This window comes from Streptomyces sp. NPDC051320 (genome assembly GCF_040682175.1).
Taxonomy (GTDB): domain Bacteria; phylum Actinomycetota; class Actinomycetes; order Streptomycetales; family Streptomycetaceae; genus Streptomyces.
Genome location: NZ_JBFBAL010000003.1, coordinates 399,905 through 456,174 on the forward strand (window position 1 = coordinate 399,905; position 56,270 = coordinate 456,174).

Genomic DNA, 56,270 nt, shown 5'->3' on the forward strand with positions numbered 1-56,270 from the left:
CCTCGGCGGACGGACCGTTGCGCAGAAGACCACGGCAGGAACGGTCGGCGCCCTTGCGGTCAAGGAGGCGTCGCTGGTGCTGTGCGCCGGCTTCGTGGTGGCGGAGGCAACGGCTCGGCTCTTGCGGGCGCGCGAGTCTGACAGTGTCACGTTCGTGGTCACCGGCGACGACGGGCACGCCGATGAGGATCTGGCGTGCGCTCAATACATCGCTCGGAGGACCACCGAGGCCGGGACGGACGCGGCCGAGTTCCTCCGCCGCGCCGGTGAGTCGCGCGCCGCCGCCGAGATGGCGGAGGGGGTGCGTCAAGGAGCCCACCCTGATGACGTCGCACTCTGTCTCGAGCTCGACCGGTTCCCCTTTGCCATGGTGGCGACCCCGGAGGACTCACTCATGGTCCTCCGTCCATGCGCTGTGCCTTCACTGACCGAGTGAACTCGTCGGGGAAGCAATACGCGCTCGTCGGCCCATCCCGGCGGCCGAATCCTCGGCCGGTACGGGCCCGGAACGGGCCACGGCGTGGGTGGCTATTGCCCCAGGGCGGCGAGGGTGGCCTCCAGGTCGGCCGGGCGGGGGCGGTTGTGGGGCAGCTTGGCGAGGACCGCTGCCATGCCGCAGGTGTTGGTGAGGGCGGAGAAGACCAGGCCGCTGCCGATGGCTGCGGAGAGCCAGCGGGCGGGGCGGTAGCGTGTTCCTGCGGCGAAACCGAGGACGACGAGGGATCCGGCGGTGAGACGGACCTGGCGTTCCATGCTCCAAACCCGCGAGGCCCCCTCGGGCCGGTGAAGGGTGTGGCCCTGTTCTGCCCAGGCGGTGGTGCCACCGGTGAGGGTGGCCGCGGGAATGTCGGCGGCGGCCAGTTCACTGCAGGCGGTGGCAGAACGGTTGCCCGAGGCGCAGACCATCAGCAGGTCCCCGCGGGCGGCGGCCGCCTTCAGTGCGGGCAGTGCGGCGTGCAGGTGGTCCAGGGGGATGTTGTAGGCGCCGGGGACGTAGCCGGAGGCGTACTCACCGGGGGTGCGGACGTCGATGACGGTGTAGTCGCCGAGCCGGGCCGCTGCCTGGGCCGGGAGAACGGGAGGGGGGGTGGTCATGCGCGGTGTTCCCTTTCTGTGCGAGCCGGGGGCTAAGAGCCCCGAACACGATAGGATATACCCCTCGGGGTATCAACGGAGGAGGCAGTGTGGAACTGGACATGGCGGCCGATGAGCTGAAGTCGGTGCTCAACCGGCTGAAGCGGGCCCAGGGCCAGATCGCCGGAATCATCAAGATGATCGAGGAGGGCCGGGACTGCGAGGACGTGATCACGCAGCTGGCGGCGGTCTCCCGCGCTCTGGACCGGGCCGGGTTCGCGATCATTGCGACCGGTCTGCAGCACTGCATGGCCGATGGCGAGCAGGCGGTCGGGGACCGGGACCAGATGCGGGCCCGCCTGGAGAAGCTCTTCCTCTCCCTCGCCTGACGCTGCCGGTCATGTCAGCGCGTCGGCAAGCATGAACGCGGCGACTCCGAGGAGCACAACGGCGAACAGCCGCTGCAGCCCGCGCCCGGACACCTTCGCCGCCAGCCGCTTGCCGTCCCAGGCGCCCAGGACCGCGGCGCCCGCGAACGGCGCTACGACTGCCCAGTCCAGCCCCGACGCACCACCGGAGCGGCTGAACAGGGACGCCAGCGAGTTGACCGTGATGACCAGCAGGCTGGTCCCGACGGCGGCCTGCATCTCGAATGCCAGCACAGTGACCAGCGCGGGAACGGCGAGGAATCCGTCGCCTACTCCGAGCAGTCCCGTGACCGCTCCCAGGCCCACTCCGGCGCCGCCTGCCTGCAGCGGCCGCACGGCCTGCGACGGCCCGTCGGCCGGCGCACGGGTGGTGCCCAGCATCTTCAGCGCGGCGAGGGCGGCGATCGCGGCGAAGGCCGCGGTGAGTACGGGTTGGGGGAGACGGGCGGCAAGCATTCCGGCCAGCGCGGCGGGGATGATGCCCGCGGCGGCGAACGCCGCTCCGGTTTTCCAGCGGACGTGTCCGGCGCGGGCGTGGGCGTACAGGGCGGTCGCGGAGGTGGCGGTGACGATGAGCAGGCTCGCGGTGGCGGCCGCGGCCGGGGTGAAGTCGAGCAGATAGATCAGGGCCGGGACGGCCAGGACGCTGCCGCCTCCCCCGAGCGCGCCGAGCGCCAGACCGACCACGGCCCCGGCCATCAGGGCCAGGATCAGCGCACTCACGCTATCGAACCGCCCCTGCCGCCGGAAGCGGTGACCGTCAGGCCCGCCTGCACCCGGCCACTCATGCCGCCCGTGACGTCCCCCGGGCGGAAGAGCGGCCTGTGCACCGCCGACGGGGTATGCCCGGCCTCCCACTCGTGGACTTCACGGGCGCCCAGGAGGACCGCTTCGCCGGTGCTCGTACATGGGTGTGCTTGGTCAGGGCTGAGGCGACCGGGGCCGCGCGGGAAGAAGAACATCGTCATCCTTGCTTTCTGCTCACGGGGGTTCAGCTGTTCGCGGTGACGGTCAGACCGGCGCTCCGGGCGGCGTCGAAGCCGTCATCAACGGCGACCACGTCACGGCCTTCCGCGTCGAGGAGGGACGCAGCGATCGCGGCGCGCATACCGCCGGCGCAGTGCACCCACACCACTCCGGCCGGGACCTCGCCGGTACGCTCGCGCAGTTCGTGGATGGGGATGTGCACCGAGCCCCGCACGTACGCGTCGGCGCGTTCGGAGTCACGGCGCACATCCAGCACCACGACGTCTTCGCCGCGTTCGCGGGCCTGCTTCAGGGCGGCGAAGTCGGCGCGGGGGAAGGACCGCAAGTCCTCACCCGCCCGCAGCCAGGAGGACGGCTCGCCCGTGGCGGCGGCAGCGGGCCGCTCGATACCGACCCGCACCAGCTCCCGCTGGGCCCCGGCGAGCTGCTCGGCGGAGCCGGCAAGCAGGGTGACGGGTCGGCCCCACGGGATCAGCCAGGCCAGATAGGTGGCGAGCCGGCCCTCGGCCTCGAAGTTGAACGTCCCGGCCACGTGCCCTTGCGAGAAGGCGGTACGGCTGCGCAGGTCGACGACCCATTCACCGGCGGCCAGGCGCTCCGCGATCTCCTCGGCGTCGGCGACCTCGGGCGGGGCGAGGTCCACCGGCGCCGGGCCCCCGGCGTTGACCGGGCCCATGTGCGCGTAGTAAGCGGGCACATCCTCCAGCCCGGCCAGCATCTGCGCCACGAAGCTGTCGACGTCCTGGGTCAGGGCATCGTTACGGGTCCGCTCCTTGCCGATGGTGGTGGCATCTCCTTCAGCTTGGGAGGAGGAGCAGAAGCTTCCGAAGCCGTGGGTGGGCAGCACCCGCACGTCGTCGTGGAGCTCACCGGCCAGCCGGTGGGCGGAGGCGTGCTGGGCGCGGGCCAGCTGTTCGGTCAGCCGCGGCTCCACCAGGTCAGGGCGCCCCACCGTGCCGATCAGCAGCGACCCGCCGGTGAACGCGGCTACCTCCCGACCGTCCTCGACCAGCACGTACGACGTGTGATGCGGGGTGTGACCGGGGGTGGCCAGCGCCCGCAGGCACAGGCCGGTGTCGACGGTGAAGCTGTCGTAGTCGGCCACCGGGACCCGGTCGAAGGAGACCCGCGCCGCGGCAGGCACCAGATACCGCGCGCCGGTCAGCCGTGACAGCTCCAGCCCACCGGTGATGTAGTCGTTGTGCACGTGGGTCTCCACCACGCAGCCGATTCGCACTCCGCGGCCGGCCGCTGCCGCCAGGACCCGGTCCACATCGCGTGGCGGGTCGATGACCACCGCCGTCGTAGCTCCGCCGGCGAGGTAGCTGCGGTTGCCCAGGCCCTCGGTCTCCAGGATTTCCACGAAGAACACGGTCGACTCCCTCCATAGTTTTTACCCCGGGGGGTATCCTTTCCTTCACTGTAACAGCGATACCCAGGGGGGTATTTTCGAGGTCAGGGACATCCCTTTCACAAGCGCTCACTCCGTCCTGACAGGCATCCGGCGGGGTATCAAGGAAGCGCCCTGGGCCGCTGCCGCACAGAGGAGAGACCAGACATGTCCTACGACCGCACCGTCAGGCTCGACACCGATTTCGCCGCCACCGTCGCCGCCGTCCGAGAAGCCCTGGAAGGCCAGGGCTTCGGCGTCCTGACCGAGATCGACGTCACCGCCACCCTCAAGGCCAAGCTCGACCACGACATGGAGGACTACCTGATTCTCGGCGCCTGCAACCCGCCCCTGGCCCACCAGGCACTGGAGGCCGACCGCGCCATCGGTCTGCTCCTCCCCTGCAACGTCGTCGTCCGACGCGACGGTGACACCACCCTCGTCCAGGCCCTCGACCCTGCGACGATGGTCACCCTTACCGGTCTGCCCGCCCTTGAATCCGTCGCCGCCGAGGCCACCGCACGCCTCGACGCTGCCCTGGCGTCACTCGTCGAGCAGGGCTGAATCCGGCAGGCGTTCGGCGACCGGCCCCAGCAGAGTGTCCCTCCCGGTGACGAGGGCACCGGGGTGCGCAGGTCGATCGGACTCAGCCGGTGGGCCGACACGCATCGTCAAGGAGTCGGAAGACATCGGTGTTGTGCAGGCGCTGCGCCGGCAGATGAAACTCGCGCTCGGCCTGCATACGGACCCGGCGTGGCGTCCCCAGCCGCCGGCGAGTCCGCCGACCTGGGCTTTCGCGGAGCGGTGAGGGCCCGACCGGCATATCCCGGTCGGGCCCTCAGCATTGCTTTGACGGCGGCTCGCGCCTGCCTGTCGGTCAGACGTCTGCGGGGGCTCCGAGCATCGCGGACGCCTGTTGCATCGGGCTGAGGATGCGTGTGGGAGCGGCGTCCTGGGGAAGGCCGCGGCAGGTGAAGCCGAGTCGGGTCATGGCACGGATGACTTCGCCGGCGCTGAAATCGCGGCGGTTCTGGCGCGTGACGACCTGGCCGACCTGTTTGACGGGGTAGGTGCGGCGGCCAATGATCACGGACTCGCCGGAAGCCAGCTCGGGCTTGACACCCTTCATCGATTCCAGGACACCGCTCCTGGTGAGGTCAAACGGGAAGCGGGCGATGACACAGCGCATGATGCCTCACAGGGAGAAGCGAAGGGGAGGATGGTTCTGCTGCGGTTGGGGCGTTTCAGCGGGCAAGGGCGAGGACGCCCAAGGCGCTGCCGTGTTCGTCGACCACAGGCAGGGCGTCGAGCCGGCGGCGGCGCATCGCATGCTCAGCTTCGGCCACGGTGGTCACGGGCGAGGTGAACGGCCCTCGGTTACCGAAGATGTCGCGCAGCTGAACCCGGTCCGTGTACGCGGAGCTGTCACGGGCTGCGGTGAGCTGGGCGTGGGTGAGCAGTCCCGTCCACAGGCCGCCGTCGTCGCAGACGAGCAGGTGCCCGGTGCGGGCGCCGGCCATGACGGACAGGGCCACCTCGACGGTCATGTCGTCACAGACCTGCGGTCCTGCGGTGTCCATGGCTTCGGCCACCGTACGGTGCACGGGGGTGGCACTCGTCGGGCCGGGCTGCAACTGAATCAGCGTCAAAAGGTGCCTCCTGCATGAGTGGGTCAGCTTCCTGATCACGAAGTCGTATCAGGCCGCCGCGTCGAAGGACGCTTGCCGCACGGTCACGCGCCGGGCAGCCGGGACGGGGCTGCGCCGACCGCGTGAGGCCGTGCTGCGCTGACGCCGCTGGGCCGCCGGTGCGGTGATCGTCACGGGAATGCCGGAGGGAGTCCGGGCGCCGGTGATCCGGCTGAGGGCCTCTTCGCCGGAGCGGACCTGAGTGGTATGGGGCACGATGCCTGCAGCTGTCATGAGGCGGGCCATGTCGCGGCGCTGGTTGGGGGTGACCAGTGTGACGACGCTGCCGGACTCGCCGGCGCGCGCGGTGCGACCGCCGCGGTGGAGGTAGTCCTTGGGGTCGGTCGGTGGGTCGACGTTGACGACGAGGTCGAGGTTGTCGATGTGGATGCCGCGGGCGGCGACGTTCGTGGCCACGAGCACGGTGACGTGCCCGGTCTTGAACTGGGCCAAGGTCCGGGTGCGCTGCGGCTGTGACTTGCCGCCGTGCAGGGCGGCGGCCCGGACACCGCTGTTCAGCAGGTCCTGCGTCAGTCGGTCGACGGCATGCTTGGTGTCAAGGAACATGATCACCCGGCCTTCGCGCGCCCCGATCTGCGTCGTCGTCCGGTGCTTGTCGGCACCGTGAACGTGCAGCACGTGATGCACCATCGTGGTGACCGCGCCTGCGGACGGGTCGACGGAGTGGACGACCGGGTCGGTGAGGTACCGGCGGACCAGGCGGTCGACGTTGCGGTCGAGGGTTGCGGAGAACAGCATCCGCTGGCCCTCGGGGCGCACCTGGTCCAGGAGCGCGGTGACTTGTGGCATGAAACCCATGTCGGCCATCTGATCGGCCTCGTCCAGGACGGTGATCGCGACCTGGTTCAGCCGGCAGTCACCGCGGTCGATGAGGTCCTTGAGCCGTCCCGGCGTTGCGACGACGACCTCGGCGCCATCGCGCAGCACGTTGGCCTGCCTGCCGATCGGCATTCCGCCGACGACGGTGGCCAGCCGCAGCTTCACCGAGCGGGCATAAGGGGTGAGTGCGTCGGTCACCTGCTGGGCCAGCTCACGCGTCGGCACAAGGACCAGGGCCAGCGGCCGGCGGGGCCCGGCGCGCTGCCCGGCGGTACGGGCCAGCAGGGCCAAGCCGAAGGCGAGCGTCTTGCCGGATCCGGTGCGCCCGCGTCCCAGGGCGTCGCGGCCCGCGAGGGTGTTGGGCAGGGTCGCGCCCTGGATCGGGAAGGGGACGCTCACGCCTTGCGCCGTCAGCGCGGCCAGCAGCGGACCTGGCATGTCGAGATCGGCAAACGCCTCGACCATGGGCAGCGCGGGAGTGGTCGTCTCCGGCAGGGCGAACTCGCCCTGCCCCCCTGCGGGCCGCCGGCCCTGGCCGCCTGATCGGCTAGGTCCCCCCGAACGGCTCGGGGCGGGCGAGCCGAAGCGGCCACCCCGCCCAGAACCAGCGCCGGAGCCGAAAGCGGGACCTTCGGTCCGGCGGGCGTGGGAGGAGCGGCCGTTCGTACGTGTGGGGTTCATCGAGAACCTTCCTTGATACGCGGCACGTAGCAAGGAATTCCCGCAGCAAAAGATCAGTACGGGGAAACACAAGAACGGCCGAACGGAATGCGGAAAAAGAATCTGACGATGCAGTGAATTGCGGAAGGCCAAGGACGAAGCGGATGAGGTCGCGTGGATAATAAATCCCTGACGTCGACCGGTTGTCGCCCCGAAGAGGCGCGGATCCGTGGAGGAAGGAAACGGGCGGGGCTCAGGTGACACCACTGCGGGAAGTGCCGTAGCCGGGGCCCGCACCCCGAGGGATGCGGGCCCCAGCTACGCACGCGTGTCAGCGTCAGGCGAGAATGATGTTCTCGGCCGTCGGGCCCTTGTGTCCCGGGTCGACATCGAAGGTGACCTTCTGGCCCTCGAGCAACTCGCGGAAGCCCTGGGAGGCGATGTTCGAGAAGTGGGCGAACACGTCAGGGCCCCCGCCGTCCTGCTCGATGAAACCGAAACCTCTGGCTGCGTTGAACCACTTCACGGTGCCTGACGCCACGTCATATCTCCTCCGGGGCAGTACGCCGGGACCCGCGATGCGCGGATACCAGGTCGCCGCGATGATGCCCCGTCCGGAAAACAACCGGAATGACAAAAAAGCTTCCCACGGCCAGCAAATACTGACGAAGGCGCTTGAAGTTTTGGGAACCCACAACTGCAACTGAGATTGACAGTAGCACGAGGTAGCGGTCCGAGTACGCTAAATAATTCCACTCTGCCGGTCGCAGTAAGCACTCTCCCTGTATGACACGCCAAACCCTTACCTCGCGGTCATAGATATTGGCCCATCCGGGGCGCAGCGTTTCAGAAGAGCAGTCTCTGTTCCCGGCTCGAAGCACAGACCTTTTCAGTGGCATCGGCCCGCATCGGACCGTGCGCCCATCTCGACCCGGATCAGGCCGCCCAGCTGCTGCTACCCGCCGCTGATCACCCGCCGCCCAAGATCCGGCCACCGTGTACCCGCAGGCCGGCGCCCACTGCTCGGGTCAACAGGGACAGCAGAACCCACGCCAGTACAGCCAGCCGCTCGGCCTCCCCGGCCCAGTGGCCGGACCGCCCGATGAGCGAAGTGATCAGCTGTCGGGTGTCTTCAAGCGCCGAGGGGCCGCGGCCTGGGCGGGACGAGCGCCGGCCTCGATCTGCAGGGCGTAGACGGCGTTCGTCACGAGCTCGCGCGCGTATGCGGCGTCCAGTCGGCCGGGGCGGAAGAGGATGCGGTACATGATCGGCGCCACCACACGGTCGATCAGCAGTTCCGTCTCGGGCACCGGCTCCCCCCGCTGCACCGCACGGGCCAACACGGTGTCGATCTGCTCTGCGGCATACGCCGAACACTGACCGGCATTGGTGCCGTCGGGGTCGCCGAGCAGGGCGTCCCGGATGTAGGCGCGCCCGGGCGGCGAGGCCATCTCGTCGAGGAACTGTTCCGCCCACGCGTCGAGATCGGCCCGCAGGCTTCCGAGATCGGCCGGATCCGTTTCCGGGCGCAGTCGCTCGACGGCCACGTCGGACAGGAGTTCCTGCAGGTCGCCCCAGCGACGGTAGATCGTGGAGGGGGTCACGCCCGCCCGAGTGGCCACCATCGGGACCGTGAGCGCGTCGCGGCCCACCTCCCCTACGAGTTCACGCACCGCCACATGGACGGACTCCTGTACGCGTGCGCTGCGCCCGCCGGGACGGGCCATGGGCTTGGAACTCATGCGATCCACCTTAATGCGAATCCGTTGCTTCTAGGCGGTGGCCGGCGTCGGCTACCCGCAGCGCTACGTGTCGAGGCGCCCGAGCACGGCGGACGCCCTTGCGGTGACGCGACCGCATGCCGGCTGGAACGTCCGCCTTCCCTCAGGCAGCGACGGGAGCAAGCCGCCCCGCGCCGGCCACCGACTCCTCGTAGACCCGGCCCACACGGAGCACCGTCGCGTCGCGGAAGGGGCGCGCCATCAGCTGCATACCGATCGGCAGTCCAATGCTGTCGTGACCGACCGGCAGGGTGAGGGCCGGGACGCCGGTGATGTTGGCGGGGGCGCAGAGGCGGACGTAGCTGTCCGACACGGCCTCGGTCGTGCCATCGGCCCACTCGACGGCTCCCTGGCCCGCATCGGCGGCGGTCATCGGCACCGTCGGCGCGGCCAGAACATCGATTCCGTCGAACATGCGAGCCCAGGCGTCTCGCATCATGGTGCGGGCCCGCTGGGCGCGGAGGTAGTCGCCCGCAGAGGTGAGTTCACCGGCCTCCAGCAGGATGCGAACGTCCGCCGCGTACAGGTGGGGGGTGGCCCGCAGCGACCGCTCGTGGTACGCAGTGGCTTCGGGGACCATCAGACCCCACTGGACGGCCTGGATGTAACGCGCCATCGGGATCTCGACGTCGACGAGCTCCGCCCCGAGCTCCGCCAGCCGCTCGATCGCGCCGCGTACGGACTCCTCGACGTCGGGCGTGACCCGGTCGAAGTAGTGGTTTCGCGGTACGCCGACCTTCAGTCCTCGCAGGTCGCCTCCCGGGAAGCGGTCCAGCATGGGGCCGGACACGCTCGCCGGGTCGCGGGGGTCGTGGCCGGCGGTCGCCGACAGCACCAGCGCGGCGTCCTGGACGGTGCGGGTGAGAGGGCCCACATGGTCCAGGGACCAGGACAGCGAGGTCACGCCGGTGCGTGGGACCAAGCCGTAGGTCGGCTTGAGGCCCACCACGCCGTTCAGGGCCGCGGGTACCCGAATGGAACCGCCCGTGTCCGTGCCCATGGCGAACGTCGCCCCGCCCGCGGCGACGGCTACCGCCGAGCCGCCGCTCGATCCGCCCGCGACCCGGCTGTGGTCCCAGGCGTTGTTCGTCTGCGGAGTGGTCAGGCCGTAGGCGAACTCATGCGTGTGTGTCTTGCCCAGGAGGACGGCCCCGGCGGCGCCGAGCCGTTCGGCCACCCGGCTGTCGTGTTCCGCCATGTGCCCTGCCCGGACCTGCGAGCTTGCCGTGGTGGGCATGCCCTCGGCGTCGATCAGATCCTTGAGCGCCATGGGGATCCCGTGCAGCGGCCCGCGCGGTCCGCTTTCGGAGATCTCCCGTTCGGCGCGGACCGCTGCGGCCAGGGCCGCGTCGGCGGCGACGGTGACGTAGGCGCCCAGCTGTCCTTCGACGGCGGCAATACGGGCGAGCATCGATTCGGTGAGTTCGACGGGGGAAAGTTCCCCTGCGCGCACCGCACGGGAGGCTTCGGTCAGCGACAGCTCAAACGGTTGCATCGGTGTCCTCCTGTCCGGCTCGGTAGGAGGACGCGGGAGGGGTGTCGCCGAAGTCGAGGTCGCGCAACGTGCTGATCACGGAGTGGATGTAGTTGGCCGTCAGGGCCACTTCTTCGTGTCGGCCGTCCCCGAGGGGGAGCCCCGCCCGCAGCGCCCATCGGGCTGCCTCTTGGGGGGTGAGTTCGCTGGTCATGGCGTCCTTCCGGATCTGTGCGGCGTGACGGGCGGGGGCTGGTCAGGGTCCCCGAGTGACTTAAACGCGAATCGTTTGCTTTAGTCGACCGTAGGGCCTACGGTCGACTAAAGCAAACCAATTGCCTTTAGGCCGGGAAGGACCCTGATGCAGAGCGTCTCCGCGGGCCCCGCGTCTCCCCGCACCTCCACATCCGGACGCCCCCGCTACCAGGCTCAGTGGCAGTGGTCGGCCCTCGTCATCACCGTGGTCTTCAGCGCCTACGCCCTGGCGCTCCTGATCGCACTACTGACGACCGGAACCCTCTCCGACCATGTCGGACGCCGCCCCGTGCTCCTGGGCGCGCTCGCGGTCCAGGTCGCCTCCATAGCGCTGTTCGCGACGGCCGGCGGCCTGACCACCCTGATCGGCGCCCGGGTACTGCAGGGCATGGCGACCGGCGCGGCGACCGGCGCAGCGGGTGCGGCTCTCCTCGACATGGAAGACCCCGCTCGGCCGGGTCGCGCCGCTCCGGCCAACAGCATCGCGCCGGTGACGGGCATGGCGGCCGGCGTCCTGGCAGCCACCCTCATGGTGCGCTCCGCCCTCGTTCCGACGATCACGGTGTACGCGGCCCTGATGGCCGTGTTCACCGCTCAGGCCATCACCCTCGTCGCGACGTCCGAGACCGTCCGCCGCCGTCCCGGCGCACTGCGCTCGACGCGGCCCCACCTGGCGCTGCCGTCGGCGGCCGCCCACGCTCTCCTGCTCAACGGCGCCGGCGCCCTCACCGCGGGCTTCGGACTGCGGGCGGCAGCACTGACCTACGCCGGCTGCCTGGCCGTACTGGCGACCGTCGCGGTGGCGGTACTGACCGTGCCGCTGCACGGTCGGCGCCGGACACCGCCGCCGGACGCCCGCGGGGGCCCGGCAATGAGCAACCACCCATCCGCCTCAGCCGGCACACCCGCTCCAGACATCTCCGTCCTCACAACTCATCACAGGTAAGGAAGTCTCCGTGTTCACCTCATCGCAGACGACCAGGTCCACCACTTCCCCCGCCCCTTCGTGGACGGTGGGCGACCACACCGTGCGACGCATCGACGAAGTGGTCCTGCCCGCCCGGACCGGTCCGTGGCTGCTGCCCGGGGCGACCACCGACCTCGTCATCCGGACTCCCTGGCTGAGCCCCGAATTCGCCGACGAACAAGGCGTCCTGCGCCTGGCGAGTCACAGCTTCGCCGTCGAGGTGGACGGCATGCGGGTGCTGGTGGACACCGGCATCGGAAACGGGAAGCGGCGCGCCAACCCTGCCTGGCACAACCTGAACAGCGACTACGAAGCACGGCTACGGTCGGCGGGCTTCCCGCCGGAGAGCGTTGACCTCGTGGTCCTGACCCACCTCCACGCCGACCACGTGGGGTGGAACACCCGTGCCGAGGGTGACGCCTGGGTGCCCACCTTCCCGAACGCGCGCTATCTCACCTCGCGCACCGAGTGGGATTACTGGGCGGGTGTCGACATGGAGGAGGCGCGTCGGCAGATGTTCCGGGACTCGGTCCATCCCGTCCGGGAAGCAGGTCTGTTCGACCTCATCGATGTCGCGGACGAGGGCACGGACGTCGCGCCGGGCATCCGTCTGCTCCCCACCCCCGGCCACACACCGGGGCAGGTAGCGGTGGAACTGAGCAGCTGTGGCGAAACCGCACTGGTCACCGGCGACAGCATCCACCACCCGGTCCAGATGGCGCATCCGGAGCTCAGCAGTTGTGTGGACATCGCTCCCGAACTCGCGGTCAGGACCCGGAACCAGGTGCTCGACTCACTGGCCGGTACGTCAACCCTCCTGCTCGGAAGCCACTTCCCGCAGCCGACCGCCGGACACGTGCGACGCGAGGACGGCGGGTACCGACTGGTCCCGGCGCCCTCAGGGGTCACGCCCATCAGCGGCTGATGCGGATCGGAGCACCCGGGACGTGCTGCGCACCGAGTCCGTGCGGGTGACGTCCTGGGCGTCCGCGCCGGACGGCCACGGAGCGGCTATGAGAATCCTTTGGCAGGCGCTCTGCCGGCCCCTCTCGCCCATCGCCGGCCGAGCAACGCGGCCCCGCTTCAGTCTCACGAACCGAGCGTCGTTCGAGCGTCAAGAATGATGAACGCACGTCGCCACCATCATTCGTACGAACCCGCTGCCCCGTCTCGCGAAAGCATACGAATCAACCCCCTGGACGAACGGGTCCCACAACGGGATCAGTCCGCCCGGCGGACTGCCAGGAGCCAGCACCGCTCACGGAACCTTATTCCGTCCCGTACCTCACGACGTCGAAGGTCGGGAAACGGGGAACCAGGCCGACAGGCGCTTGGCAATGACCGGTACATCGATGTCGTCCTGCGCGACTTCCTCGACGAACGGGCCGGCAATGGAGACCGGCGGCGGAGCGATACTGGCGCTGACGCCGTTGAGTCGCAGAGAGACGCGCATGGCGAGCCAGGCGGTTCGCTTGTTGCCGTCGATCAGTGCGTGATTTCGGGCAACGGAGTGGAGCAGCGCTGCCGCCTTTTCGTGCAGCGTGAGATACAGCTCGGCTCCGAACACGTTGGTCCGGGGCCGTTCGATCGCTGATACCAACAGTCCCATGTCACGCACGCTGTGCTCGGTACCGTTGACCCTGCGCACAACCGCCAGGATCTCGTCGATCTGGATATAGCGCACTTCGGTCACTTCAGGTAGTCCAGGATCTCCGCATCGCTGTCCATCAGCTCGGCCAGGACGTCGTCGACCTTCAGCTCGGCCCGGTCCTGGGCGTCACGGATGGCCTCGACAGCGAGTTCCTGCTTGCTGCGGCCCTCCCGACGAGCACGCTCGGTGAGCTTCGCGTCAAGGTCGTCGGGGAGCCGGAGTGTCATCGCCATACAGCGATGATACCGGACTGGTATCTAGGTGGCGAGGTGAAACCAGCTACTCGAGACGAGACCTCGGACCACGGCGTCTCTCTGGCCCGGACGGACCACGCTCTCGGCTCCAAGGACTGTGGGGCTCGAATGGGATCTCGCGCCGCCGCTGGGGAGGTGCAGCGGGGCGCCCGTAGCGGATTCCTTGTTCCCATGCCGATGGTCCAGTCCGCACAGCCCCCAGCCGGGGGGTTCGTGAAGTTTGGGCTTCCGTTTCGAGCGTCATCTGAGCGTCAAGAATTTCCGAACGAGACCCTGAAGGCGTCGCCGCTGCAAGCACCTTCCTCATGAATTCGCAGGTCAGGCAGCCTGCAAGCGTCAATCCGTCCGCTTGACCCGCTGCACGGAGGGAAACAGGTCGAGCAAATCCACCCGGGCCACAAACCCGCAGGTCATGCCCCCTTGTCAGCAGGCTCAAGGATCGCGACGCACTCCACATGGTGCGTCATCGGAAACAGATCGAACGCCCGCAGCACCCGCACCTTGTACCCGCCCTCCCGGAAGTACGCGAGGTCCCTCGCCAGCGCCGCCGGGTCGCAGGCGACGTAGGCGATGCGGCGGGCGCCGAGGCCGGCGAGGTGCTTGACGGTCTGCTTGCCGGCGCCCGCGCGGGGCGGGTCGAGGACGATCAGGTCCGTCTCGGTGATGCCGGTGCGCGGCAGCGCGGACTCGACCTTTCCGTGCTCGATGCGGACCCGGGGCAGGTCCTTGAGGTTGTGTCGGGCGTCCTCGCAGGCGCGCTTGGAGGATTCGATGCCGAGCACCGCGCCCTGCTCGCCGACGCGTTCGGCGATCGCGCCGGCGAACAGGCCGACGCCGCAGTAGAGGTCGAGGGCCGAGTCGCCCTTGCGGGGCATCAGGCCCTGCATCACGGCCTTGAGCAGGGTCTCGGCGGCCTGCGGGTGGACCTGCCAGAAGCCGCCCATGCCGACGCGGTAGGTGCGCTCGTCGGCCCGCTCGCGGACGAAGGGGCGACCGTGGACGCGGTGCACTCCCCCGTCGCGCTCCTCGACCCGCAGGACCGAGACCGGCTTGTCGAGCTCGACCAGGGGCAGCCGGCCGCCCGGCTTCGGGGTGAGGACGACCTGGCGGTCGTTGGATCCGGTGGCGGCGATGGCCTCGACGGAGGCCAGCTGCGGCCACTCGCGCTTCTCGATGCCGAGTTCGCTGACGCCCGGTGCCGCGATCATGCAGTGCTCGATGACCTCGACCTCGTGCGAGCGGTGCTTGCGCAGTCCGGCCCGGCCCTGCTCGTCCACCGTGTACTGGACACGGGTGCGCCAGGCGGGCACCTGGCCCGCGGGCAGCTTGTCGCCCTCGGCGGGCATCACGGTGCCGTCCCAGCCCGCCTCCTCGGGGGTGAGACCGGCGAGGCGCTGAAGCTGTTCGGCGATCACGTCGCCCTTGAGCCGGCGCTGGGCGCCCGGCTTGGCGTGCTGCCAGTCGCAGCCACCGCACTTTCCGGGGCCGGCGTACGGGCAGGGGGCCTCGACGCGGTCCTTGGCCGCCTCGATGACCTCGATGGCGTCGGCGCGCAGGAAGCGGGAGCTCTCGTCGCCGTCGGTCACCCGCACCCGGACCCTCTCGCCGGGCAGCGTGTGCCGTACGAAGAGGACGCGGCCCCCGGCGTTACGGGCGATGCAGTGGCCGCCGTGTGCGACGGGGCCGACCTCGACCTCGTACTCCTCCCCGACCAGCGATGACGTGGGTTCTGTCTGCATGGCGGGGGGACTCCAGAGGATAAGAAGAAAACAGCCGGACAACGACCGACCAGTCTACGTCGGTGTTGCCCGGCCGCTCACCGGTCAGTCGCCGGTCCCACCGTTCCTGCCCTTGGGGGCCGCCGTACCACTGTGCTCCTTCGGCCGCTGGCTCACCGGACCGCGTCGCACCGACCCGGGGGCGATCCAGTCGGCACGCCGCTTCGCCCGCTGCTTGGCGAGCTCCGAGGACTCCAGCTGGTACGGCACCGATGTGACCATCACACCCGGGGTGAACAGCAGTCGGCCCTTGAGGCGCAGGGCGCTCTGGTTGTGCAGGATGTGCTCGTACCAGTGCCCGACCACGTACTCCGGGATGTAGATGGAGACGACATCGCGCGGGCTCTCGCGGCGCAGCCCCTTCACGTACTCGATGATCGGGCGGGTGATCTCCCGGTACGGCGAGTCGAGGATCTTCAGCGGCACATTGATACCGCGCTGTTCCCAGTCGTCCTTGAGCGCCTTGGTCTCGGCCGGGTCGACGCCGATCGAGAGCGCCTCCAGATGGTCGGAACGCATCAGTTTGGCGTAGGCGAGAGCGCGCAGCGTCGGCTTGTGGACCTTGGAGACCAGCACGATCGAGTGGACACGAGAGGGGCGCAGGCTGTCGTCGGACGGCTCGTCGGGCGCCGCGATCTCCTCGGAGACCCGGTCGTAGTGCTTACGGATCGCGGTCATCGTCAGGAAGAAGATCGCCATGCCCATCACGGCGACCCAGGCGCCGTGGGTGAACTTGGTGAGCAGGACGACGACGAGCACCAGTCCGGTGAAGAAGGCGCCGAAGGCGTTGATCGCGCGCGAGCGGATCATGTGGCGGCGCTTGGACTGGTCCTGCTCGGTCGCCAGGTGACGGTTCCAGTGCCGCACCATGCCGATCTGGCTGAGCGTGAAGGAGACGAACACGCCGACGATGTAGAGCTGGATCAGCCGGGTGGAGTCCGAGCCGTAGATCACGACCAGCAGCGCGGCCGCGCCGGCCAGCAGCACGATGCCGTTGGAGAAGGCGAGCCGGTCGCCGCGGGTGTGCAGCTGGCGGGGCAGGTAGCGGTCCTGGGCGAGGATCGAGCCGAGCAGCGGGAAGCCGTTGTACGCGGTGTTGGCGGCCAGGAAGAGGACCAGCGCGGTGGCGGCCGACAGCACCACGAAGAAGAACGTGCCTTCGCCGAAGACCGCGGCGGCCACCTGGGAGATCACCGGGTCCTGGGTGAAGCCGGAACCCACCGCGACGCCGTGCCTGAGCAGGTCGACTGCCGGATTCTCCGCCATCTTCACGTCGGTGGTCATGGCCAGCACGATGATGCCGCAGAACATGGTGACGGCCAGCAGGCCCATCATGGCCAGCGTGGTCGCCGCGTTCTTGCTCTTGGGCTTGCGGAAGGCCGGTACGCCGTTGCTGATGGCCTCCACCCCGGTCAGGGCCGCACAACCGGACGAGAACGCCCGGAGCAGCAGGAAGATCAGCGCGAAACCGGCGAGGCCGGTCTGCTCGGTGTGCACCGTGAGTCCGGCGGTCGGCGCTCTCATGGTGTCGCCGAGCACCAGGCCCCGGTAGGCGCCCCAGATGATCATGATGAAGACGCCGGTGACGAAGATGTAGGTCGGGATGGCGAAGAGCTTCCCCGACTCCTTCATGCCGCGCAGGTTCATCAGCGTCAGCAGGACGATCATGACGACCGCGCAGAGCACCTTGTGCTGTACGACGAAGGGGACCGCCGAACCGAGATTCTCGACCCCCGACGCGATCGACACCGCGACGGTCATGACGTAGTCCACCAGCAGGGCGCTGGCGACGGTGAGCCCGGCCTTCGGCCCGAGGTTGGTGGTGGCGACCTCGTAGTCACCGCCGCCGCTCGGGTAGGCCCGCACGTTCTGCCGGTAGGAAGCCACCACCGTGAACATCAGCACCACGACAGCGACCGCGATCCACGGGCTGAAGTGATAGGCCGACACACCCGCGAGGGAGAGGACGATCAACACCTCTCCCGGCGCGTACGCCACTGACGACAGCGGGTCGGAGGCGAAGACGGGGAGCGCGATGCGCTTGGGGAGAAGGGTCTCTCCCAGCTTGTCGCTACGCAGCGCCCGGCCGATCAGGATGCGTTTGGGCACGTCGGTCAGTTTGGACACGGTGAGGATCGTAAGCGTTCGATATCCAGAGCGCCCACCCCGCACCCCCCGGTTCCGGTGGAATCTCCGAGCGGGGCACCTGCAGGGCTCCTCACCGGCACCGTGCGTGTGTAGCTTGGGCCCGCGTCTGAGACCCTTTATTCCCCGGCGGGAACTTTTTCCGGCGGAACATTTATGACCGAACATTTACGGACGGGTGGAAGGACGGTCGTGCACATCGTCATCATGGGCTGCGGGCGAGTGGGAGCCGCTCTCGCGCAGACCCTCGAACAGCAGGGGCACACGGTCGCGGTCGTCGACCAGGACCCCACGGCCTTCCGCCGCCTGGGCGCCGGGTTCGGCGGCCGCCGTGTCACCGGGGTGGGGTTCGACCAGGACACCCTCCGCGAGGCAGGGGTCGAGGAGGCCGGTGCGTTCGCCGCGGTGAGCAGCGGGGACAACTCCAACATCATCGCCGCGCGGGTCGCCCGCGAGATGTTCGGCATCGAGAACGTCGCCGCCAGGATCTACGACCCCCGCCGGGCCGAGGTCTACCAGCGGCTGGGGATTCCCACCGTCGCCACGGTCCGCTGGACCGCCGACCAGATGCTGCGGCGGCTGCTGCCGTCCGGCGCCGAGCCGCTGTGGCGCGACCCGAGCGGCGCCGTGCAGCTCGCCGAGGTGCACACGTCGGAGGCGTGGATCGGTCGCAAGATCAGCCAGCTGCAGGACGAGACGGGTGTGCGCGTCGCGTTTCTCACGCGACTGGGTGAGGCGACGCTGCCCACTTCCCAGACCGTCCTCCAGGAGGGTGATCTGGTGCACGTGATGATGCACAGCGACGAGGTCGCGAAGGTCGAAGCGACCTTCGCGCAGGGCCCCGAGGAAGGCGGTCACTGATGCGGGTGGCTATTGCCGGGGCCGGCGCGGTGGGACGTTCCATCGCGGGCGAGCTCCTGGAGAACGGGCACGAGGTCCTGTTGGTCGACAAGGCCCCCACCGCCATCTCGGTGGAGCGGGTACCGCTGGCCGAGTGGCTGCTGGCCGACGCCTGCGAGATCACCTCGCTGGACGAAGCGGCGCTGCAGCGCTGCAATGTGGTGATCGCGGCGACCGGCGACGACAAGGTCAACCTGGTCGTCTCGCTGCTCGCGAAGACGGAGTACGCGGTGCCCCGGGTGGTGGCCCGGGTCAACAACCCCAAGAACGAGTGGCTCTTCAACGAGTCCTGGGGCGTCGATGTCGCGGTCTCCACGCCGCGGCTGATGTCGGCCCTGGTCGAGGAGGCGGTGAGTGTCGGCGATCTCGTACGGCTGCTGCGCTTCAGCCACGGCGACGCCAACCTCGTCGAGCTGACGCTGCCGCCGGAGTCGGCACTGGCGGGCACCCAGGTCGGTGAGGTGGCCTGGCCGGAGGACACCTCGCTGGTCACCATCATCCGGGGCACCCGGGTGTTGACGCCGAGCCTGGAGGAGACACTGGAGCCGGGCGACGAGTTGCTGTTCGTGGCCGCGCAGGCGCGCGAGGAGCAGCTCGAGGACCTGCTGTCGGTGCGGCGGGAAGAAGACACCGCCGACTGAGTGGGCCCGCCCGGGCCGGTGGCCGAGCGGCCGGTATGCAGAACGTGAAGGGCCCGGGAACCTGACCGCGGTTCCCGGGCCCTTCTTCGTACGCCGCGCCGCTGACGCAGCGCCGCCGTTCAGGCCTCGCTCTGCTGCGCCTCGGCGGCCTTGCGGGCCTCCTTCGCGGCCTTCTCGGCCTGCTCCTCTGCTTCCATCTCCGCGAACACGTCGATGGGAGCGGGCGCCTTGGCCAGGAAGACCCAGGTCAGATAGACCGCCAGCAGGAACGGCGGGATCTTCAGCGTGATCAGCACCCAGCCGAACTGGGCGGTGTCGGCCCACCAGTACAGCGGGAAGAGCACGGCGCACTTGGCGAGCAGGATCAGCCCCCAGGCCCAACTGGCCTTGGTGTAGGCCTTCTTGCGGCCGGGATTGCGGTCACGCCAGGAGAGGTTCTCCTTGAACACCGGGCCGAGAATCACACCGATCAGCGGGAAGCCCACGAGAGCGGTGATGAGGTACGCGGCTGCCAGGCCCAGCGTGTAGAGCATGCCGGGGAGGTAGAAGTCCTTGGCGTTACCGGTGATCATGGCGAAGACCACGCCGAAGGCGACGCCGAAGATACCGCTGAAGGCGTGCTTGACTGTGTCCTTGCGGGCCAGCCGTACGACCAGGAGCACCAGCGAGACCGCCACCGCAGCGATCGCCGAGGAGCGCAGGTCCTTGTGGATCGTGAATATGGTCACGAACAGCAGGCCGGGAAGCACGGTCTCCACCATGCCCCGCACGCCGCCGAAGGCCTCGAAAAGAGCCGCCTCCGTGACGGCTCTGGCGTCGGTGTCCTGGTCGGTTGTGGTCGGCTTGTCACCAGACGTCACCGGCTACTCCTGTCCGAGCGGTCGCAGTTCGTACTTGGGATTGAACAACACCCGCCGGCCGTGGCTCATCGAGATCCGGCCGGAGGCGATCAGCTTGCGGCCGGGTTCGATGCCCACGATGGAGCGCCGCCCCAGCCACACCAGGTCCAGCGGGGCCGTGCCGTCGAACAGCTCGGCCTCCAGAGCGGGCACACCGGCCCGAGGGCGCAGAGTTACCGTGCGCAAGGTACCAGTCACCTTGACGATCTGGCGGTCGTTGCACTCGGAGATCCGGCTGCACCCCGTGGCCTGCGTGTCCTCCTGCAGCTCCGCGGAGTGCAGTTCCTCCTGCGAGGTCGACAGCCGGTCGATCATCCGACGGAAGCGGCCGGACGGCTTAGCACTCATGACTGAAGCGTACCGGGGATCCGAGTACCGGAACTCCGGGGTTCAGCGCTCGAAGCGGTACCCCATACCGGGCTCGGTGACGAAGTGCCGGGGGTGCGCGGGGTCGGCCTCCAGCTTGCGGCGCAGCTGGGCCATGTAGACGCGCAGATAGTTGGTCTCGGTGCCGTAGGAGGGGCCCCAGACCTCCTGGAGCAGCTGCTTCTGTCCGACCAGACGGCCGGTGTTCCGCACCAGCACCTCCAGCAGATGCCATTCGGTGGGTGTCAACCGCACGTCGCGGCCGTCCCGGTGGACCTTCTTGGCCGCGAGGTCGACCGTGAAGCCCGCGGTCTCGACCAGCGAGACGGCGTCCTCGCCGGTGCCGTACCCGGGGGCAACCGGCTCGGCCCTGCGTACCGCCGCGCGCAGCCGGGCGAGGAGCTCGTCCATGCCGAAGGGCTTGGTGACGTAGTCGTCGGCGCCGGCGTCGAGCGCCTCGACCTTCTCGTCCGAGGTGTGCCGGGCCGAGAGCACCAGGATCGGCACTCTGGTCCAGCCGCGCAGCCCCCTGATGACCTCGACCCCGTCCATGTCGGGCAGGCCGAGGTCGAGGAGCACCACATCGGGGTGGCGGGCGGCGGCCCGCTGGAGCGCGGTGGCGCCGTCCGGCGCCGCGTCCACCTCGTACTTACGGGCCTTCAGGTTGATCACAAGGGCGCGCACGATCTGCGGATCGTCCTCGACCACGAGCACCCGGGTCATAGGGAGAGCTGCCTTTCTGCTGACGGTTCCGGCCGTGCCGACGCGGCCGGCCGCACGGGAGTCCGCCCCGTGACTGCCTTGAGTGTGAGGACCATGGTCATGCCACCGCCGGGGGTGTCCTCGGCGTTCAGCGTGCCTCCCATCGCCTCGGTGAAGCCGCGGGCCACCGCGAGGCCGAGGCCGACACCCACGCCGCGCGGGGCGTCACCGAGGCGCTGGAAGGGTTCGAAGATCCGCTCCTTGGCCTCGTCGGGCACGCCGGGGCCGCGGTCGACGACGCGCAGCTCCACACGATCGCCGATCGTGCTGGCGGCCACGGTGACGGGGACCTCTCCGGGGTGGTACTTGACGGCGTTCTCGACGATGTTGGCGACGGCCCGCTCCAGAAGTCCGGGGTCGACCGCCACCATCGGCAGGGTCTCCGGGATGTCGAGTTCGGTGCTGCCCTCCGGAACCCCGCCGAGAGCCATCGGCACCACTTCGTCGAGGTCGATCTCACGTATCAGCGGGGTGACGGTGCCGGTCTGCAGCCGGGAGACGTCGAGGAGGTTGCCCACCAGGTGGTCGAGACGGTCGGCGCCCTCCTCGATGCCGGCGAGCAGTTCTGCCTCGTCCTCGTCGGACCAGGAGACGTCGTCGGAGCGCAGTGAGGTGACGGCCGCTTTGATGGCGGCCAGCGGAGTCCGCAGATCGTGGCTCACGGCGGCGAGCAGGGCGGTCCGGATGCGGTTCCCTTCGGCGTGCCTGCGGGCGGCCCCCGCTTCGTCGACGAGGCGCTGTCTGTCCAGGACGACGGCGGCCTGGGCGGCGAAAGCACCGAGTACACGCCGGTCCTCCGCGGGCAGCACCCGCCCGGCGAGCGCCAGTGCCATGTGGTCGCCTATCGGCATGTCCACGTCGGCGTCCTCGGGGCGGGCGAGGGGGCGGGGACCGACGCTGCCCGCGCAGGTCCACGGATCGACGTCGCTCTTGCGTTCGAGGAGTGCCACGGACTCCATGGCGAAGGTTTCCCGCACCCGCTCGAGCAGGGCGTCGAGTGTGGTCTCGCCGCGCAGCACACTGCCGGCCAGGAAGGAGAGGATCTCGGACTCGGCCCGCAGTCTGGCCGCCTGATGGGTGCGGCGGGCCGCCAGGTCCACCACGGAGGCCACCGCCACCGCCACCGACACGAAGACCGCGATGGCCACGATGTTCCTGGAGTCGGAGATGGTCAGCAGATGCAGCGGTGGGGTGAAGAAGTAGTTCAGCAGCAGGGACCCGAAGGCGGCCGAGGCGAGCGCCGGCAGCAGACCGCCCAGCAGCGCCGCCGCCACGGTCAGCGTCAGGAACAGCAGCATGTCGTTGGCCAGGCCGAGGTCCGCGTTCATGTTGGTCAGCAGCACGGTGAGGACCACCGGGCCGACCACACCGGCCAGCCAGCCCCAGACGATCCGGGCCAGCCCCAGCCGCGCCCCTCGGGCCACCGGCAGACCGCGCCCCTTGGCGACCTCCTCGTGGGTGACGATGTGAACGTCCAGGTCGGGCCCGGAGTCACGGGCCACCGTCTGGCCGACGCCGGGGCCGAGCATGTACTGCCAGGTCTTGCGGCGGCTGGAGCCGAGCACGATCTGGGTGGCGTTGACCCCCCGGGCGAATTCGAGCAGCGCGGACGGGATGTCCTCCCCTATGACATGGTGGAAGGTTCCGCCCAGGTCCTCGACCAGGGTCCGCTGCACCGCGAGTTCCCTGGGGGACGCCGAGGTCAGGCCGTCGCTGCGGGCCACATAGACGGCGAGGATCTCGCTGCCGGAGCCCTTGGCCGCCATCCTGGCCGCCCGGCGGATCAGCGTGCGGCCCTCGGGCCCGCCCGTCAGCCCCACGGCGATGCGTTCGCGGGCCTGCCAGGTGGAGCGGATGTTGTGCTCGCCGCGGTAGTGCTGGAGGTATTCGTCGACCCGGTCGGCGACCCAGAGCAGCGCGAGCTCGCGCAGAGCGGTGAGGTTGCCGGGGCGGAAGTAGTTGGACAGCGCCGCGTCGACCTTGTCCGACTGGTAGATGTTGCCGTGGGCCATCCGCCGGCGCAGCGACTGGGGCGACATGTCGACGAGCTCCAGCTGGTCGGCCCGCCGGACCACCTCGTCGGGAACGGTCTCCCGCTGGCGCACCCCGGTTATCGACTCCACCACGTCGCCGAGCGACTCCAGGTGCTGGATGTTGACGGTGGAGACGACGTCGATACCGGCCTGCAGCAGGGCTTCGACGTCCTGCCAGCGCTTGGCGTTGCCGGCGCCGGGCACATTGGTGTGGGCGAGTTCGTCCACCAGGGCAACGGCGGGCGCGCGGTCCAGGACGGCGTCCAGGTCCATCTCGGTGAACACTCCGCCCCGGTAGTGGATCTCCCGGCGGTGGATCTGTTCGAGGCCGTGCAGCATCACTTCGGTGCGCGGCCTGTCGTGATGCTCGACGAAGGCGACGACACAGTCCGTGCCGCGCTCCACCCGGCGATGGGCCTCCGACAGCATGGCGTAGGTCTTTCCCACGCCCGGTGCCGCACCGAGGAATATCCGAAGCTTGCCGCGTGCCATACGACGACCTTACGGCCACGGATCACGACATTACGGGCGGACCGGGTGACCGGTGATCGTCTTGACGTATTTCTGACACCGGGCGACGCCCGATACGGATCAGCCGTGGTCGACGATGTGCCCGTCCCTGAGCTCGAGCACCCGGTCGGCGAGCCCGAGCAGCTGGGCGTCGTGGGTGGCGACCAGCGCCGTGACGCCCTCGCTCCGTACTACCGCGCGCAGCAGCTCCATCACCGCGAGCCCGGTCTCCGCGTCGAGCTGGCCGGTGGGCTCATCGGCGATCAGCAGCGCGGGCCGGTTGGCCAGCGCCCTGGCGATGGCGACCCGCTGCTGCTGTCCACCGGAGAGCTCACCGGGGCGCTGCGCCGTGTGGTCGGCGAGACCGACCAGGCCGAGCAGCAGCGAAACCCGCTCCTCGCGCTCGCGCGGATCGGTCCTGAGCAGCCGCATCGGTACGCCGACGTTCTCCGCCGCCGACAGGATCGGAATCAGCCCGAAGGACTGGAATATGAAGCCGATCCGGTCCCGGCGCAGCGCGAGCAGGCCGTTCTCGCCGAGGCCCACCAGTTCGGTGCCATCCACACTGATCCGCCCCCGGTCCGGGCTGTCGAGGCCTCCGACCAGATTGAGCAGGGTCGTCTTCCCGGAGCCCGACCGCCCCTTGAGCGCGACCAGTTCGCCGCGCGCCACCTCGAAGGAGACTCCGCGCAGCGCGTGGACGGCGGCGGCCCCCGCGCCGTACGAGCGGTGCAATTGCTCCACCCGCACCATGGGTCCGGCGACCCGGTCCCCGGCCACGGCCGTACTGCTGCGTCCGCTGGTGTCTTCGGTCATGGTCACTCCCCCGCACGGTCCTGCCGGTCCTGCCGGACCGGCGTCAGTATGGTCGGACGGGGCCTCGGCGGGCAATGGCGAACGACGGAGCGGCCGCTCGTCAGGGATTGGCCAGCTGCTTGAGCGCGATGTTGAGCTCGAGGACGTTGACCCGGGGCTCACCGACGAAGCCCAGGAGTCGGCCGGTGGTGTGGTCCGCCACCAACTTGTCGACCCGCGCCACGGTGAGGTGGTTCCTCTCGGCGACCCGGTGCGTCTGGATCCTGGCGTACGCCGGGGAGATGTCCGGATCGAGACCGGAACCGGACGAGGTGACGGCGTCGGCCGGCACCTCCGCCGGCGCGACCCGGTAGCCCCCCACCGAGTTGTCCCTGACGACCGCGGCCTTGGTGTCCTTGACCCACTTGATCAGTTCGGCGTCGTCACCGGCGCGGTTAGTACCGCCGGACACGAGCAGCTTGTCACGGGTGTTGACGCTGTTGGCGCCCAGTCCGTTGGAGGGGCGCGGCTGGAACCAGCGGAGGTCGGGCGCCGGCGTAGGGCTGCCGCTTTTCAGCGGCAGGTCGTACCGCTGTCCGATGAGCGACGATCCCACGGTCCTGCCGCCCGATGTGATCTCGGAACCGTTGGCCCGGTGGCCGAAGAACGCCTGCGCCACGCCCGTGACGGCGATCGGATAGATGACGCCGCACACGACGGTCAGTACGAGGAGGGCACGCAGGCAGGCCCAGAGCAGCCGCCCGGTGCCGCGCACGGAGTTGTTCATGAGGGTCACCCGATGCCAGGAAGAAGGGAGAGGAGCAAATCGATGATCTTGATGCCGATGAACGGTGCGATCAGACCGCCGAGTCCGTAGATCCCGAGATGGCGCCGGAGCATCTGGTCGGCGCCGGTCGGCTTGTACCGCACGCCCCGCAGCGCCAGCGGCACCAGTGCGACGATGATCAGCGCGTTGAAGATCACCGCGGAGAGGATCGCGGACTCGGGGGAGGACAGGTGCATGACGTTGAGCCTGTCCAGACCCGGATGAGCCGCCACGAACATCGCGGGGATGATCGCGAAGTACTTCGCGACGTCGTTGGCGATCGAGAAGGTCGTGAGTGCGCCCCGGGTGATCAGCAGTTGCTTGCCGATCTCCACGATCTCGATCAGCTTGGTCGGGTCGGAGTCCAGGTCCACCATGTTCCCGGCCTCCTTGGCGGCCGAGGTTCCGGTGTTCATGGCCACCCCGACGTCCGCCTGGGCCAGCGCGGGTGCGTCATTGGTCCCGTCGCCGGTCATCGCCACCAGCTTGCCGCCGGCCTGCTCGCGCTGGATCAGCGCCATCTTGTCCTCGGGGGTCGCCTCCGCGAGGAAGGCGTCGACGCCCGCCTCGCCCGCGATCGCCTTGGCGGTCAGCGGGTTGTCCCCGGTGATCATGACGGTCTTGATGCCCATGCGGCGCAGCTCGTCGAATCGCTCCCGCATGCCCGGCTTCACCACGTCCTTGAGGTGGACGACGCCCAGCACCCTGGCCCCGTGCGCGTCCTCGACCGCGACCAGCAGCGGCGTACCACCGGCCCGGGAGATGGCCTCGGTGAGCGGTAGTACGTCCGGCCCGGCCGCGCCGCCACGTTCCTCGACCCAGGCGATGACCGAGCCGCTCGCGCCCTTGCGGACCCGGCACCCGTCGACGTCCACGCCCGACATCCGGGTCCGAGCGGTGAAGGTCACCCAGTCGGCGCCCGCCTGCTCGGCCCGGGCCCGTGCACGCCGGTGGTACTTCGCCTCGGCGAGTACGACGATCGAGCGGCCCTCCGGTGTCTCGTCGGCCAGCGAGGACAGCTGCGCCGCGTCGGCCAGTTCGGCCTCCGTGACGCCGCTGACCGGTACGAACTCAGCGGCCTGCCGGTTGCCGAGGGTGATGGTGCCGGTCTTGTCCAGCAGCAACGTGGAGACATCACCGGCGGCTTCCACCGCACGGCCCGACATGGCCAGGACGTTCCGCTGCACCAGACGGTCCATGCCCGCGATACCGATCGCGGAGAGCAGCGCCCCGATCGTGGTGGGGATGAGACAGACGAGCAGAGCGGTCAGCACGATCAGCGACTGCTCGGCGCCCGCGTATCTCGCGAAGGGCTGGAGGCTGACGACCACGAGCAGGAAGACGACGGTGAGCGAGGCGAGCAGGATGTTCAGCGCGATCTCGTTGGGCGTCCTCTGCCGCGCCGCGCCCTCGACAAGCCTGATCATCCGGTCGATGAAGGTGTCCCCGGGTTCGGTCGTGATCCGCACGACGATCCGGTCGGACAGCACCTTCGTACCGCCGGTGACAGCCGAGCGGTCGCCGCCCGACTCCCTGATGACGGGGGCCGATTCACCGGTGATCGCCGACTCGTCGACCGAGGCGACGCCCTCGACGACATCGCCGTCACCGGGGATGGTGTCGCCCGCCTCGCAGACCACCAGGTCCCCGACCCGCAGACCGGTGCCGGGCACCTGCTCCTCGCCGGAGCCGGTCACTCGTCGCGCGATGGTGTCGCTCTTCGCCCTGCGGAGCGTGTCGGCCTGCGCCTTGCCGCGGCCCTCGGCGACGGCCTCCGCCAGATTGGCGAAGACCGTGGTCAGCCACAGCCAGCCGGTGATCGCCCAGCCGAACCAGTCCCCCGCGTCCCGGAGAGCCAGCACGGTGGTGAGGACCGAGCCGACCTCGACCACGAACATCACGGGTGACTTGATCATCGTCCGCGGGTCGAGCTTCCTGACCGCCTCCGGGAAGGATCTGATCAGCTGCCCCGCGTCGAACAGCCCGCTCGCGACGCGCCCTTCGGCCCCGTCACCGGTCGGCTGCGCGGTGGGCTCGTGCTGCGGTACGCGGGCCGGAGTGACGGCGGACATCGGGCCCTCCCGTCTCGGGTCGTCGTGTTGCCGGTCATCGTGTTTCGGGTCGTCCCGCTGCGGGAGTGTGGTCATGACGCCAGTCCCTCGGCGAGCGGTCCCAGCGCCAGCGCGGGGAAGTAGGTCAGGCCGGTGACGATGAGAATGCTGCCGGTCAGCAGTCCGGCGAAGAGCGGCGTGTGGGTACGGAGCGTGCCCACGGTCGCGGGCACCGACCGCTGTTCGGCGAGCGAGCCGGCCAGCGCGAGCACGAACACCATGGGCACGAAGCGGCCGAGCAGCATCGCGATTCCGATGGTGCTGTTGAACCACTGGGTGTCGGCGTTGAGCCCGGCGAAGGCCGAGCCGTTGTTGTTCGCGCCGGAGGTGTAGGCGTAGAGGATCTCGGAGAAGCCGTGCGCACCGGAGTTCGTCATCGAGTGCGCCGGGGTGGGCAGGGCCATCGCGGCTGCCGCGAAGCCGAGCACCAGCGCTGGGGTGATGAGGATGTAGCAGGCCGCGAACTTGATCTGGCGGGTGCCGATCTTCTTGCCCAGGTACTCCGGTGTACGGCCGACCATCAATCCCGCGATGAACACCGCGATGATCGCCATGATCAGCATTCCGTAGAGGCCGGAGCCGACGCCGCCGGGCGCGATCTCACCGAGCTGCATACCGAGCATCGTGATGCCACCACCGAAACCGGTGAAGGACGAGTGGACGGAGTTGACCGCTCCGGTCGAGGTGAGCGTCGTCGCCACCGAGAAGACCGACGAGCCGGCTATGCCGAAACGGTCCTCCTTGCCCTCCATGGCGCCGCCCGCGATGGTGAAAGCGGGGCCCCCGTGGTGGAACTCGGTCCACATCATCAGTGCCGTGAAGCCGATCCAGATCGTCACCATCGTGGCGAGGATGGCGTGGCCCTGCTTGACGGAGCCGACCATCCGGCCGAAGGTGCGGGTCAACGCGAACGGGATCACCAGGAGCAGGAAGATCTCCAGGAGGTTGGACCCGCCGTCGGGATTCTCGAAGGGGTGGGCGGAGTTGGCGTTGAAGTAACCGCCGCCGTTGGTGCCCAGCTCCTTGATGGCCTCCTGGGAGGCGACGGCGCCGCCGTTCCACTGCTGGCTGTGCCCGCCGGCGAACTGGCCGACCTGGTGGATTCCGGAGAAGTTCTGGATGACGCCGCAGGCGACCAGCACCAGTGCGGCGACGACGGCGATCGGGAGCAGGATGCGGACGGTGCCACGGACCAGGTCCGACCAGAAGTTGCCCAGTTCACCGGTACGGGTGGGGGTCCCCGGGCTCGAGCGAAGCCGGGAGTGGGGGATGGCGAAGGCCCGGACCAGCGCGATGGCGACAGCCATGCCCACCGCCGCCGAGACGAAGTTCTGCACCGCGAGACCACCGGTCTGCAGGACGTGGCCCATGGTCTGCTCGCCGGAGTACGACTGCCAGTTGGTGTTCGTGGCGAAGGACACGGCGGTGTTGAAGGCCTGCGCCGGGGCGATCGAGGAGAAGCCGAGCGAACCGGGGAGCGAACCCTGCAGTCGCTGCATCAAGTAGAGGAAGAGAACGCTCACCAGGGAGAAGCCGAGGACTCCGCGCAGGTAGGCCGGCCACCGCATTCCGGTGTCCGGATCCGCGCCGATGACTCGGTAGATCCACTTCTCCACCCGCAGATGCCTGCCGGAGGCGTAGACGGCGGCCATGTGGTCGCCGAGTGGGCGGTATGCCAGGCCCAGCGCCACGATCAGCGCGAGCATCTGGAGCACACCGGAGAGGACGGGGCTCATCGGGGCTCAGAACCTCTCCGGACGGACCAGGGCGACGACGAGGTATCCCAGCAGGGCAACGGCGATGAGCAGACCGACGATGTTCTCGGCAGTCACAGCTTCGCCACCCCCTTGGCGATGAGCGCCACCAGCGCGAAGACCGCGAGCGTGGTGACGACGAAGGCCACATCGGCCATCGTGAGCTCCTGAAAGAGTGCGACGGATCGGACTCTTCGAGGAAACCTCCACGCGCGGCGCCCGAGCCGTCCGTTGACGGCCCTCATACGTGAAGCGACCCGCCCTTGACGCGATCCCTACGCCCGCGGGAGCGGCCGACTACCGCCACAGCGAGAAAGCCGGTGGCCCGCACTCCCCTGCGGGAGTGCGGGCCACCGGCCTCTGATGTCGTTGCGGATCGGCGCCTCAGCGCACCTCGGTGATCTCGGGTCCGCGCTGAAGCTGGCCCATGCCACCGGAGAAGCGCGAGCCCTCCTGGTCCTCCTGCTGCACACCGTCGGGCATCATCTGGGCGTCGTCGGGGAGCTTGAGGACGATCGGATCCCGGGGGGCCATCGGCCCCTCACCGCGGACCACCACGGTGTCCCGGAAGATCTGCTCGAGCACGCCGGCAGCCTCCGGCTGCACCGCGCCCTGGCCGGAGATCACGCCGCGCAGGAACCAGCGCGGCCCGTCCACGCCGACGAAGCGCACCAGTTGCACACCATTGGTGCCGTCCGGGAGCTGCACGGGCACCTGGGCCCGCAACTCCCAGCCGAGCGGGCCCTCGACCTCGTCGATGATGCCGCCCTGCTGCGTGATGCCCGAGGCGATCTCCTCGCGTACCTCGCCCCAGATGCCTTCCTTCTTGGGAGCCGCGAAGGCCTGCAACTGGACGGCGCTGTCCCGCAACACGACGGTGGCCGCGACGATGGCGTCACCGGCGACCTCCACGCGCAGCTCCATGCCTTCGACTCCGGGCACGAAGAGGCCGCCGAGGTCCACCCGGCCCTCGCCTGCCGCACTCACCTCGGAGCTGTCCCAGGGACCGTCGGGCCGGGGGGCGGGCGGCAGGTTCGACCTGTGCGGCTCGCTCACGTCAGCCCGCTCGCTGTCGACTTCGTCGACGACCTGCTCGGCCTCGTCCGCCGTGTCCTCGGCGGAACCGCTCTTCTTGCGACGTCCGAACACGTCACTGTCCTTCCCGGTCGGATACGACCGAAGCGTATCGATTCCCACCCGTTGTGGCGCCCACAGCGGCATGGCCGCCGGTGGACCCGAAGCCCCCGCCGGCCCGTGCCGAGCCGGGAAGTTCCGCCACCTCGTGGAAGCGCACCTTCTCGACCTGCTGGACGACCAGCTGGGCAATCCGGTCGAAGCGCTCGAACCGCACGCTCTCGCGCGGGTCGAGATTGACCACGATCACCTTGATCTCCCCACGGTACCCGGCATCAATCGTCCCTGGGGCATTCACCAGGGCTACTCCGCAGCGGGCGGCCAGACCGGATCGCGGGTGCACGAAGGCCGCGTACCCGTCGGGGAGCGCCACAGACACCCCGGTGGGAAGCACCACGCGTTCGCCGGGCGCGATCTCGGCGGACTCGGTCGTCACCAGATCCACCCCCGCGTCGCCGGGGTGCCCGTATGCCGGGACCGGCACCTCGGGATCGACCCGGCGGATCAGTACGTCGACGGGGTCACGGCTCATGGGTTCACCTCGAAGGCCCTGGCGCGCTTGGTCTGGTCGGGGTCGGCCATCGCCGCCCGGATATCCTCCGGGCGTCCGTTCTCGGTGAAGTGATCGACCTTGACCTCGATGAACAGGGCGTCGGCACGGACCGCGACCGGCCCGTCCGGGCCACCGATCCGCCCGGTCGCCCTGGAATAGATTTTACGTCCGCGTACAGCGGTCGCCTCGGCCTCCAGGTGGAGCAGAGTGCCCACCGGCACCGGCCGCACGTAGTCGGTCTCCAGCCGTCCGGTCACCGCGATCACCCGCAGCAGCCAGTTCAAGGAACCCAGCGTCTCGTCCAGCGCGGACGCCAGCACTCCGCCGTGCGCCAGGCCCGGCGCGCCCTGGTGGGCGGATTTCACGGTGAACTCGGCGGTCACCCGCACGCCCTCGCCGGCCCTCGCCTGCAGGTGCAGTCCGTGCGGCTGCCCCTCGCCACAGCCGAAGCAGTGCGCGTAGTGCGCCCCGAGAAGCTCACCGGGTGCCGGGGCATCGGGATGGCGCACCGGCGCTATGGCGTCGGCCGGGGGCGTCAGCGCTGCAGATGTTCGTGTCACAGGCGCGAACATTACCCGCGCGAACACACAGCGGCCGCACCATGCCAAGCTTGACCGCATGCAGCCCTACGAAGAACGTCTCACCGCACCCCGCGCCTGGTGGCTGATCGCCCTCCTCGTCGGCATCGCGGGTGCGCTGATCCTGCTGCCGCTCGGTACTCTGCCGATGCTCGGCGGGCTCGTCGGGGGCGCCGCGGTGGCGGGCGCCGTGGTGAGTTCGTACGGCTCGGTGCGCATCCGGGTGGTAGCGGACTCACTGGTCGCCGGCGACGCGAAGATCCCGCTGTCGGCGCTCGGGGAGGCCACGGTGCTGGATGCGGAGGAGACCATCGCCTGGCGCTCCTACAAGGCCGATCCGCGGGCCTTCATGCTGCTGCGCAGCTACGTGACGACGGCACTGCGGGTGGAGATCACCGATCCGTCCGACCCGACTCCGTACGCGTATCTCTCGACCCGCGACCCGGAGGGGCTCAAGGCCGCGCTCTCCGCGGTGCCGGCCGCCTGACCGCCCAGCGGGCCCGCCGGGCCCGGCCCCGCTAACGCTCCAGCTCTTCGGGGTGCTTCAGCGGCGGCAGCTCGGGGAGCGCGTCCCAGGTGATCTGGCGCTTGCGCATGTCCTTGCGGACCTTCTCGGCAAGTCTCCTGGTGTCGCGCCTGTTCATCGCGGCGCCGACGGCCGCACCCACCATGAACGGCATCAGGTTCGGCAGGTCCCGGATGGTGCGCTTCATGATCTGCTGGCGCATTTCCCGTTTCATCTGACCACCGAGTGCCGCGTTCACCGTGTGCGGCTTGGTGATGTCGAAACCGCGCTCCCCGGACCAGGCGTTCAGATACGCCATGGAGCGGTCCTTGATGTTCCCCGGCGGGCGCATGCCGTAGACCTCGTGCAGCTCCGCCATGAGCTTGAGCTCGATGGCGGCCACACCGATGATCTCGGCGGCGATCTCCGCGGGCATCGCGGGCGGTACCGGCAGCATCGCGGCGGCGCCGATGCTCGCGCCGACGGTGGATGTCGCGTTGGCCGCGCCGAAGACGAGTTTGTCGGCGATCTGCTCCGGGCCGAGGCCCGGGAACTGCCTGCGCAGCGTCGCCAGATCGCGGACCGGGATTCTGGGCGCGGCATCGATGATGCGGTCGGCGATGTAGGCGAGTCCTGCCTTCGCGCCGGCGCTGCCCTTGTGTATTCCGTGGTGCATCCCGTGCTTCAGGGCGTCCAGGCGGCGGCTCCTGGTCAGGGGGCCGGCCTGCACGCCCTGCTCTGCGACCTCCGGTACCAGGACTTCTCGTGCTGCTGCATTGAAAGGTTCCGCAGCGTCGAAAGCCTCCGCTGCGTCGAGCGAGGCCGGCCGGCCTCGCTCGTCGTCACGTGCGCTTCCGCTCGGCGCGCTCTCCCCGTGGTCGTCGACCCCCGGCAGCCGGAGGGCGCAAGGCTCCGAGGAAGGCGCCTGGGCGCCTTCTGCAGAGCCTGTGCCGCCCTGTGGGGCCTCCGGGGAACCCTGCCGCCGGAAGCGCCGCTTCCGGGGTGTGGAGCCTGCCACGGTCGACCCGCTCAGTCGCAGTCGCGGCAGATGGGCTGACCGTTCTTCTCCCGCGCCAGCTGGCTGCGGTGGTGCACGAGGAAGCAGCTCATGCAGGTGAACTCGTCGGCCTGCCGGGGCAGGACCCGGACCGAGAGTTCCTCGTTGGACAGGTCTGCGCCGGGCAGCTCCAGACCCTCGGCCTGCTCGAACTCGTCGACGTCCACAGCGGCTGTCGACTTGTCGTTCCGACGAGCCTTGAGCTCCTCCAGGCTGTCCTGGTCGCTGTCGTCATCGGTCTTGCGTGGAGTGTCGTAATCCGTAGCCATGTCGCGCTCTCCCCCTCTGGGTATTTGCGGTGTCTCCAGCGCACGTAACGCGTGAGAGGCCGGACTTTGTGCCCGACCTGAGGCGGAGATTTTGCCTCACATCAAGGTCTGTTACTCAATCGACACCCAACCGGATCCCCCGGGAGAGATCGATTTGGATGGCGAACGGGACCGTACACGGTCCGTAGGTAGCACCTCACAGGCGCCACCCCGTGTACTTCCCGTGATTCACCCCCTCGGAAACCCGGGTTTTTCCCGGATTTTCGGGGATTTGGGGATCACGGAGAGTAGGGGTCCCGAAACCCTGCCCTGTGACGGATCGCACATATGTTTCTCGGGAACGATCCTCGAAAATTCCGCGCAAAGCGAACATCCGAACGCTTCGAGCCGTTACTCAGACCGGCAACGTGACACGCATCACGAGGCCACCCCCCTCGCGGGGCTCCGCGATGATACGGCCCCCGTGGGCCCGCGCGACGGAGCGAGCGATGGACAGCCCGAGGCCGACCCCCTTGTCGCTGCCGGTCCGCTCGGTGCGCAGCCGGCGGAACGGCTCGAAGAGGTTGTCGATCTCGTAGGCCGGGACCACCGGTCCGGTGTTGGACACCGTCAGAAGGGCGTAGCCGGACTGCAGCTCGGTGGTGACCTCCACCCACCCCTCCTCCCGGATGTTGTAACGCACGGCGTTCTGCACCAGGTTGAGGGCGATCCGCTCCAGCAGCACACCATTGCCCTGAACGACGGCGGGCGCCTGCTCCCCGCGGATCTGCACGTCCTTCGCCTCGGCCTCCGCAAGTGTCTGATCGATGGCGCGGGTCGCCACCTCGGCCAGGTCGACCGGTTTGCGTTCGACGATCTGGTTGTCGCTGCGGGCCAGCAGCAGCAGCCCCTCGACCAGCTGCTCGCTGCGCTCGTTGGTCGCCAGCAGCGTCTTGCCGAGCTCCTGCAGCTCGACGGGCGCCCCCGGGTCGGAGAGATGCACCTCGAGCAGCGTGCGGTTGATGGCGAGCGGCGTACGAAGCTCGTGCGAGGCGTTCGCGACGAAGCGCTGCTGCGCGGTGAAGGCCCGCTCCAGCCGGTCGAGCATCTCGTCGAAGGTGTCGGCGAGCTCCTTCAGCTCGTCGTCCGGCCCGTCCAGCTCGATCCGGCGGGTCAGGTCGGTGCCTGCCACCCGGCGGGCGGTACGGGTCATCCTGCCCAGGGGGGACAGCACGCGGCCCGCCATGCCGTAGCCGAACGCGAAAGCGATGATCGTCAGGCCCACCAGCGCGTAGAGCGAGCGGGTGAGCAGGTTGTCGAGCGCGTGCTGACGCTGGTCACTCATGCATGCCTTCAGCACGCTGTTCAACTGGTCGCTGTTCTGCGTCTGGCCGAGATTCGGACAGGTCGGGCTGGAGATGGACACGTTCTGCCCGGAGACCTGGAAGGCCGGGGTGCTGCTGCCGTTGTGCAGTGCCTGAGCGGCCAGCATGTAGATGATCGTGAGCAGCAGGATCCCGGCGATCAGGAACATCCCGCCGTACAGCAGCGTGAGACGGATACGGATCGTCGGACGCAGCCAGGGGAAGACCGTCTCGGCTTCTTTCGGGTCCCAGGTCGGCTTGGGTGGCGCGGTCGGTGGCGCCGGGCTGGAGGCCACCGGCGATCAGATCCGGTAACCGGAGCCCGGCACGGTCACGATGACCGGGGGCTCGCCGAGCTTGCGGCGGAGAGTCATGACGGTGACCCGGACCACATTGGTGAACGGGTCGGTGTTCTCGTCCCAGGCCTTCTCCAGCAGCTGCTCCGCGGAGACCACCGCGCCCTCGCTGCGCATCAGCACTTCGAGGACCGCGAACTCCTTGGGTGCCAGCTGGATCTCCTTGCCGTCCCTGAAGACCTCGCGGCGGTTCGGGTCGAGCTTGATGCCGGCCCGTTCCAGTACGGGGGGCAGGGCCACAGTCGTACGCCGCCCGAGAGCCCGCACCCGGGCGGTCAGCTCGCTGAAGGCGAAGGGCTTGGGCAGATAGTCGTCCGCTCCGAGCTCGAGGCCCTCCACGCGGTCGCTGACGTCACCCGAAGCGGTGAGCATCAGGATGCGGGTCGGCATGCCGAGTTCCACGATCTTGCGGCAGACGTCGTCACCGTGGATGACCGGCAGGTCACGGTCGAGGACCACGACGTCGTAGTCGTTGACCCCGATTCGTTCCAGGGCCGCGGCGCCGTCGTACACGACGTCGACGGCCATGGCCTCCCGGCGAAGTCCGGTGGCCACCGCATCGGCGAGCAGCTGCTCGTCCTCGACGACGAGTACGCGCACGTCGTTGTCCTTCCTCTGAGCCCGTGTTCAGGGCAGGTCCCGGCACAGGTGTGTGTATCCATCCTGCCCCGAACGGCTATAAACCGGCTGTAAGGCGATACCGGGCTGCGGTGCCGCGGGAGGGGTCCTTCGATTTCCGGGTCTCTTGAGGTTTCTCTGAGCTCCAGCCAGGGGAGGACGACTGCACACCCGCCGATCACCCGCCGTATGCGGCGTGCCACAGGCCGCTCCGCCGACCGGGGTGCGTGATCAATTCGATGACCCTCGGCACACCCCCGTGCCACCGACCCACGACGAGGGGGCGCACATGGACGCATTCACCGCAGGTCTGCTGCAGCGGATAAGGGCAACGGAGACCGACCTGACGCGTGCTCGTGAGACCGGCGACGACTTCCTGGCGGAGGTCGAGCAGGGCGAGTTGGACGATCTGCACCGTCTCGCGGCGGAACACGGTGTGGAAGTCCGTACCGCGGGCGTCTGAACCGTACAGCGTGCGGGGCCCCGACACCTTGGGATGGGTGCCGGGGCCTTCGCGTGTGGTCCCGGGCCGGTCCGGGCGGGGCGTGCCGCAGGGCTCAGTCGTGCCAGGCCCCGTACTGCTCGAGCAGCGTCTGCAGCGGTCCGAACACGCCGGGGGATGCCGCGACCGTCAGGTCGTCCGTGGGGGGCCCACCGGGTCGTCCGCCGGTCACCGCGCCCGCCTCCCGGGCGATCAGGCCGCCGGCCGCGCGGTCCCAGGGGTGCAGGCCCCGCTCGTAGTACCCGTCGAGCCGGCCGGCTGCCACGTCGCAGAGGTCGACCGCCGCAGAACCGCCCCGGCGGATGTCCCGCAACTGCGGGATCAGCCGCTGGGCCACCGCCGCCTGGTGAGTGCGCACCGTGGTGACGTAGTTGAAGCCCGTGGAGACCAGCGCCTGGTCGAGCGGTGGCGAGGGCCTGCACCGCAGTCGCCGGTCACCCAGATACGCCCCCGCGCCGCGCACCGCGTGGAAGGTCTCGCCGCGCATCGGGGCCGCGACCACGCCCACCACCGTCTCGCCGTGCTGCTCGGCCGCGATGGACACCGACCAAGTGGGCAGGCCGTACAGGTAGTTGACAGTGCCGTCCAGCGGATCGACGACCCAGCGGACGCCACTGCTGCCGGTCGAGCTCGTGCCCTCCTCGCCGAGGAAGCCGTCGTCCGGCCGGAAGTCGCCCAGATAGCCGGTGATCAGCTTCTCGGCGGCGATGTCCATCTCGGTGACCACATCGATGGGGCTGGACTTGGTCGCGGCCACCGCCAGGTCCGCGGGTCGCCCGTCCCGCAGCAGCGTGCCCGCGCGCCGGGCGGCCTCCTGGGCCAGTTCGAGGAGTTCGGTGTGGAGCGGGTCGGTCACGGAGTCGGTCACGGTTCTCCCTCACGCGTACGGGCTGTCGGCGCCCGCGGCCGCGGGCTTGGGGACACGGGCCGGGCAGCACCCGACCGGGCACAGGTCGTGCGAGGCGCCCAGCGTCCCGAGCGCGCAGCGCCGCACCGGCCGGCCGCGTTCGCTCGCCGCCCGCTCCAGCAGCAGATCGCGCACCGCGGCCGCGAAGCGCGGATCGGCGCCGACCGTCGCGGACCGCACGGCGGGCAGCCGCAGTTCGGCGGCCCTGGTGAGTGCTTCGGTGTCGAGGTCGTAGCGGACTTCCATGTGGTCGGAGACGAAACCGATCGGCACCATCACGACCGCCGGCGCCCCGGCGTCGTGCAACGCCGTGAGGTGGTCGCAGATATCGGGCTCCAGCCACGGAATGTGCGGGGAGCCGCTGCGCGACTGGTAGACCAGCTCCCAGGGATGGTCCACCCCGGTCTCCTGCCGGATCCGCTCGACGATCAACCGCGCCACGTCCAGGTGCTGAGCGACGTAGGCCCCGCCTTCGGGTCCTGAGCTGTCGGCGGCCGCCGTGGGGATGGAATGGGTGGTGAAGGCCAGCCGCGCCCCGGCGCGCACCGCTTCGTCCAGCTCGGCCAGCGATGCCAGTACCCCGTCGACCATCGGCTCGATGAACCCGGGGTGGTTGAAGTAGTGCCGCAGCTTGTCGACACGGGGCAGTTCGAGGCCCTCTGCCTGCAGGGTGGCGAGTGCTTCCGCGAGGTTCTCGCGGTACTGCCGGCAACCGGAGTAGGACGCGTACGCGCTGGTGGCCAGGACGGCGATGCGGCGGTGGCCGTCGGTGGTCATGCGGCGCAGTGTGTCGGTCAGGTAGGGCGCCCAGTTGCGGTTGCCCCAGTACACCGGGAGATCCAGGTCGTGCGCCGCGAAGTCCTTGCCGAGGGCATCGAGGAGGGCGCGGTTCTGGGCGTTGATGGGGCTGACGCCGCCGAACAGGAAGTAGTGCTGCCCCACTTCCTTCAGCCGTTCCCTCGGGATGCCGCGACCGCGGGTCACGTTCTCCAGGAACGGGACCACGTCGTCCGGGCCCTCCGGGCCGCCGAAGGAGAGCAGCAGGAGCGCGTCATAGGGTTCTGGATCAGGCTGTTCGGACATGTCACAGATCCTGCCACCCGCGTCCGGCGGCCGGACGGACGCCCCGCTCCGGCTCGTGGCGGCGCTGAGTAGGATCCCCCTCCAACCGACCGGGACGGGCCGGCCGGAGGGCACGGCACGGCAGGGCACGAGGGGAGCGGCCGAATGACCGGGGCATCGAGGACGTCGGGCAGCTGGCGCAACTGGGCGGGGAACGTCACCGCCCGCCCGGCGCGGGAAGTCACCCCCGCATCGGTGGACGAACTCGCCGCCACGGTCAAACGGGCCGCCGACGACGGCCTCAAGGTGAAGGCCGTGGGGACCGGGCATTCCTTCACGGCGACGGCCGCGACCGACGGCGTACTGATACGCCCCGGTCTGTTGACCGGCATCCGGCAGATCGACCGTACGGCGGGCACCGTCACCGTCGAGTCGGGCACCCCGCTGAAGCGGCTGAACCTCGCGCTGGCCCGCGAGGGGCTCTCCCTCACCAACATGGGCGACATCATGGATCAGACGGTGGCGGGCGCCACCAGCACCGGGACCCATGGCACCGGCCGCGAGTCGGCATCGATCGCCGCGCAGATCCGCGGACTGGAGCTGGTGACGGCCGACGGCACGGTACTGACCTGTTCGGAGAAGGAGAACCCCGACGTCTTCGCCGCGGCCCGGATCGGTCTCGGCGCCCTGGGGGTGATCACCGCGATCACCTTCGCCGTCGAGCCCGTTTTCCTGCTGACCGCGCGGGAGGAGCCGATGGGCTTCGACCGGGTGACCGCCGAGTTCGATCAGCTCGTCGCGGAGAACGAGCACTTCGAGTTCTACTGGTTCCCGCACACCGGCAATTGCAACACCAAGCGGAACAACCGCAGTGCGGGCCCCGCCGCCCCGCCGGGAAAGCTGGCCGGCTGGATCGACGACGAGTTCCTCTCCAACGGCGTCTTCCAGGTCGCCTGCACCCTGGGCAGAGCCGTCCCGGCGACGATCCCGGCCATCGCCAGGGTCTCCAGCCGCGCGCTCTCCGCCCGCATGTACACGGACATCCCGTACAAGGTCTTCACAAGCCCGCGCCGGGTGCGCTTCGTGGAAATGGAGTACGCCCTGCCGCGCGAGGCAGCGATGGGGGCGCTGCGCGAGGTGAAGGCGATGCTGGAGCGCTCACCGTTGCGGGTGGGCTTCCCGGTCGAGGTGCGTACGGCTCCCGCCGACGACATAGCGCTGTCCACGGCCTCGGGCCGGGAGAGCGCGTACATCGCTGTGCACCTCTACCGGGGCACCCCGCACCAGGCGTACTTCACCGCCGTGGAACGGATCATGACCGCGCACGGCGGCCGGCCGCACTGGGGCAAGCTGCACACACGCGACGCCGGATACCTGGCCGAGGTGTATCCGCGGTTCGGTGAGTTCTCCGCGCTGCGCGACCGGCTGGACCCGGAGCGGCTTTTCACCAACGACTACCTCCGCCGGGTCCTGGGCGCCTGACCACAGCCGCGGCGCGGCCCGGTCCGGCTCCGCGCGCCGAAGCTACCCGGCGGTCCCGTTGCCGCTCGTCCCGCCGTCGGACGGGTCCGAGGGTGTCGGCGTCGCTGCCCCTTGATCCGGGCTCGACGGGTCGGGGGTCGGCGAAGGGTTCGCCGACGGGCCGGCCCCGCTGCCGGAACCGGGGGTCGCCTGCCCGGCGCCGTCCGTGCTGCCGCTCGGCGAAGGGTCGGGGCTCCGTCCCTGCCCACCGTCCCGGTTCGTGTGCCGGTGCTGCCGCTGTTCCGTGGTGCCCGACGGCTCGGACGAGTGCCCCGGCTCCTTCGGGTTCCCGCGCACCACCGAGCTCACCGTCGTGCCGCTGCCGCCGTTGAGTTCGTGCCCGGAGAGCAGTTCGTACCCGGTGACCCCGCTCATCGTCACCAGGAACACGACGACGGCCGCGAGCGACGAGCGCTTCCATCCGCGAACCCGGGTGCCGTGGGTGGTGGCTTCGCCGAACTCACCGCTCGGCCACCGGGCCTCATCGGCGGCCCCGGGGCGCGGAACCTCCGGCGGCGTCACCGGCACCTTCAGGACCTTCGGTCTCGCTTGGACGGTGACCACCCGGATCTGCTCCCCGGTCCGCCGGAAGAGATGCGAGAAGACCGTGCCGCCACACGTGGCGATCACGCTCATCACGCCCGCGCCGACGATCGTGCCGTACACACCGAGCTTGGATGCCAGCACCGCTGCGGCGACTGCGGCAAAGGCGCTGCCCGCCACCTGCGGCACGCTCAGATCGAACCGCTTCCTCCTCGTCTCGCTGGTCCCCTCAGCGTTCGGCTGCTGCGCCATCCCCAACCTTTGTTTGTCCGCCTTCTTGCACCCCGCACCAGAAAGGGACAGATGAGCGAAGTGGATAGTTCCATTTCGGGCGATTGTGTGAAGGACGCCACCGAAGGCATACCCCGTCCGCACTTACCGGACGGGAGACCGCCGCCCTGCCGGAACTTCGGCGGCGAGCCGTCCACCCGCTTGGCCCGAATGGAGTACTGTGACGAGCCCTGGGCCCGGCCTCCCTCAGGGGTGTCCGGATCAACGGGAGGGGGCCGAAGGCGGCACTCGAACCGGCGGCGCCGTGGCACCGCACGGGCGCCTGCTGCACAGAGTGACGAATGGTCGCTCTGCGTCGCAAACAGGTAACCGTGCCATAACGGCGATCCAGGGCCGAGGCCCGACACGCCGGGCAACTCGGCAAGGTTGTGGCGTGCCGCACCCGGGCAGGCCACACTCGACTAGCGGAAGCGACGCACGTGACGTCGGCAGGCACCACCCGGGAGGTTCCCATGCCCGAACTGCGTGTCGTGGCCGTCTCGAATGACGGCACACGACTGGTGCTCAAAGCTGCGGACAGTACGGAGTACACGCTTCCGATCGACGAGCGGCTGCGTGCGGCGGTCCGTAATGACCGTGCCCGCCTCGGCCAGATCGAGATCGAGGTGGAGAGCCACCTCCGTCCCCGCGACATCCAGGCGCGCATACGAGCCGGAGCCTCCGCCGAGGAGGTCGCCCAGATGGCCGGCATCCCGGTCGACCGCGTCCGCCGTTTCGAGGGTCCGGTGCTCGCGGAGCGCGCGTTCATGGCCGAGCGGGCCCGCAAGACCCCGGTGCGGCGGGCCGGCGAGAACACCGGAACGGGACCTCAGCTGGGCGAGGCGGTGCAGGAGCGGCTACTGCTGCGTGGCGCCGAGCGGGAGACCGTGCTGTGGGACTCCTGGCGCCGCGACGACGGCACCTGGGAAGTGCTGCTGGTCTACCGGGTCGCCACCGAGACGCACTCGGCGAGCTGGAGCTACGATCCGCCGCGCCGGCTGGTGCAGGCCATGGACGACGAGGCGCGGTCGCTGATCGGCGAGTCCGACGATTCGCTGATGGCGCCGGAGCCGAGCTTCCCGTTCGTGCCGAGGATCGCCAGGCTGCCGCGCGACCGGCCGCTCGACCGTGCTCTGGACCGGCAGATGGAGCGCCCTACGGCGCCCGCTCCGCCCACGCCGGACGAAGTCGGCGAGCGGGACTCGCTGACCAGCCTGCTGGAGGCGGTACCGAGCTTCCGGGGCGACATGGTCGTACCCGAGCGGCCGGCGCCGGCGGAGCTTCCGCCGACCGAGCCCGCTCAGGAGCCGGAGGCGGAGGAGCCGCCCGCGGCATCCGCGAGCGCCGGCTCGGCGTACGCGGACGTGCTGATGCCGCGTGCGGTGGCCGGGCATCGCGACCGGCTCACCGGGACCACCGACCGGCAGGCCGAGGCCGACGGGGTACGGCCGGGACGGCGGGCGGCGGTGCCCAGCTGGGACGAGATCGTCTTCGGCACCCGGCGCAAGAAGCAGGACTGACCGGGTGTCGCGGGGGGTCCGCACGCGGCTGCGTTCGGACCCCCGTGTTCTCCCGCCGGACTTACCGGGGGTCCGGCCCGGTGGCCACCGGACGGGACGGGTCCGCCGACCACTCCGACCAGGAACCCGCGTACAGCGCCGCCGGGATTCCGGCGATCTCCAGGGCGAGTACCTCGTGAGCGCCGGAGACCCCGGATCCGCAGTACACCCCGACCTCGCCGCTGTCCGCCGACGCGCCGAGCCCGGCGAAGCGCGCCGTCAGTTCCTCGGCCGGGAGGAAGCGGCCGTCCGGGCCGGTGTTCGCCGTCGTGGGGGCCGAGACCGCACCCGGAATGTGACCGCCCACCCGGTCGATCGGCTCCACGTCGCCCCGGTAGCGCTCTGCGGCCCGCGCGTCGAAGAGCACGCCCTTCCCGGCCAGCTCGGCGGCGGCGTCCGCGTCGAGCAGCGGCACCGACCCCGGCTCCGGCACGAAGTCACCCGGCTGGGGATCCGGCGGGCTCGCCGAGAGCGGACCGGTCCAGGCCGTGAGCCCGCCGTCCAATACCCGGACCTGCGGATGGCCGGTCCAGCGCAGCAGCCACCAGGCACGCGCCGCGGCCCAGCCCAGTCCGCCGTCGTACACCACTACCGGGATGTCCCCGGAGACACCCGCGCGGCGCATCACGGCGCCGAAGGCCGCCGGATCAGGCAGCGGATGTCGGCCCCCGGAACCGGGCGGACCCGCCAGCTCCGCGTCCAGGTCGACGAAGACCGCGCCCGGGATGTGGGCGCTCTCGTACTCGGCACGCAGCGGCGGACCGTGAAGCTGCCAGCGCACGTCCAGGAGCACCGGTGGCCTCGGCCCGGACATCTCGTTCGCCAGTTCGGTCGCGCTGATGATGGGTCTCATACAGGCCATCCTCGCCCAGCGACCGGTCGCTGCGTAACGCCCGTCCCAAATACGGCGCGGCCGGACCACCCCGCACGATGCGCGGTGCAAGCATCTGGGCGGGGACCGGCAGACCGGTCCCCGGACGGCCACCACCGATGGTCCGAGGAGAGAGTGAAGATGACCGAGGCAGCCACTCGGCGCAAGCCCGGAACCCCTTGCTGGGTCAGTCTGATGGTGCACGGGCTTCCCGCCACCCAGGACTTCTACGGAGCCTTGTTCAACTGGGACTTCCATCCGGGCCCGCGGCAACTCGGCCCCTACGTGCGGGCGATGCTCGACGGCAAGGAGGTGGCCGGCCTCGGGCAGCTGCCACCGGACCACCATCTGCCCGTCGCCTGGACGACCTATCTGGCGACCGACGACGTCGACGCGACAGCCGAGACCATCAGGCACTGCGGGGGGACCGTGGGTGTGGGGCCGCTCGACGCGGCCGAGGCGGGCCGGCTCGCCATCGGCTCCGACCCCGGGGGCGCGGTCTTCGGGGTCTGGCAGGCGGCCGCCCATCTCGGCATCGCCGCGGCGGGCGCCCCGGGCACTCCGGTGTGGAACGAGCTGGTGACCCGGGAGACGACCGCGGTCGGCAAGTTCTACCAGGCGGTCTTCGGCTTCGAGACCGCGCCGGCCGCCTCCCCCGACGTCGACCGTTCGACGCTCTGCCTGGACGGCCGGGCGGTGGCCTCGCTGCACGGGGTGGGGTCGGCGCTGCCGCGTGACCGAGGCGCGCACTGGATGACGTACTTCGAGGTGGCGGACACCGATGAGGCCGCGCGCCGGGTGGCCGAGCTGGGCGGGCAGGTGCTCGAGCAGCCGCACGAGGCACGGACCGGGCGGCTTGCCACGGTCGCCGATCCGGAGGGGGCGGTCTTCACGATCGTCAGGTCGGCGCGCTGACCGTCCCGGCCCGGACGGTACCCGCAGGTCGGACCCGACGGACCGGCCAGTAGAGTTCCGCTCCGTCCCCTCCGAGCTCCGAGGTACCCGAGTGAACTCCGCGCGCCCCGCCCCAGCAGTGACCCTCGTCGGGATCGGCGCCGACGGCTGGAGCGGGCTCCCGGAAGCGGCACGGACCGTGCTGCGCACGGCGGACGTACTGATCGGCGGCTCCCGGCAACTCGCGCTGCTCCCCGCGGTGTGCGCAGGCACCCGTACGGCCTGGCCCAGCCCGCTGCGGCCCGCGGTGCCCGACCTGCTGGCTGCGCACCGCGGCCGCCGGGTCTGCGTACTGGCCAGCGGCGACCCGATGTTCTATGGCATCGGGCGGGCGCTCTGCGAAGAGCTGCCTTCCGGAGCGTTGTGGGTATTGCCGCACCCCTCGTCGGTCTCCTACGCCTGTGGCCGCCTCGGCTGGCCCGTGGAGGACACCGAGGTGGTCACCCTCGTCGGGCGCCCCACCGCCGGCCTCGCCGCCGCGCTGCACCACGGCCGCCGGCTGCTGGTGCTCAGCGCGGGTCCGGCGACGCCCGCGGAGGTGGCGGCGCTGCTGCGGGACCGGGGGTTCGGGCCGAGCCGGATGTCCGTACTCGAACAGCTCGGGTCCCCTGCGGAGCGGCATGCCGACGACATCGCGGACAACTGGGCGCAGCCACCCGGCGATCCGCTGAACGTGGTGGCGGTCGAGTGCCGCCGCGCGACCGGGGCGCTGCGGCTCGGCAGCTCGCCCGGCCTCCCCGACGAGGCGTACGCCCACGACGGCCAGCTCACCAAACGCCACGTCAGGGCGGCCACCCTCGCCGTACTCGCGCCCGCTCCCGGTGAGTTGCTCTGGGACATCGGCGGCGGCTCCGGCTCCATCGCCGTCGAATGGATGCGTACGCACCGCTCCTGCCGGGCCGTCACGGTCGAGCGTGACGCCGAACGCGCCGAGCGCATCGCCAGGAACGCGCAGACCCTCGGTGTCCCCGCGCTGCGCGTGGTGACCGGCGGTGCACCAGGCGCTCTCGCCGGACTTCCCACGCCCGACGCGGTGTTCATCGGCGGTGGCCTGACCGCCCCCGGTCTGCTGGACGCCTGCTGGGACGCGCTGCCGGCGGGCGGGCGGCTGGTCGCCAACACCGTGACGCTCGAGTCCGAGGCGCTGCTCGCCGACCGGTACCGCAGACACGGCGGCGAACTGGTGCGGATCGGCGTCTCGCACGCGGTCCCGGTGGGCGGCTTCACCGGCTGGCGGCAGGCGATGCCGGTCACCCAGTGGTCGGTCACCAAGCCGTCGGTCACCCGGTCGTCGGTCACCAAGCCGTCGGTCACTCGGCCGGAGCCGCAGGCAGGAACGGCCCCTCACGCAGGAGAAGAACGATGACGGTGTACTTCATCGGTGCCGGTCCCGGCGCCGCCGACCTGATCACGGTGCGCGGCGCCCGTATGCTGGCCGCCTGCCGAGTCTGTCTGTACGCGGGCAGCCTGGTGCCGCCCGAGCTGCTGGCCGAATGCCCCCCGGACGCCCGCCTGGTGGACACCGCCCAGCTCAACCTGGACCAGATCACGGCCGAGTCGGTGCGCGCCCACCGGGAGGGCCACGACGTGGCCAGGCTGCATTCCGGGGACCCTTCGGTCTTCAGCGCGGTCGCCGAACAGATGCGCAGGCTGGACGCGGCAGGCGTGCCCTACGAAGTGGTGCCCGGTGTTCCGGCCTTCGCGGCGGCCGCGGCCGCCCTGAAGCGGGAGCTGACCGTGCCCACGGTGGGCCAGACGGTCATCCTGACCCGGATCGCGCACCGTGCGACGCCGATGCCCGAGGGCGAGGATCTTGCCACGCTCGGTCGCAGCGGTGCACTGCTGGTACTGCATCTCGCGGCCCGGTATGCGGACCGGGTGGTGGTGGAACTGCTGCCGCACTACGGCGCCGACTGCCCCGCCGCGGTCGTCGCCATGGCGTCACGGCCGGATGAACTGGTGCTGCGGGGCACGCTCGCCGACATCGCGGAACAGGTGAAGGCGGCCGGCGTGGTCCGCACCGCCGTCATCATGGTGGGGCGACCGCTGGCGGCCGAGCAGTTCCGGGACAGCCATCTGTACTCGGCGGACCGGGATCGACACGTCTGCTGACCGGCGAACCGGGCCGCGCCCGCAGCGAACGCCGGTGCTCCGGCCGTCACCCGAGCTCCGCTCGCCCCACCACGTTGCCCGCGCGGTCGATGCAGAGGACGTCCACCGCGACAGGCGCTCCGCGCAGCACCGACAGCGCCTCGTCGCGGGCCTTCGCGGCGACGAGGTCACCGAGCGGCACCCCCGCCGCCGCGCACAACTGCAGGGCCGCGAGGCCGGTGTTGGCTTCGGCGATCTCCGCGCTCAGGGCCGCGTCCGCCCCGCCGCGGCGGGCCAGGCCCGCGAGGAACACCTTGTCGACCTGGGAGCGGCCCGAGTGCAGATCGAGATGACCGGCAGCCAGTTTGGACAGCTTGGCGAAGCCGCCGCAGAGGGTGAGGCGGTCGACGGGATGACGGCGCACGTACTTCAGGACCGCGCCCGCGAAGTCCCCCATGTCCAGCAGCGCGTCGAGCGGCAGTCCGTACTCGGCGACGACCGTCCGCTCCGAGGTCGATCCGGTGCAGCCGGCCACATGGGTGTGCCCTGCGGCGCGGGCCACGTCCACTCCGCGGCGGATCGAATCGATCCAGGCCGAGCAGGAGTACGGCACGACGACGCCGGTGGTGCCGAGCACCGAGAGGCCGCCGAGGATGCCCAGCCGGGGATTCCAGGTGGAACGGGCGATCTCCTCGCCGTCGTCGACGGAGACGGTGATCTCGACATCGCCGCTGCCGCCGTGGCGGGCCGCCACCTCGGCGACATGCTCCCGCATCAGCCTGCGCGGCACCGGATTGATGGCCGGTTCGCCGACCTCGAGCGGCAGGCCCGGCTTGGTGACGGTGCCCACGCCCGGCCCGGCCCGGAAGACCACCCCGGATCCGGGCGACAGCTCCCGTACGGTGGCCCGGACCAGCGCACCGTGCGTGACGTCCGGGTCGTCGCCCGCGTCCTTGACGACGCCGGCCATGGCCCGGCCCCCGGTCAACTCCTCGGTGGCCAGCGCGAAGGCGGGTGTCCGGCCGCCGGGCAGCGAGATCGTCACCGGGTCCGGAAAGTCCCCGGTCAGCAGGGCGGTGTACGCGGCGGTCGTCGCGGCGGTCGCACAGGCGCCGGTCGTCCAGCCGGGGCGCAGACCGGTGTGCTCGAGCTGGGCGCTGCGCCCTCCGGACGCCGCCTTTCCGGGCCCCACGTCTGCGGGCACCTCCTCCTCGGGCGCCTCTCCCCCAGGCGCCGCTTCCTCAGGCACCCTGCACCTCACTCATGGATGGACCGTCCTCGATGCATGTACTGATCCTCGGTGGCACGACGGAGGCCCGGCGCCTCGCGGAGACCCTGCACGGCGGTCCGGTACGGGTCACCAGTTCGCTGGCCGGCCGGGTCACCGCCCCCCGGCTGCCGCCGGGCGACGTACGGGTCGGTGGCTTCGGCGGCGCCGACGGCCTGGCCCGCTGGCTGCGGGAGCACCGGGTGGACGCGCTCATCGACGCCACACATCCTTTCGCCGGGACGATCAGTTTCAACGCGGCCGGGGCCGCTGCCGCCACCCATGTTCCTCTGCTGGCTCTGCGTCGTCCCTCCTGGGCGGCGGTCGACGGCGACGACTGGCATCCGGTCGGTTCGCTGGCCGAAGCCGCGGACGCGCTGCCCGCGCTGGGCAGCCGGGTGTTCCTCACCACCGGACGGATGGGCCTCGCCGCCTTCGCCCACCTCGACGGCCTGTGGTTTCTCGTACGGTCGGTGGACGCCCCGGAGCCGCCGCAGCCGCGGGAGACGCGGGTGCTGCTCGACCGGGGACCGTTCACCCTGGACGGGGAGCGCGAGTTGCTGCGGCGCCACCGCATCGACGTACTGGTGACCAAGGACAGCGGCGGCGCGGCCACCGCCCCCAAGCTCGCGGCAGCGCGCGAGGCCGGCATCCCGGTGCTGGTGGTACGCCGGCCGCCGGTGCCGGCCGGGGTGCCGGTGGCAGCCGGCCCCGATGAGGCGGCCGCCTGGTTGCGTCACTTCTCCGGGTAGCGGCGCGGTGTCCAGACGATCTGCTCGCCGTCCCCGCGCCGTACGGTCCGCGTCTGTGAAGACCCGACGATGAGCAGGGTCCGCATGTCGACCTCCGCCGGATCGAGGTCGGCCAGCCGGACGATGCGTACGGATTCGTCCGGGCCGCCGATGTCGCGCCCCAGCACCACCGGGGTGTCCGGGGCCCGCAGTTCGAGCAGCAGATCGCGGGCCAGGCCCACCTGCCAGGTGCGGCTGCGCGAGCCGGGGTTGTAGAGGGCGAGCACCAGGTCGGCCGATGCGGCGGCGCGCAGCCGTTCGGCGATGACGTCCCACGGCTTCAGGCGGTCGGAGAGCGAGAGGGTGGCGTAGTCGTGGCCGAGTGGTGCGCCGGCCTTCGCCGCGGCGGCGTTGGCAGCGGTCACACCGGGCAGCACCCGTACCGGAACGTCCCGGTACGGTCCCTCCGAGGCCACCTCGAGGACAGCGGTGGCCATGGCGAACACCCCGGGGTCGCCGCCGGACACCACCGCCACCCGTCGGCCGCGCCGGGCCAGATCCAGAGCCAACTCGGCCCGTTCCGACTCCACCTTGTTGTCGGAGCCGTGCCGCAGCTGACCGGGGCGGAGCGGCACCCGGTCGAGGTAGGTGGTGTAGCCGACCAGGTCGTCGGCGGCGGCCAGCGCGCCGCGGGTCTCGGGCGTCAGCCACAGTGGACCGGCGGGTCCGGTGCCCACCACGACGACCTCGCCGGTGTCCCGCGGTTCGGGCACCGCGTCGATCCGGCTCGGCAGCACCGCGACCGAGAAGTACGGCACCGAGTCAGCGGCCACCTCGGCCAGCCGGCCGCTGCGCTCCCCCGTCATGGTGGCCCGTTCCACGTAGCGGGCCTCGTCGAGCCGGCCGGCGCGCTCCAGCGCACGCCGCACGGACGGGAAGGTGCGGCCCAGCTTCATGATCACGGCGGAGTCGGTGGCGGCGAGCCGCGCCGTCAGCTCCTCCTCGGGCAGCGTGCCGGGAAGGATGGTCAGCACCTCCTCGGCCTCCACCAACGGCTCACCGAGCCGGGCTGCCGCAGCGCTGACCGAGGTGACGCCGGGGACGACCTCGGTCGGAAAACGGTGCGCGAGCCGCTTGTGCATGTGCTGGTACGAGCCGTAGAAGAGCGGATCGCCCTCGGCCAGCACGGCCACCGTGCGGCCGGCCGACAGATGGGTGGCGAGCCGGGCGGCGGCCTGCTCGTAGAACTCGTCGAGCGCCCCGCGGTAGCCGCCGGGATGGTCGGTGGCCTCCGTGGTGACGGGGTAGACCAGAGCCTCCTCGATGTGGTCGGGGCGCAGGTGCTCGGCGGCGATGGAGCGGGCGATCGACCGCCCGTGCCGGGCGCTGTGATAGGCGATCACATCGGCCGAGGCGATGACCTGCACCGCCCGCAGCGTCATCAGTGCGGGGTCCCCCGGGCCGAGCCCGACGCCGTACAGACGCCCCGGCTGTGGGTGGGTGCTGCTCACTCTTCTTCACTCGCAATCGCGTTGATCGCCGCGGCGGCGATGGCGCTGCCGCCGCGCCGTCCGCGCACCACCAGGTGGTCCAGGCCCGATGGGTGGGCGGCCAGCGCGTCCTTCGACTCGGCCGCACCGATGAACCCCACCGGGACGCCGATGACCGCGGCCGGACGGGGAGCCCCCTCCTCGATCATCTCCAGCAGTCGGAACAGCGCGGTGGGCGCGTTGCCCACGGCCACCACGGCGCCCTCGAGCCGGTCGCGCCACAGCTCCAGCGCGGCGGCGCTGCGGGTGGTCCCCAGCCGGGCGGCGAGGTCCGCGACGGACGGGTCGGAGAGGGTGCACAGCACGTCGTTGTCGGCCGGGAGACGCTTGCGGGTGACTCCGCTGGCGACCATGGCGACATCGCACAGGATCGGGGCACCGGCCCGCAGCGCGGCACGTGCGCGGGCCACCACTGTGGGGGTGTACGAGACGTCCGACACCAGGTCGACCATGCCGCAGGCGTGAATCATCCGCACGGTGACCTGGGCGACGTCGGCGGGCAGGCCGGTGAGGTCCGCCTCGGCGCGGATGGTGGCAAAGGACCGGCGGTAGATGGCCGCGCCGTCCTTCTCGTACTCGAACACGATGCTCTCGCTCATCTCTGTGCTGGGGGCGCGGTCTGTGCTGGGGACGCGGTCTGTGGTGAGGGTGCTGAAGGGGTACGGGCCGCCGCGACCGCGTCGGCGATCTCCGCCGTGGGCACACTCCGCCGGCCGGTCGCACCGGGGCCGAAGACGTCGTAGCCGTCGGATGCGGCGGCGACCACATCCACCCAGGCGGTCCCCGGCGGGTGCCCGCACCGGCGTGCGCAGCCCGACCAGTACACCGGCAGCCCGCCGTGACCGGCGGCGGCAGTGGCGGCCGCCTCGGCCCGTACGTCGGTCAGTGACTTGGCGCAGCCCGGCAACCCCGTACAGGCGCCGACTCCCCACCAGGGGGACGCGGTGTCGGTGATCAGTCCGGCCTCGGCGAGTTCGGACAGCACCCCGGGCGCCCCGGCGGTCGGCAGACCCGGGAGAACCACGCCCCGCCAGGGTGTCACGCGGAGTTCGTCCGCACCGAGCTGGGTGGCCACCGTGGCCAGGAGCCGCCACTGAGCGGACGTCAGCCGCCCCAGCGGCGCCACCACCGACAGCGCGCTGCGCTCGTCGGAGCCCGCGACGATGCCCGGCTGCGGCATCGAAGTGGGGCCTGAGGGCGCTGCGCTGTGCTGCTCCGCGGTGATGCCGGCCGCGGCGAGGCGGCGGGCGAACTGCGATGCGGAGAGCGCGAAGAGGTGATCGGGGTCGACGAGTTCGCGTACGCGCCAGGCGCGGGTACCGCCGTTTCCGGAGACGGCGAGAAAGACTTCGGCGGCGAGCAGCGCGGCCCGCGCGGCGTCCTTCGCCGGGATGCGGAGCGCGTCCGGGTCGTCCCCGATGCGGATCAGCGCCTGTCCGTCCGGCCGGGCCCACACCGTCACATCGGCGCCGAGCGCGGCCACGTCCTGGTGCCCGTCGTCGAATGCGAAGAGGAAACGCCCGGAGAGCGCGGTGGCCGTCTCACTCGCGCAGAGAAACCGGTCGAGTGACATTGCCCACGGCAGTACGTCCGTTCGACCCGTTCCGTTCGCCAGGTGCGCCGCGTCGAGTCCGGAGAGCGGCGAGGCGACGATGTTGCGGACGCGTTCGTGCCGGGGCGCCGGCAGCAGGCCCACGCCGTCCAGCAGGGCGGCCAGTTCGCCGCCGCAGTCGTCGCCCAGTCCGCGCAGCTGGATATTGCCCCGGGAGGTGATGTCCAGGCGGCCGTCACCCAGCCGTTCGGCGGCGTCCGCCAAGGCCCGGGCCTGCCGTCCGGTCAGTATCCCGGCCGGAATCCGGACGCGGGCCAGCGCGCCGTCGTCGGCCGAGTGCAGCCGCAGCGCGCCGGGGCAGGCGTCGCCGCGGTCCCGCATCGAGGAGTCGTCGCTGGTCGTCGCGGACGAGCTGGCCGGTGGCATGGCGGCGAGCATACCGACCATCACACCGGGCGACTGCCCCGCGCCGGGGCACCGGCCGCTAGTATCGGCTCGACGGGTCACTCGGCCCGTCAACGCCGAAGACGGCGTCAGAAGCTGTCGTCCGACCCCCGTTGGACCAGCTCAGGGCGTCTGGTGCGTGCGATCGCAAGGCGCCGGAGTGTCCTCATAGCGGAGCTATTAGGGCATTTTGGCAACGCCGCGAGCGTGCGTGCCAGACGCCCCGAGCCCAGCGGGGGTCGGACAACAGCTTCTCGGGGAGGAAGCCCGGTGAGAATCCGGCGTGGTCCCGCCACTGTGAATCCGGTGCGAACCGGATGAGCCAGGAACTCCCGCCGTTTTCTCACTGCCCGGGGCGCGGACCCCGAGGAAGGCCGGGCGCCGCGTGCTCCTGCTGTTGTCGACCTCCGACACCGACCTGCTCAGCGCCCGTGCGGCGGGCGGCCCCGTGCCGTACCGGTTCGCCAACCCGGCCAGGCTCGATCTGAGTGAGCTGCCCGCTCTGCTGGACGGTGCCGACCTCGTCGTCGTCCGGTTGCTCGGTGGGCTGCGTGCCTGGCAGGAGGGCATCGACCTGCTGCTCTCCGGTGACCGGCCGGTGGTGGTCCTCACCGGTGAACAGGCCCCCGACGCCCAGCTGATGGAAGCCTCCACGGTGCCCATCGGCATCGCCGCCGAGGCGCACGCCTACCTGGCGCACGGTGGTCCCGGCAATCTCGAACAGCTGGCCCGTTTCCTCTCCGACACCGTGCTGCTCACCGGCCACGGCTTCGACCCGCCCGCCGCCGCCCCCACCTGGGGCCCGCTGAAGCGCACCGAACGCGAGGGGGCCGGCGGCCCGTTGGTCGCGGTGCTGTACTACCGGGCCCACCACATGAGCGGCAACACCGCGTTCATCGACGCGCTGTGCGGCGCCGTGGAGGACGCCGGCGGCCGGGCGCTGCCGCTGTACGTCGCCTCGCTGCGCGCCCCCGAACCCGAACTGCTCGACGCACTCGGCGGCGTCGACGCGATCGTCACCACCGTCCTCGCGGCGGGCGGCACCAAGCCGGCCGCGGCGTCGGCGGGCGGCGACGAGGAGGCGTGGGACGCGGGTGCGCTCGCCGCGCTCGACGTACCGATCCTGCAGGCGCTCTGTCTGACCGGCTCCCGCAGCGCCTGGGAGGAGAACGACGAGGGCGTCTCGCCGCTGGACGCCGCCAGCCAGATCGCGGTGCCGGAATTCGACGGCCGGCTGATCACCGTGCCGTTCTCCTTCAAGGAGATCGACGAGGACGGGCTGCCGGCCTATGTGGCCGACCCGGAGCGGGCCGCCCGGGTCGCCGGAACCGCCGTACGCCACGCACGGCTTCGCCACGTGCCGAACCCGGAGAAGCGGCTCGCGCTGGTCCTCTCGGCCTACCCGACGAAGCACTCACGCATCGGCAACGCGGTCGGTCTCGACACCCCTGCCAGTGCCGTGGCCCTGCTGCGCCGACTGCGCGCGGACGGCTACGACTTCGGCGACGAGCCGGTACCGGGACTCGAGTCCGGCGACGGTGACGAGCTGATCTACGCTTTGATCGAGGCAGGTGGCCACGACCAGGAGTGGCTCACCGAGGAACAGCTGGCCCGCAATCCGGTCCGTATTCCGGCCGCCGACTACCGGCGCTGGTACGCCCGGCTCCCCCGGGAACTGCGCGACGCGGTCGAGCGGCACTGGGGCCCGCCACCCGGCGAGATGTTCGTGGACCGCAGCAGCAATCCCGAGGGCGACATCGTGCTCGCGGCGCTGCGCCGCGGCAATCTGCTCATCCTCATCCAGCCGCCGCGCGGCTTCGGCGAAAACCCGATCGCGATCTACCACGACCCGGATCTGCCGCCCTCCCACCACTACTTGGCCGCCTACCGCTGGATTCAGGCCGCCCGCGAGGACGGCGGCTTCGGCGCGGACGCGATGGTGCACCTCGGCAAGCACGGCAACCTGGAGTGGCTGCCCGGCAAGAACGCCGGGCTCTCCGCGGCCTGCGGCCCCGACGCGGCGCTGGGTGATCTGCCGCTCGTCTACCCCTTCCTGGTCAACGACCCGGGTGAGGGAACCCAGGCCAAGCGCCGGGTGCACGCCACCCTGGTCGACCACCTGGTGCCGCCGATGGCCCGCGCCGAGTCCTACGGGGACATCGCGCGCCTGGAGCAACTGCTCGACGAGCACGCGGCCATCGCCGCCATGGACCCGGCCAAGCTGCCGGCGGTCCGGGCGCAGATCTGGACGCTGATCCAGGCCGCGAAGCTGGACCACGACCTGGGCCTCGAGGACCGCCCGGACGACGAGGGCTTCGACGAGTTCATCATGCACATCGATGGCTGGCTCTGCGAGATCAAGGACGCGCAGATCCGCGACGGCCTCCATGTGCTGGGGGCGCCGCCGGCCGGTGCGGCCCGGGTCAATCTGGTCCTCGCCATCCTGCGGGCCCGTCAGATCTGGGGCGGTACGACCTCGCTGCCCGGTCTGCGCGAGGCGCTCGGCCTCGACGAGGCGGCCGCCACCCGGACTTCCGCCGACGCCGTGGAGGAGGAGGCCCGCGCCCTGGTCCAGGCGATGGAGGACGCGGACTGGGATCCGGCCGCGGTCGGCCGTGTCGCCTCCGGCCACCCCCGGGAGGTCGCCGACATCCTGGACTTCGCGGCCCGCCAGGTCGTTCCCCGGCTCTCCGCCACCACCGATGAGATCGACCACGCCGTGCACGCGCTGAGCGGCGGTTTCGTCCCGGCCGGACCATCCGGGTCGCCGCTGCGCGGACTGGTCAACGTCCTGCCGACCGGGCGGAACTTCTACTCCGTCGACCCGAAGGCCGTGCCGTCACGCCTCGCCTGGGAGACCGGACAGCTCCTGGCCGACTCCCTTCTCGAGCGCTACCGCACCGACAACGGTGACTGGCCGACCTCGGTGGGCCTCTCGCTGTGGGGTACGAGCGCGATGCGCACCTCCGGCGACGATGTGTCGGAGGCGCTCGCCCTGCTGGGCATCCGGCCGGTCTGGGACGACGCTTCCCGCCGGGTCACCGGTCTGGAGCCCATCCCGCTCTCCGACCTCGGCCGGCCCCGCATCGATGTCACCCTGCGTATCAGCGGCTTCTTCCGCGACGCCTTCCCGCACACCATCGGCCTGCTGGACGACGCGGTACGGCTGGCCGCCTCCCTCGACGAACCGGCCGAAGCGAACCACGTACGCGCGCACGCCCAGGCCGACCTGGCCGAGCACGGCGACGAACGCCGCGCCACCACCCGTATCTTCGGCTCCCGCCCGGGCACGTACGGCGCCGGTCTGCTCCAGCTCATCGACTCCCGGGACTGGCGCACCGACGCCGACCTCGCCGAGGTCTACACGGTGTGGGGCGGTTACGCCTACGGCCGTGAACTGGACGGCCGGCCGGCCCGTGCCGAGATGGAGACCGCGTACAAGCGCATCGCGGTCGCCGCCAAGAACACCGACACCCGCGAGCACGACATCGCCGATTCCGACGACTACTTCCAGTACCACGGCGGCATGGTGGCCACCGTCCGCGCCCTGAAGGGGGCAGCTCCGGAGGCCTACATCGGTGACTCCACCCGGCCCGAAACGGTCCGTACCCGCACGCTGGTCGAGGAGACCTCCCGGGTGTTCCGCGCCCGGGTGGTGAATCCGCGATGGATCGCCGCGATGCGCAGGCACGGCTACAAGGGCGCCTTCGAACTCGCCGCCACGGTCGACTACCTCTTCGGGTACGACGCCACGACCGGGGTGGTGGCCGACTGGATGTACGACAAGCTCACCGAGACCTACGTGATGGACCCGGAGAACCGCGCGTTCCTGCAGGAGGCCAACCCCTGGGCGCTGCACGGCATCGCGGAGCGTCTGCTGGAAGCCGAGTCGCGCGGTATGTGGGCCGAGCCGGATCCTGCCGCGCTCGCCGAGCTCCGCAAGGTGTTCCTCGAGACGGAGGGCGAACTGGAGGGGAAGGACTGAGTCCGCTCCCGGGCCCCGACCAGCCTTCGGTCAGCGCGGTGCGCCGGCCCGGGTCACGGTGGGGGCAGCACCGGAAGCGCCGGCCCGGGCCGCTCGGCCCGGGCGCAAGGTCCACGGCACCGGCGCGGTGCTGGTCAGCCATTCATTGGCGACGAGCCGTCGGACGATGAAGCTCCGCAGCTCGCTCGGCTGGTCTCCCCAGCCCACACCCTCGCAGAGTTGCTTGCCGGAGGGACCGTGGCCGTGTTCGGCGCGGAAATTCGCGGCGAATCGGGCCGCCCGGGGGCCGCGGTCGGGGTGGCTGTTCTTCCACTCACCGTAAGCGGTGCGCACCCAGGACAGGAACGGCGGAGGCACCGGTTTGGCCATGAACGCCTCCGCCACCCGTTCCGTCGGCACGTCACACAGCGGGCACTGTTCGACCGCCTCCACATGCCTGCGCAACGCCGCACTCGCCTCTTCCTTCCACGCCTTCCAGCGCAGGAGGTCCGCGGCCGCTTGGTACTCGGGACTGAGGTACAGACCTGACAGGTGCCCAACGGTCTCGGCGAGACGGTACCTGCTGTCATCGAGTTCGGTCAGGAAGCCCTTAGTGAGCAGTTCGGGCAGCGCGGCCCGGCCGTCCTCGGGCAGATCATCGGGAAGAACGCCCTGGCGGTCGGGGGAGCTGTGGGCAGCGAGGAAGAGCGCTGCGAGCCTGGCTGCCGGCGAGGCCTTCTTGACCGGCTTCGCGGTGAGGGCCCGGGTGGTCCACCCCGAGACCCGGGACCGCATCAGCTTCCCGAAGGGCAGCCTGCGATCCGTCTCGTCCGTCAGGTCGGGCACCAGGATGGCCACCGGGGTAGCGGGATCGCCGCCCAGCAGGTCGCCCTGCGCCTGCCATCCCAGATCGGCGACGGCGGTGAGGGCTCCTTCCGCGTCGGTCAGCCGCAGGGACCGCAGGTCCTGGCCGGTGAGATTGCCGACTCCGCTCCGCGCGGCACGGATGGCGACGACCACCGCGAGAAGCTGCGCATCGGCGCCGGCCGGCGGCAACGACGCCACGTAGGTCAGCAGGCGACGGGCGGCTTCACCCTGCG

General features: G+C 70.5%; 55 protein-coding genes, 1 pseudogene and 1 riboswitch (2 of these 57 running past the window's edge). Of the genes and pseudogenes, 16 read left to right on the forward strand and 40 right to left on the reverse strand.

The genetic code is table 11. The annotated features are described in order from the left end of the window. Nucleotides 1-436, forward strand: a pseudogene (locus tag AB0M87_RS09450) (2-phosphosulfolactate phosphatase); its annotated part reaches 185 nt to the left of the window's first position; the annotation flags it as partial. A 92-nt stretch (nt 437-528) separates the two neighbouring features. On the opposite strand, the gene AB0M87_RS09455 reads toward AB0M87_RS09450, so the two are convergent. Beyond that, the gene (locus AB0M87_RS09455) at nt 529-1,095 is read right to left on the reverse strand and encodes a rhodanese-like domain-containing protein (protein ID WP_365851319.1); all 567 of its coding nucleotides are present in this window, start codon (nt 1,093-1,095) and stop codon (nt 529-531) included. Nucleotides 1,096-1,184: 89 nt separating this feature from the next. Here AB0M87_RS09455 and AB0M87_RS09460 point away from each other — a divergent pair, with 89 nt between their 5' ends. After that, a complete protein-coding gene (locus AB0M87_RS09460; RefSeq protein WP_365851320.1) occupies nt 1,185-1,463 on the forward strand; it encodes a metal-sensitive transcriptional regulator in 279 nt (92 codons plus the stop codon). A gap of 9 nt (nt 1,464-1,472) precedes the next feature. Here the strand turns inward: AB0M87_RS09460 and AB0M87_RS09465 are convergent, their stop codons facing one another. Both AB0M87_RS09465 and AB0M87_RS09470 read right to left on the reverse strand, forming a co-directional pair. After that, nucleotides 1,473-2,225 (reverse strand): sulfite exporter TauE/SafE family protein, encoded by a 753-nt coding sequence (locus AB0M87_RS09465; protein WP_365851321.1) that lies wholly within the window; start codon nt 2,223-2,225, stop codon nt 1,473-1,475. Between the two features lie 268 nt (nt 2,226-2,493). Beyond that, nucleotides 2,494-3,861: an MBL fold metallo-hydrolase gene (locus AB0M87_RS09470; protein WP_365851322.1), complete on the reverse strand. Its 1,368-nt coding sequence runs from the start codon at nt 3,859-3,861 to the stop codon at nt 2,494-2,496. A gap of 186 nt (nt 3,862-4,047) precedes the next feature. Here AB0M87_RS09470 and AB0M87_RS09475 point away from each other — a divergent pair, with 186 nt between their 5' ends. Next, nucleotides 4,048-4,443, forward strand: coding sequence for a DUF302 domain-containing protein (locus tag AB0M87_RS09475; RefSeq protein WP_365851323.1), 396 nt, complete (start codon nt 4,048-4,050; stop codon nt 4,441-4,443). A 313-nt stretch (nt 4,444-4,756) separates the two neighbouring features. On the opposite strand, the gene AB0M87_RS09480 is transcribed toward AB0M87_RS09475, so the two are convergent. From AB0M87_RS09480 to AB0M87_RS09510, 7 genes are all read right to left on the reverse strand, one after another. Then, on the reverse strand, nt 4,757-5,068 hold the full coding sequence (locus AB0M87_RS09480) for an SCO5918 family protein (protein WP_365851324.1): 312 nt from the start codon (nt 5,066-5,068) through the stop codon (nt 4,757-4,759). 55 nt (nt 5,069-5,123) lie between these two features. Continuing rightward, a complete protein-coding gene (locus AB0M87_RS09485) occupies nt 5,124-5,528 on the reverse strand; it encodes a CBS domain-containing protein (RefSeq protein WP_365851325.1) in 405 nt (134 codons plus the stop codon). A 48-nt stretch (nt 5,529-5,576) separates the two neighbouring features. Then, nucleotides 5,577-7,088: a DEAD/DEAH box helicase gene (locus AB0M87_RS09490; protein WP_365851326.1), complete on the reverse strand. Its 1,512-nt coding sequence runs from the start codon at nt 7,086-7,088 to the stop codon at nt 5,577-5,579. A gap of 316 nt (nt 7,089-7,404) precedes the next feature. Continuing rightward, complete coding sequence (locus tag AB0M87_RS09495) at nt 7,405-7,608, reverse strand: cold-shock protein (protein ID WP_365851328.1); 204 nt, start codon at nt 7,606-7,608, stop codon at nt 7,405-7,407. A gap of 574 nt (nt 7,609-8,182) precedes the next feature. Continuing rightward, the gene (locus tag AB0M87_RS09500; protein ID WP_365851329.1) at nt 8,183-8,809 is read right to left on the reverse strand and encodes a TetR/AcrR family transcriptional regulator; all 627 of its coding nucleotides are present in this window, start codon (nt 8,807-8,809) and stop codon (nt 8,183-8,185) included. Between the two features lie 142 nt (nt 8,810-8,951). Then, nucleotides 8,952-10,343 (reverse strand): amidase, encoded by a 1,392-nt coding sequence (locus AB0M87_RS09505; protein WP_365851330.1) that lies wholly within the window; start codon nt 10,341-10,343, stop codon nt 8,952-8,954. Next, on the reverse strand, nt 10,330-10,536 hold the full coding sequence (locus AB0M87_RS09510) for a hypothetical protein (protein ID WP_365851331.1): 207 nt from the start codon (nt 10,534-10,536) through the stop codon (nt 10,330-10,332). Before AB0M87_RS09510 ends, AB0M87_RS09505 begins: the two co-directional genes overlap by 14 nt. A gap of 147 nt (nt 10,537-10,683) precedes the next feature. Between AB0M87_RS09510 and AB0M87_RS09515 the strand changes: the two genes are divergently transcribed. Both AB0M87_RS09515 and AB0M87_RS09520 read left to right on the forward strand, forming a co-directional pair. Continuing rightward, nucleotides 10,684-11,523, forward strand: coding sequence for an MFS transporter (locus AB0M87_RS09515; protein WP_365851332.1), 840 nt, complete (start codon nt 10,684-10,686; stop codon nt 11,521-11,523). A gap of 10 nt (nt 11,524-11,533) precedes the next feature. Further along, nucleotides 11,534-12,469, forward strand: a complete 936-nt coding sequence (locus AB0M87_RS09520) for an MBL fold metallo-hydrolase (protein WP_365851333.1) — start codon at nt 11,534-11,536, stop codon at nt 12,467-12,469. A 360-nt stretch (nt 12,470-12,829) separates the two neighbouring features. Here the strand turns inward: AB0M87_RS09520 and AB0M87_RS09525 are convergent, their stop codons facing one another. The 4 genes from AB0M87_RS09525 to AB0M87_RS09540 form a co-directional block, all read right to left on the reverse strand. Continuing rightward, nucleotides 12,830-13,237, reverse strand: a complete 408-nt coding sequence (locus tag AB0M87_RS09525) for a Fic family protein (RefSeq protein WP_365851334.1) — start codon at nt 13,235-13,237, stop codon at nt 12,830-12,832. Next, on the reverse strand, nt 13,234-13,428 hold the full coding sequence (locus tag AB0M87_RS09530; RefSeq protein ID WP_030703572.1) for a ribbon-helix-helix protein, CopG family: 195 nt from the start codon (nt 13,426-13,428) through the stop codon (nt 13,234-13,236). Before AB0M87_RS09530 ends, AB0M87_RS09525 begins: the two co-directional genes overlap by 4 nt. Nucleotides 13,429-13,859: 431 nt before the next feature. Further along, the gene (locus tag AB0M87_RS09535) at nt 13,860-15,188 is read right to left on the reverse strand and encodes a TRAM domain-containing protein (protein WP_365851335.1); all 1,329 of its coding nucleotides are present in this window, start codon (nt 15,186-15,188) and stop codon (nt 13,860-13,862) included. An 84-nt stretch (nt 15,189-15,272) separates the two neighbouring features. Further along, entirely contained in the window at nt 15,273-17,354 is a 2,082-nt protein-coding gene (locus AB0M87_RS09540; RefSeq protein ID WP_365851336.1) for an APC family permease, read from the reverse strand. Nucleotides 17,355-17,564: 210 nt separating this feature from the next. On the opposite strand from AB0M87_RS09540, the gene AB0M87_RS09545 reads away from it, so the two are divergent. Both AB0M87_RS09545 and AB0M87_RS09550 read left to right on the forward strand, forming a co-directional pair. Continuing rightward, nucleotides 17,565-18,233 carry a TrkA family potassium uptake protein gene (locus AB0M87_RS09545; RefSeq protein WP_365851337.1) on the forward strand — a complete coding sequence of 223 codons (669 nt, stop codon included), beginning with the start codon at nt 17,565-17,567 and terminating at the stop codon, nt 18,231-18,233. Continuing rightward, nucleotides 18,233-18,913, forward strand: coding sequence for a TrkA family potassium uptake protein (locus tag AB0M87_RS09550; protein WP_365851338.1), 681 nt, complete (start codon nt 18,233-18,235; stop codon nt 18,911-18,913). Before AB0M87_RS09545 ends, AB0M87_RS09550 begins: the two co-directional genes overlap by 1 nt. A gap of 119 nt (nt 18,914-19,032) precedes the next feature. On the opposite strand, the gene AB0M87_RS09555 is transcribed toward AB0M87_RS09550, so the two are convergent. The 13 genes from AB0M87_RS09555 to AB0M87_RS09615 form a co-directional block, all read right to left on the reverse strand. Then, nucleotides 19,033-19,773, reverse strand: coding sequence for a DUF3159 domain-containing protein (locus AB0M87_RS09555; protein WP_365851339.1), 741 nt, complete (start codon nt 19,771-19,773; stop codon nt 19,033-19,035). Between the two features lie 3 nt (nt 19,774-19,776). Continuing rightward, nucleotides 19,777-20,127, reverse strand: coding sequence for an OB-fold nucleic acid binding domain-containing protein (locus AB0M87_RS09560; RefSeq protein WP_365851480.1), 351 nt, complete (start codon nt 20,125-20,127; stop codon nt 19,777-19,779). Between the two features lie 75 nt (nt 20,128-20,202). Next, complete coding sequence (locus AB0M87_RS09565; RefSeq protein ID WP_365851340.1) at nt 20,203-20,901, reverse strand: response regulator; 699 nt, start codon at nt 20,899-20,901, stop codon at nt 20,203-20,205. Next, nucleotides 20,898-23,465, reverse strand: a complete 2,568-nt coding sequence (locus AB0M87_RS09570; RefSeq protein WP_365851341.1) for an ATP-binding protein — start codon at nt 23,463-23,465, stop codon at nt 20,898-20,900. The genes AB0M87_RS09565 and AB0M87_RS09570 overlap by 4 nt, the downstream gene beginning before the upstream one ends. 99 nt (nt 23,466-23,564) lie before the next feature. After that, nucleotides 23,565-24,299, reverse strand: a complete 735-nt coding sequence (locus AB0M87_RS09575) for an ABC transporter ATP-binding protein (RefSeq protein WP_365851342.1) — start codon at nt 24,297-24,299, stop codon at nt 23,565-23,567. 100 nt (nt 24,300-24,399) lie between these two features. After that, entirely contained in the window at nt 24,400-25,065 is a 666-nt protein-coding gene (locus tag AB0M87_RS09580) for a potassium-transporting ATPase subunit C (RefSeq protein WP_365851344.1), read from the reverse strand. Between the two features lie 5 nt (nt 25,066-25,070). Beyond that, nucleotides 25,071-27,176, reverse strand: a complete 2,106-nt coding sequence (gene kdpB / locus AB0M87_RS09585) for a potassium-transporting ATPase subunit KdpB (RefSeq protein WP_365851481.1) — start codon at nt 27,174-27,176, stop codon at nt 25,071-25,073. 71 nt (nt 27,177-27,247) lie between these two features. Beyond that, a complete protein-coding gene (gene kdpA / locus AB0M87_RS09590; protein ID WP_365851345.1) occupies nt 27,248-28,951 on the reverse strand; it encodes a potassium-transporting ATPase subunit KdpA in 1,704 nt (567 codons plus the stop codon). A gap of 6 nt (nt 28,952-28,957) precedes the next feature. Beyond that, nucleotides 28,958-29,047 (reverse strand): K(+)-transporting ATPase subunit F, encoded by a 90-nt coding sequence (gene kdpF / locus AB0M87_RS09595; RefSeq protein ID WP_365851346.1) that lies wholly within the window; start codon nt 29,045-29,047, stop codon nt 28,958-28,960. Further along, on the reverse strand, nt 29,044-29,214 hold the full coding sequence (locus AB0M87_RS09600; protein WP_365851347.1) for a hypothetical protein: 171 nt from the start codon (nt 29,212-29,214) through the stop codon (nt 29,044-29,046). Before AB0M87_RS09600 ends, kdpF begins: the two co-directional genes overlap by 4 nt. A gap of 139 nt (nt 29,215-29,353) precedes the next feature. After that, nucleotides 29,354-30,118, reverse strand: coding sequence for a DUF3710 domain-containing protein (locus AB0M87_RS09605; RefSeq protein WP_365851348.1), 765 nt, complete (start codon nt 30,116-30,118; stop codon nt 29,354-29,356). Nucleotide 30,119: 1 nt separating this feature from the next. After that, a complete protein-coding gene (gene dut, locus AB0M87_RS09610; protein WP_365851349.1) occupies nt 30,120-30,635 on the reverse strand; it encodes a dUTP diphosphatase in 516 nt (171 codons plus the stop codon). Then, nucleotides 30,632-31,216: a PaaI family thioesterase gene (locus AB0M87_RS09615; protein WP_365851350.1), complete on the reverse strand. Its 585-nt coding sequence runs from the start codon at nt 31,214-31,216 to the stop codon at nt 30,632-30,634. The genes dut and AB0M87_RS09615 overlap by 4 nt, the downstream gene beginning before the upstream one ends. Nucleotides 31,217-31,274: 58 nt before the next feature. Here AB0M87_RS09615 and AB0M87_RS09620 point away from each other — a divergent pair, with 58 nt between their 5' ends. Beyond that, nucleotides 31,275-31,721, forward strand: coding sequence for a DUF3093 domain-containing protein (locus AB0M87_RS09620; protein ID WP_365851351.1), 447 nt, complete (start codon nt 31,275-31,277; stop codon nt 31,719-31,721). 31 nt (nt 31,722-31,752) lie between these two features. On the opposite strand, the gene AB0M87_RS09625 is transcribed toward AB0M87_RS09620, so the two are convergent. The 4 genes from AB0M87_RS09625 to AB0M87_RS09640 form a co-directional block, all read right to left on the reverse strand. Further along, nucleotides 31,753-32,757 carry a hypothetical protein gene (locus tag AB0M87_RS09625; RefSeq protein ID WP_365851352.1) on the reverse strand — a complete coding sequence of 335 codons (1,005 nt, stop codon included), beginning with the start codon at nt 32,755-32,757 and terminating at the stop codon, nt 31,753-31,755. Between the two features lie 11 nt (nt 32,758-32,768). Beyond that, on the reverse strand, nt 32,769-33,065 hold the full coding sequence (locus AB0M87_RS09630) for a DUF4193 domain-containing protein (protein ID WP_164260119.1): 297 nt from the start codon (nt 33,063-33,065) through the stop codon (nt 32,769-32,771). Between the two features lie 394 nt (nt 33,066-33,459). Continuing rightward, a complete protein-coding gene (locus tag AB0M87_RS09635; protein WP_365851353.1) occupies nt 33,460-34,704 on the reverse strand; it encodes an ATP-binding protein in 1,245 nt (414 codons plus the stop codon). 6 nt (nt 34,705-34,710) lie between these two features. Continuing rightward, nucleotides 34,711-35,364, reverse strand: a complete 654-nt coding sequence (locus tag AB0M87_RS09640; RefSeq protein ID WP_365851354.1) for a response regulator transcription factor — start codon at nt 35,362-35,364, stop codon at nt 34,711-34,713. A gap of 307 nt (nt 35,365-35,671) precedes the next feature. On the opposite strand from AB0M87_RS09640, the gene AB0M87_RS09645 reads away from it, so the two are divergent. Further along, nucleotides 35,672-35,845, forward strand: a complete 174-nt coding sequence (locus AB0M87_RS09645) for a hypothetical protein (RefSeq protein WP_365851355.1) — start codon at nt 35,672-35,674, stop codon at nt 35,843-35,845. 94 nt (nt 35,846-35,939) lie between these two features. Here the strand turns inward: AB0M87_RS09645 and AB0M87_RS09650 are convergent, their stop codons facing one another. After that, nucleotides 35,940-36,740, reverse strand: a complete 801-nt coding sequence (locus tag AB0M87_RS09650) for an inositol monophosphatase family protein (protein WP_365851482.1) — start codon at nt 36,738-36,740, stop codon at nt 35,940-35,942. A 21-nt stretch (nt 36,741-36,761) separates the two neighbouring features. Next, nucleotides 36,762-37,874, reverse strand: a complete 1,113-nt coding sequence (locus tag AB0M87_RS09655) for a ferrochelatase (RefSeq protein WP_365851356.1) — start codon at nt 37,872-37,874, stop codon at nt 36,762-36,764. 144 nt (nt 37,875-38,018) lie between these two features. Here AB0M87_RS09655 and AB0M87_RS09660 point away from each other — a divergent pair, with 144 nt between their 5' ends. Then, a complete protein-coding gene (locus tag AB0M87_RS09660; protein WP_365851357.1) occupies nt 38,019-39,335 on the forward strand; it encodes a D-arabinono-1,4-lactone oxidase in 1,317 nt (438 codons plus the stop codon). Nucleotides 39,336-39,377: 42 nt separating this feature from the next. Here the strand turns inward: AB0M87_RS09660 and AB0M87_RS09665 are convergent, their stop codons facing one another. Beyond that, nucleotides 39,378-40,169: a hypothetical protein gene (locus AB0M87_RS09665; protein WP_365851358.1), complete on the reverse strand. Its 792-nt coding sequence runs from the start codon at nt 40,167-40,169 to the stop codon at nt 39,378-39,380. Between the two features lie 491 nt (nt 40,170-40,660). On the opposite strand from AB0M87_RS09665, the gene sepH reads away from it, so the two are divergent. Then, entirely contained in the window at nt 40,661-41,707 is a 1,047-nt protein-coding gene (sepH, locus tag AB0M87_RS09670) for a septation protein SepH (protein ID WP_365851359.1), read from the forward strand. Nucleotides 41,708-41,768: 61 nt separating this feature from the next. On the opposite strand, the gene AB0M87_RS09675 is transcribed toward sepH, so the two are convergent. Beyond that, nucleotides 41,769-42,599, reverse strand: coding sequence for a sulfurtransferase (locus tag AB0M87_RS09675; RefSeq protein ID WP_365851360.1), 831 nt, complete (start codon nt 42,597-42,599; stop codon nt 41,769-41,771). A 159-nt stretch (nt 42,600-42,758) separates the two neighbouring features. Between AB0M87_RS09675 and AB0M87_RS09680 the strand changes: the two genes are divergently transcribed. The 3 genes from AB0M87_RS09680 (at nt 42,759) to cobM (ending at nt 45,683) form a co-directional block, all read left to right on the forward strand. Continuing rightward, nucleotides 42,759-43,532: a VOC family protein gene (locus AB0M87_RS09680; protein WP_365851361.1), complete on the forward strand. Its 774-nt coding sequence runs from the start codon at nt 42,759-42,761 to the stop codon at nt 43,530-43,532. Nucleotides 43,533-43,623: 91 nt separating this feature from the next. Further along, nucleotides 43,624-44,937: a precorrin-6y C5,15-methyltransferase (decarboxylating) subunit CbiE gene (gene cbiE, locus AB0M87_RS09685; RefSeq protein ID WP_365851362.1), complete on the forward strand. Its 1,314-nt coding sequence runs from the start codon at nt 43,624-43,626 to the stop codon at nt 44,935-44,937. Continuing rightward, complete coding sequence (cobM, locus tag AB0M87_RS09690; protein WP_365851363.1) at nt 44,934-45,683, forward strand: precorrin-4 C(11)-methyltransferase; 750 nt, start codon at nt 44,934-44,936, stop codon at nt 45,681-45,683. Before cbiE ends, cobM begins: the two co-directional genes overlap by 4 nt. 46 nt (nt 45,684-45,729) lie before the next feature. Here the strand turns inward: cobM and AB0M87_RS09695 are convergent, their stop codons facing one another. Then, nucleotides 45,730-46,866, reverse strand: coding sequence for a cobalt-precorrin-5B (C(1))-methyltransferase (locus AB0M87_RS09695; protein ID WP_365851364.1), 1,137 nt, complete (start codon nt 46,864-46,866; stop codon nt 45,730-45,732). Nucleotides 46,867-46,943: 77 nt separating this feature from the next. Here AB0M87_RS09695 and AB0M87_RS09700 point away from each other — a divergent pair, with 77 nt between their 5' ends. Beyond that, complete coding sequence (locus AB0M87_RS09700) at nt 46,944-47,681, forward strand: cobalt-precorrin-6A reductase (RefSeq protein WP_365851365.1); 738 nt, start codon at nt 46,944-46,946, stop codon at nt 47,679-47,681. On the opposite strand, the gene AB0M87_RS09705 is transcribed toward AB0M87_RS09700, so the two are convergent. From AB0M87_RS09705 to cobG, 3 genes are read right to left on the reverse strand one after another with little or no spacing between them, the layout of a single operon-like run. Next, nucleotides 47,666-49,171 carry a precorrin-2 C(20)-methyltransferase gene (locus tag AB0M87_RS09705; protein WP_365851366.1) on the reverse strand — a complete coding sequence of 502 codons (1,506 nt, stop codon included), beginning with the start codon at nt 49,169-49,171 and terminating at the stop codon, nt 47,666-47,668. The two genes, AB0M87_RS09700 and AB0M87_RS09705, sit on opposite strands and share 16 nt — an antisense overlap. Then, nucleotides 49,168-49,809, reverse strand: coding sequence for a precorrin-8X methylmutase (locus tag AB0M87_RS09710; protein ID WP_365851367.1), 642 nt, complete (start codon nt 49,807-49,809; stop codon nt 49,168-49,170). Before AB0M87_RS09710 ends, AB0M87_RS09705 begins: the two co-directional genes overlap by 4 nt. Next, entirely contained in the window at nt 49,806-51,188 is a 1,383-nt protein-coding gene (gene cobG, locus AB0M87_RS09715) for a precorrin-3B synthase (RefSeq protein ID WP_365851368.1), read from the reverse strand. The genes AB0M87_RS09710 and cobG overlap by 4 nt, the downstream gene beginning before the upstream one ends. A gap of 235 nt (nt 51,189-51,423) precedes the next feature. Next, a riboswitch (cobalamin riboswitch) is annotated at nt 51,424-51,557 on the forward strand. A gap of 34 nt (nt 51,558-51,591) precedes the next feature. Between cobG and cobN the strand changes: the two genes are divergently transcribed. After that, nucleotides 51,592-55,191, forward strand: a complete 3,600-nt coding sequence (gene cobN, locus AB0M87_RS09720; RefSeq protein WP_365851369.1) for a cobaltochelatase subunit CobN — start codon at nt 51,592-51,594, stop codon at nt 55,189-55,191. 30 nt (nt 55,192-55,221) lie between these two features. On the opposite strand, the gene AB0M87_RS09725 is transcribed toward cobN, so the two are convergent. After that, nucleotides 55,222-56,270, reverse strand: partial view of a hypothetical protein gene (locus AB0M87_RS09725; RefSeq protein ID WP_365851370.1) — the 3' portion only. 40 nt of this gene lie beyond the right edge of the window; the window shows 1,049 of its 1,089 coding nt (coding positions 41-1,089); the start codon falls outside the window, past its right edge; it ends in the stop codon at nt 55,222-55,224.

Bases quoted from the DNA above. Each gene is read 5' to 3' on its own strand.
- AB0M87_RS09675 (WP_365851360.1), bottom strand. From the start codon at position 42,599: ATGAGACCCATCATCAGCGCGACCGAACTGGCGAACGAGATGTCCGGG.
- AB0M87_RS09700 (WP_365851365.1), top strand. From the start codon at position 46,944: ATGCATGTACTGATCCTCGGTGGCACGACGGAGGCCCGGCGCCTCGCG.
- AB0M87_RS09510 (WP_365851331.1), bottom strand. From the start codon at position 10,536: ATGACCAGCGAACTCACCCCCCAAGAGGCAGCCCGATGGGCGCTGCGG.
- cobM (WP_365851363.1), top strand. From the start codon at position 44,934: ATGACGGTGTACTTCATCGGTGCCGGTCCCGGCGCCGCCGACCTGATC.
- kdpA (WP_365851345.1), bottom strand. From the start codon at position 28,951: ATGAGCCCCGTCCTCTCCGGTGTGCTCCAGATGCTCGCGCTGATCGTG.
- AB0M87_RS09600 (WP_365851347.1), bottom strand. From the start codon at position 29,214: ATGAGGGCCGTCAACGGACGGCTCGGGCGCCGCGCGTGGAGGTTTCCT.
- cobG (WP_365851368.1), bottom strand. From the start codon at position 51,188: ATGCCACCGGCCAGCTCGTCCGCGACGACCAGCGACGACTCCTCGATG.
- AB0M87_RS09660 (WP_365851357.1), top strand. From the start codon at position 38,019: ATGACCGGGGCATCGAGGACGTCGGGCAGCTGGCGCAACTGGGCGGGG.
- AB0M87_RS09530 (WP_030703572.1), bottom strand. From the start codon at position 13,428: ATGGCGATGACACTCCGGCTCCCCGACGACCTTGACGCGAAGCTCACC.
- AB0M87_RS09575 (WP_365851342.1), bottom strand. From the start codon at position 24,299: ATGACCGAAGACACCAGCGGACGCAGCAGTACGGCCGTGGCCGGGGAC.
- AB0M87_RS09630 (WP_164260119.1), bottom strand. From the start codon at position 33,065: ATGGCTACGGATTACGACACTCCACGCAAGACCGATGACGACAGCGAC.
- AB0M87_RS09680 (WP_365851361.1), top strand. From the start codon at position 42,759: ATGACCGAGGCAGCCACTCGGCGCAAGCCCGGAACCCCTTGCTGGGTC.
- AB0M87_RS09620 (WP_365851351.1), top strand. From the start codon at position 31,275: ATGCAGCCCTACGAAGAACGTCTCACCGCACCCCGCGCCTGGTGGCTG.
- dut (WP_365851349.1), bottom strand. From the start codon at position 30,635: ATGAGCCGTGACCCCGTCGACGTACTGATCCGCCGGGTCGATCCCGAG.
- AB0M87_RS09455 (WP_365851319.1), bottom strand. From the start codon at position 1,095: ATGACCACCCCCCCTCCCGTTCTCCCGGCCCAGGCAGCGGCCCGGCTC.
- AB0M87_RS09535 (WP_365851335.1), bottom strand. From the start codon at position 15,188: ATGCAGACAGAACCCACGTCATCGCTGGTCGGGGAGGAGTACGAGGTC.
- AB0M87_RS09565 (WP_365851340.1), bottom strand. From the start codon at position 20,901: ATGACCCGGGTGCTCGTGGTCGAGGACGATCCGCAGATCGTGCGCGCC.
- AB0M87_RS09480 (WP_365851324.1), bottom strand. From the start codon at position 5,068: ATGCGCTGTGTCATCGCCCGCTTCCCGTTTGACCTCACCAGGAGCGGT.
- AB0M87_RS09580 (WP_365851344.1), bottom strand. From the start codon at position 25,065: ATGAACAACTCCGTGCGCGGCACCGGGCGGCTGCTCTGGGCCTGCCTG.
- AB0M87_RS09655 (WP_365851356.1), bottom strand. From the start codon at position 37,874: ATGTCCGAACAGCCTGATCCAGAACCCTATGACGCGCTCCTGCTGCTC.
- AB0M87_RS09475 (WP_365851323.1), top strand. From the start codon at position 4,048: ATGTCCTACGACCGCACCGTCAGGCTCGACACCGATTTCGCCGCCACC.
- AB0M87_RS09490 (WP_365851326.1), bottom strand. From the start codon at position 7,088: ATGAACCCCACACGTACGAACGGCCGCTCCTCCCACGCCCGCCGGACC.
- sepH (WP_365851359.1), top strand. From the start codon at position 40,661: ATGCCCGAACTGCGTGTCGTGGCCGTCTCGAATGACGGCACACGACTG.
- AB0M87_RS09710 (WP_365851367.1), bottom strand. From the start codon at position 49,809: ATGAGCGAGAGCATCGTGTTCGAGTACGAGAAGGACGGCGCGGCCATC.
- AB0M87_RS09505 (WP_365851330.1), bottom strand. From the start codon at position 10,343: ATGCAACCGTTTGAGCTGTCGCTGACCGAAGCCTCCCGTGCGGTGCGC.
- AB0M87_RS09560 (WP_365851480.1), bottom strand. From the start codon at position 20,127: ATGATCGACCGGCTGTCGACCTCGCAGGAGGAACTGCACTCCGCGGAG.
- AB0M87_RS09570 (WP_365851341.1), bottom strand. From the start codon at position 23,465: ATGGCACGCGGCAAGCTTCGGATATTCCTCGGTGCGGCACCGGGCGTG.
- AB0M87_RS09515 (WP_365851332.1), top strand. From the start codon at position 10,684: ATGCAGAGCGTCTCCGCGGGCCCCGCGTCTCCCCGCACCTCCACATCC.
- AB0M87_RS09550 (WP_365851338.1), top strand. From the start codon at position 18,233: ATGCGGGTGGCTATTGCCGGGGCCGGCGCGGTGGGACGTTCCATCGCG.
- AB0M87_RS09665 (WP_365851358.1), bottom strand. From the start codon at position 40,169: ATGGCGCAGCAGCCGAACGCTGAGGGGACCAGCGAGACGAGGAGGAAG.
- AB0M87_RS09645 (WP_365851355.1), top strand. From the start codon at position 35,672: ATGGACGCATTCACCGCAGGTCTGCTGCAGCGGATAAGGGCAACGGAG.
- kdpB (WP_365851481.1), bottom strand. From the start codon at position 27,176: ATGTCCGCCGTCACTCCGGCCCGCGTACCGCAGCACGAGCCCACCGCG.
- AB0M87_RS09500 (WP_365851329.1), bottom strand. From the start codon at position 8,809: ATGAGTTCCAAGCCCATGGCCCGTCCCGGCGGGCGCAGCGCACGCGTA.